The sequence below is a fragment of the Mycobacterium sp. ENV421 genome, from assembly GCF_002887815.1.
In the GTDB taxonomy this organism is placed as follows: Bacteria; Actinomycetota; Actinomycetes; order Mycobacteriales; family Mycobacteriaceae; genus Mycobacterium.
This window is the reverse complement of sequence record NZ_PDHO01000035.1, coordinates 1-42838: the sequence shown is the minus strand read 5'-3', so window position 1 is coordinate 42838 and position 42838 is coordinate 1. Positions and strand designations below refer to the sequence as shown.

Here is a 42838-nt window from a genome sequence, read left to right as displayed (position 1 = left end):
CCGCCGACAACCACCCTACGAGCCAACAGGTCGCTTGACATCCCTTAGGAACTCAGGTCTGGGCAGCAGCGATGCCCGTCTCGGCGGGCGGCTCCCCCGCTAGTCAGCCCGGGCGTCGGACGACGGGCCGCGACCATCGGCCGAGATGTCCGGCGCGAACAGCTCCGGGCTCATCGACGGGTCGACGGGCTCGTCGTGCGGCACCGCCGTCGACTCCCCTGCGGCGGCCCGCTTGCGATCAGCCCGCCAGTCGCGCAACAACAGCACGATGCCCACCACCGCGAGCACGACCACCGCGATGGCCGCATAGGTGCTGTCGGTCAGCACCGCCACCACCAGTGCGATCAACCCCGCCAGGGCTACCGCGACCACGATCCGCACCCGCGCGCCTCCCAACGTCTGCTGTGTCGACACAGTTCTATCCGCATACCGACTCCCCTGCCCGGGAATTGCCGCAGTCAGCGAGTCGCCGGCGCCGGCACCGGCGCGGCGGTCAGCATCGCGGCGAGCATCGTCACGATCTCCTCGAGACTGTCGGCATCGGTGTCGCCGGATTCCACCCGCCGCTCGTGGTCGGCGAGCAGGGCGAACATTGCGGTGGCGACGGCACCGACCCGGTTCTCCCGGGCGCTGCGGTCCTTGAGCGGAACCAGTCGGGCCAGCGCGTCGAGGATCCGTGGCCAGGCCGATTCCGCCGGGCTCTGCGGTTCCCGATTCAGCCGGATCCGCACCACTTCGAGGAACCGCGCGTAGTGGGTGCCTTCACTGTGGAAGAACGGCCCGACCAGGATTCGCAGCACGGCGTGCGCGTCGGCCATCTGCTCACCCGACATGCGGTCCAGCAGGGCTTGCCGCTCGACCTCCATCGGGGTCAGGCGTCGGGCCACCACCGCATCGATCAAGTCCTGCCTGCTGCGGAAGTAGTAGTTGACGGCGGAGTTGTTGCGCTGGCCCGCGGCCACCGCGATCTCCCGCAGCGGCACCTCGAAGCCGTGCTCGGCGATCAGCCGTTCAGCGGCGTCGAGCAGTACTTCCCGTGATCGGGCACCGCGGTCCACGTCGAGCAGTCTAAATCAGTGCTAGGCAGCTTTAAGCACATGTGCTTAAATGAGCGCATGAACCAGATCCGGGAGATCGACCCCGGCACGCCCATGACGCGCTACGCGCGCGGTTGGCACTGCCTGGGCCTGGCAGAGGATTTCCGCGATGGCAAGCCGCACGGCATCAATGCGTTCGGCGGCAAGTTGGTGGTGTACGCCGACTCACAGGGCGACATCCATGTGCTCGACGGCTACTGCCGGCACCTGGGTGCCGACCTCGCCATGGGCACGGTCAAGGGCGACAATCTCGCCTGTGCGTTCCATGACTGGCGCTGGAACGGCGCGACCGGGCGCTGCGTCGAAATTCCCTATGCGCGAAGGGTTCCCAAGCTCGCCCGCACCCGCAAGTACCAGACCATCGAGGTCAACGGGCAGCTGCTGATGTGGCATGACCCGGAGGGCTCCACGCCACCGGCCGAACTCACCCCGCCGACCATCGACGGCTATGACGAGGGCCAGTGGTCGAAGTGGGCGTGGAACTCGATGGTCATCGAAGGCGCGCACTGCCGCGAGATCGTCGACAACAACGTCGACATGGCGCACTTCTTCTACATCCACTACGCCTACCCCACGTTCTTCAAGAACGTCTTCGAAGGCCACACCGCGAGCCAGTACATGGAATCCAAGGGACGCCAAGACTTCACCGAGCACCCGGAGCGGCTGTGGGAGGGCACCAAGCTGCGCTCGGAGGCCACCTACTTCGGGCCGTCGTACATGATCAACTGGCTGCACAACGACCTCGGACCGGACTTCACCGTGGAGTCGGTGCTGATCAACTGCCATTACCCGATCGACCAGAACTCATTCATGCTGCAGTTCGGGGTCTCGGTGCAGAACATGCCGGGGCTGTCGGACGAGAAGGCGGCCAAACTCGCCCAGTCGTATTCGAAGATCTACGAGGTCGGCTTCCTGCAAGACGTCGAGATCTGGAAGCACAAGACGCGGATCGAGAATCCGCTGCTGTGCGAGGAGGACGGCGCGCTCTACCAGTACCGGCGGTGGTACGAGCAGTTCTACGTCGACGCCGCCGATGTCACCGCGGACATGACCGACCGCTTCGAACTCGAGGTCGACACCACTCACGCCTATGACGTGTGGCAGCGCGAGGTCGACGAGAACATGCAAAAGCGTTCTGCGGCAACGGCAGTCGGCTCGGCCGGATAGCCGCCGAAGCCAGCTGGTAGTTCAGGCCGCGGTACGCGGCCGGCCCAGCGGAAGATGCACGACGGTTGCCACTTGGGCGGGCAGCGCTTCGCTGCGGTCCAGCAGTTCGGCGCTTTCGGGCAGTTCGCGCGGATTGAGCTTGCCGTCGGCGATGCGCCGCAGAACCTCGTGCGCGTGCGCCAGCTGATGGCGCTTGCGGTATTGGCCGCCCGGCAGTTTGATGCCGGCCCACACCCCGTATTCCTCGCCGCTCTCGACGGCGCTTCTGGCGCACGCACGCTGCTGGGCCAGGGGGCACCGGCGTAGACAGATGGTCCGGGCGCGGGTGGCCGACTGCTCGTAGACGCGGGCCTTGGCCGCGCCGTCGCTGGCGTCGTCGTCGGCGTAGCCGAACCACAGATCGGGCTCGACCGAGCATGGGCGGTAGTTCATCGGAGCCTCCTTGGCCGGATTCAATGACGGAAGCATATATGCGACATCCGCAAGGCGCAAGAGGAACGTAGAAGAAAACGTATAATCCGATAGGCCTGTGTACGATCCGTATATGGCTGGAGCCCCACCGTGAGCCGAGAGGCGGCGGGTGCGGCCATCCGGACTCTGCGCGAAGCGAGGGACTGGTCGCTGGCCGAGCTGGCCGCCGCCACGGGGGTCAGCATCATGGGCCTGAGCTTCTTGGAGCGCGGTGTCCGCAAGCCGCACAAAGGCACAGTTCAGAAGGTCGAAAATGGACTGGGGCTGCCGCCTGGTACCTACGCGCGGCTCGTCGTTGCCGATGATCCAGCCGCTGAGATCGCCCAATTCCTGACCGGCGGACCGGCCGAATCCACGCCGCCGCGGACCACCACCGGCATCGTCGTCAGCCGGCACAGCGACGCTGATGTGCTCGAGGCGCATGCCGAAGCGCACCTGGAATCGCTGAACTCGTTGATAGCCCGCCTGCCAGCGGAGACGTCAAACGAATATGAAACGTATATTCAGTCCGTGATCGAGCAATGCGTGAAGGCCGAGCTGCTGGCCGCCAACTCGTGGCGCGTCGCGGTCAACGCGGGGGCCGAATCGGTGGACCGCCTGATGACTCACCTCAAGTCCCTGGAAGCGATCCGGAGCGGGCTGCTGGCCCGCATGCCGGGCAGTATCAGCGCGCGCTTCGACCAGGCGTGTGCCCGCTCCGAGCTTCCCGAGCCGGTGATCGCGACACTGATCGGAGTCGACGTCGAGCAGCTGTGGGACATCCGCAACCGCGGGGCCATCCCACCCGGAGTGCTGCCGCGGGTGCGGGCGTTTGTCGAGGAGCGGGTATGACCGCCCCCGAGGTGGAGATCCTCAGCCGCGCCCATGCGCTGTTCTCCGGCCGGCAGGCGGTGGGGGTGCTCGATGCGGCACCCGCGGTGGCGTCGTCCCCGGGCGATGGGTTGCCCACCGCCTATCACCGTGCGGCCGAACGGGGACGCACCGAACTCGACGGCGCCCGCCGTGTCGACGCCGAGGTGTCGGCAATCCTGGCCCGTGTCCAGCGCGATCATCAGGAGGCTCAGCGGCAAACCCGGGCCGTGCTCGACGCCGCCCACGCCGATGCCGCCACCACCCCGGACAACCCGGTCGCTCAACGAGAGTTGCTGCGGCGCAGGGCCGCCCGGCTGCGCGCCCAGCACGCGCACGTCCTGGCCGCCCGGCGTCGAGCCCGGCGTCGTCTCGCGCTGTTGCGCGCGCTGCGATATCGCCGTGGGCACCGCCGGTTGCCGGCACCGAGTTCACGGGCTGCGCTGGCCGTGCGCGCCGCGCTCTCGCGGCTGGGTTGCCCCTACGTGTGGGGAGCTACCGGCCCGGATCGCTTCGACTGTTCAGGCCTGGTGAAGTGGGCCTACGCCCAGGCGGGGGTGCCACTGCACCGCACCACCTACGACCAGATCAATGACGGGGTTCCGGTACCGCGTTCCCACGTCCGCCCCGGTGATCTGGTGTTCCCGCATGCCGGCCATGTCCAGATGGCGATCGGCAACGGACTGGTGGTCGAGGCGCCCTACTCCGGTGCCAACGTCCGGATCAGCCGACTGGGTCCCGACATCGCGATCCGCCGGCCGGCTTAGCCGAGTGGTGAGTTGTTCGGCGAAATCTCGCTGAGTACCGTCGACGCATGGCAGAGCACGTCGGAGCCTCGGCCGAGGCCCTCGAGTCGGCTCGATCGCTGCTCGCCGCGCGGGACCGCGACCTCGCCGGGGCGGACGCCGAACTGGCCGAGGTGGTGTCGGCCGCGCATGCCGCCGCAACCGAGGCGATCCGCAAGCTCGACGCTATCAACGCCGAGATCGAGGCGGCGGTCGCTGCGAACACTGTCACCGCGCCCGTCGAGGGACGCGAGTTCGCGCGGTTTCTGCTCGCCAAGCAACGCGAAATCAGCGATGTGCTGATCGCCGCGCGCGCCGAAGCCGCCGCCAAAACCGCGGCGCTCCAGCGACTTCTGGACCGCTACCAGGTGTCGTCCACACCTTCCTGACGGGTGAATTGTCACCCGAACACCGCCTGGATACAGTCGCCGGCATGAGAGGGCACCGGTGGCGAGTTACCAAGACCTGCTCGACGTGATCGCGCGCGTCGGTGCGGTCACCGGTGACAGCCGGGCCTGGCTGACGGGGCTCTCGGACACCGACCTCGCCACGATCACCAGCCCGGTCAGTGTGGTGTCGCCGAGCGCAATCGACAACGTAGTGGCCAAGATTCGCGCGCAGCATCCCGCCGCCCTCGACCCGGTGGCACCCATCGACCAGTCGCCCGGCGTGGGGGAGGGGCGGGCCGCGGACGCCATTCGGACGGCTGAAACTTCACTGGCACATCAGAATTCGGTGAGCGCACAGCTCGACTTGCAGGTGATCACCGCGGTTCTCAATGCCCATGCCGTCCATACCGCGGGCCGGGAAGCCCTCGATGGTCTGCAGAGGGACATCGAGGCCGCCGTCGCGGCCCGCACCGACCTCGACACCCCGGCCGGTGCGCGCGCGTTCCAGCGGTATCTGATCGACAAGTTGCGCGATATCAAGACCGTCGTGGAGACCGCGGGACTGGACGCCACCTCGAAGGCGTCCTTGGCCGCCGCGCTGGCATCGCTGTACGTCGGTGCCACCCCGGACTCCGCAGCCGAGGCCGCACCCGATGCCGCCCCGGTGGCCGCGACACCGGCTGAGCCGGCCGTCGACCTCCCGCCGGATCTCGGCCCGGACCCGTTCATCGATGGCCTGTTGCCCGACGACCTCGCGCCGCCGCCTGACCCTGCCGCCGCCGGCGGCCAGCCGGTCGCCGCGCCGATGATCCCGCCCATGGCCGCGATTCCCGCGACGGGCGGCGGCACCGGTGCGGGTGCGCCGGCCGGTCCGAGCCCCGTGCCGCCGACATTCGACACTCTCACCCCGCCGCGGCTGCCGTCCGCAGACACCTCTGACCTGCTCGACGAGCCGGTGCCGGACCAGCCGATCGACGACGCTCCGGCCGATCCGGCGGCCGACGACGACAGCAGCGCGGGGGAGGAGTCCGATACGCCGCCTCCCGACGACTCGACCGTGGTCACCCTGCCCACCGGTGAAACGGTGACCGCGCCGACGCCTCAACTGGCGGCAGCCATCACCGCCGCGGTGGCCGGAACGCCCATCCCGGAGGCGTTCCGGCAGCAAGGCATCACGATCCCGGCCCCGGGCACCGTGGTCTCGCATCCCGTGGACGCCGCCCGGGTGTCGCCCGGTGACATCGGGATGCTGACTGACCGGCATGCGCTGGCGGTGGGCAACGGCAAGGCGGTGCTCAACAACCAGATCCAGCCCATTGCCAGCGTCGCGGGCCCGAGCTTCCTAGGGTGGGAGCATCCGCCTGAGCCGGGCGCCGGAACCACGACCCCGAGACCCGACCGACCCGCGCCGACCCGGCCCGCGGTGACAGCCGGTCCGCCGGCGATAGGAGAGTGACATGGCAGAGCGCATCCACGTGGTACCCGACGAGCTGCGCCGCGCGGCCCGCGACCACCAGGACACCGCCGAGCAGCTGAGCACGGTGCCCGCCCGGCACGCCGACATCCTCGCCAGTCTCGACTCGCTGGGCCCGATCTTCGGTGAGCTGCGCGACGCCGGCCGCGAACTGCTGGATCAGCGGCGGGCCTGCTACGAGCAGCAGGCCGCGGCCCACGCCGAACTCGCGACCAATCTGAGCCACGCCGCCGACGTCTGGGAACACCAGGACAGCGCCGCCGCCGCCGAGCTCGGCCGCATCACCCGGGACGGTTCATGACCGAACCCGATCCCGAGTTCGACGCGGTCCATCCCAGCGGGCACATCCTGTTCCGGTCCTGCCGGGGTGGTTACCTGCACAGCGTGGCCCTGGCCGAACCCGCGATGGACGCCGACGCGCAGACCTTGGCGCAGGGCATCCTGCTGACCGCGGACGTGTCGAATCTGAAAGCGCTGATGCAGGTGCGCGCCGAGATCGTGGCGGCGGGCCACACCCCGTCAGACGATGTGGCGAGCAGCCGCGACCTCGAGCTGGCCACCGAGGCGCTGCGGCAGCATCGGCTGCGGTCCGACGAATCCTGAGCGGTTACCGGTCGCCGTCGGCGGAGGCAACCTCCGGCGGCGCAACGGGATTCGGGCCGAACAGCTCGCGCGCCCGCTGCAGCAGGGCACGTACCTCGTCGAGTTGTTGCTGCAGCAGCGAGTCACCCATGGTCGGTACGTTATCGACCGTGCCGGGCCGGCACAATTCACCCGCGGACGCGGGGGATCTCAGCGTTGATGCGATCCAGCACGTCGCTGTAGCGGCCCGCTTCGCGGTGCTGTCCGGGTTTACCGCTGCTGACCAGTCCGACCGACAGTTGGCGTTCCGGATCCGCCCAGACCGCGATGTTGGTCAGCCCGGTGTGGCCGACGGCGCCGGGTGCGTCGCGTCCGAACGGCCCGAACCGGGTGGATCCGAGCATGTAGCCGGTGCCCCAGCGCATCGGTGCGAACCCGGTCGCGATATCGGGCCGCAGCCGGCGTGCGGGTGCCACCGCCGCGCGGAGCGTCTCCGGACGCATGACCCGGACGCCGTCGAGTTCACCTCCGCGCCGCAGGATTTCGGCGAAGCGCGACAGTTCGTCGGCGTTGGACACCGTGCTGGACGACGGGACGACACCGGTCAGGAACAGCGGGGTGTTGGAGAACGGGATGATCTGCTGCGGGGTTCCGCCGACGGCGGCCCGGAACGCTTTGGCGATCGGCGCAGGCAGTGGTTTACCCGTGACGTGGCTCGGCGCCACCAGCGGGACATCCTGTTCTGCCACGCCGTAGTTCGTCCAGCGGAACCCCAGCGGGTCCAGGATGTCCTCGGCGAGGATGTCGCGGATGTTGCGCCCGGTTGCGGCCGAGACGATCTCGCGGACCAGCGGACCCCAGGTCAGCCCGTGGTAGATGTGCATCAAGCCCGGCCGGTGGATGGGCTTGAGCTCACCGAGTTTCTCGCGCGCGTAAGCACTCTCGTTCATCCGTTTGAGGTCCGGTCGTGGCCCGGTGGCGAACGGCACGCCGGCGCTGTGGGTGATCACATGCCGGATGGTGGTGCGGTCCTTGCCGTAGCTGGTGTAGTTCGGCAGGTAGTCGCAGACCCGGTCCTCCAGGGAGAACTCGCCGCGCTCGACGAGCATGTGCACCACCGTCGTGCTGATGGCCTTGGCCGCGGAGTACACACAGAACGGGGTGTCGACGGTGACAGGCACCTTCTCGGCGTCCGGCGGGTCGGCCGGACCGTTGCCCCAACCGTGGCCGATCGCGCGGTTGAGCACGACTCTTCCGTTGTGCCGCAGGCACAGTTGGATTGCGGGGTGCATGCCCGCGGCGTACCAGTGCCGCACCGATTCCCAGATCCGGTCGGCGGTGGCCGCCGAGATGTCGGCGTGGTCCTCGGCGCCGACGTCGGTGACGGCGCCGAGGTCGGTCGGGACGCGAATCCGGCCGTCCCCGGCGGGGGAGTGGCTCACCCCTGCTTCCTGTGCAGGGTCGCGGCCAGATGGTGGGTGAGCGGCACGCCGACGGCGGCCATCCGCACGCTGTAGGTTAGTTCGTCACCGGCGAGTTGGAACGAACGGCTCAGGGCGGTAACGCTTTTCGCCGAACCGGTGAGCCCGATGGCGGTGGAGTCGAGCTCGATCGCCAGGCCGTCGCCGGTCTCCGACAGCTTGCCTTCGTCGATCTCGGTGACCCCGGTGGGATGGGCGACGACAAGTTCGATCCGGCCGGGCGACGGCACCCGCAGGTAGCCGGTCTCTGCGTGCAGGGGCCGGCCGTCGTCGGTGGCCCTGGTCCGCTGCGAGTAGGTCAGGAAGGGCTTGCCGACGTGTCCGATCGCGACCTCTTCGACGTAACCGAACGTCTCGATGGTCGGGTACTCGCCGGTGCCGGCACCGGTCCAGGTCCCCAGCAGGGGCGCCAGGACCGCGACGTCGGGATGAAGCTCGGGCACGATGCCCAGGGTACGGGCCGCGATCTACATCGGGCCGACGAGCTCGACCCAGTTCCCGTCCGGATCGGCGACGAACATCCAGCCCATGCCGGGTACCGGGGCGAACTCCGCGAGCTCCTGGGCGATCTCGTAGCCCGCGGCCTTGACCTGCTCGGCGGCCGTGGTGGTGTTGGCCACCACCACGGTGTAGTAGCGGATGCCGGCCGCGGCCGGTCCGCCCCCCGGCGTCGCCGGTGCGGCCGGCGGCTGGTCGAGGGTGATCAGCTTGAGCACGTTGTCACCGAGTGCGTAGCGCTTCATGGTGCCGCCGGGGAAGTCGAGGTCGCCGGTGAAGGGCAGGCCCAGGAAGTTCTCGTAGAACTCGACCATCGGACCCAGGTTGGTGGTGACCAAACCGACTTCGATGTTCTTGGCGAGTAGCTCGATGGCCATAGGTGTTCCTCTGCGTTGAGTGGGTGACGTCGGACGGATGAGCGGTGTTCAGATCGGACCGGCGAGCTCGACCCAGTTGCCGTCGGGATCGGCCACGAAGAACCACCCGATGCCGGGCAATGCGGTGAATTCGGTGAGCGGTTCGACGATGTCGTACCCGGCGGCGGCGACCTGGGCGGCCACCTCGGTGACGTTCGTGACCACCAGCGAGATGTAGCGGACACCGGTCTGCGCGCGTCCGCCGCCGGGGGTGAGGTCCGCGGGAGGCGGTTGGTCGTAGGTCACGAGTTTGAGGGTGTTGTCACCGATCAGGTAGCGCTTCATGGTGCCGCCGGGAAAGTCGAGGTCGAGCTGGAACGGCAGCCCGAGGAAGTGCTCGTAGAACTCCACCATCGGACCCAGATTGGTGGTCACCAGACCGATCTCGACACTGGGGGCGAGCAGCTCGACGGCCATGGTGTCGAAGGATACGGCCCGAATCGGTCAGGACGCGGGCTTCGTCCCGATCGTGATGAGGTCGAACACGCCTTTGGTCCACAGCGGCCGGTGCACCCGGTGCTGGTCGCTGATCGTGAAACCGGCGTCGGTGAACAGCGTGCGCATCTCCTGCGCCGACGGGTTGTGCGCGGCACTGGCGGGCGAGTTGGTCAGCTGGCCGAGCAGCGGCAGTTGCGGCGGGCTGATCGTCGCAACCGCCGCCAGCCCGCCGGGCCGCAGCACCCGGTGGAATTCGCGCATCGCCGCCGGCTGGTCGAAGAAGTGAAAGGCCGATGTCGAGACGACGGCGTCGAGCGACTCGTCGTCGAACGGCAGTTGTTCGGCCGGCCCCTTGCGCCACTGCACCTCAGGGTCGCGCGCCTTGGCCTGCTTGAGCATGCCGTCGGACATGTCCACCCCGTACACCTCGTCGGGCTGCAGCTCGGCTTTGATGCGAGCCGCGAGAATACCTGTGCCGCAGGCGATGTCAGCGATCCGGCAGGCGCCGTGGGCGCGCAGCTCATCGATGACCTCGTCTTGGGCAGGTTGGTAAACCCAGTGCTGCAGACGGGGATGGTCGTAGAGCGGTGCGGCGACGCTCCAGAACCGTGTCACCAGGTCGTTGAGATTGCGACCGTGTGTCGCCATGGCTGCTCGCCTTCGCTAGAACCGATCGAACCAGTCTAGGAAGGGACGGCCGGCTACTTCGCCAGCGGGGCCAACTGCAGATGGGTGTGTGGGCCACGGGCGAGAGCGGCCACCGCCGAGACGATGTTGCCCGCCGTGGTGACCAGCCCCTCCGGATCGCAGACCCGCAGCACGCGAGCAACCGCGGGGCCGGGGACCAGCACCCAGTCGATCCCGCGCCGCGAGCACCGGACGGTGAGCGTGTGCAGCGCCGAGAACCCGTCCATCGCGAAGAAGTCGAGCTTCGACAGGTCGATCACGAGCTGCTGATACCCCGAGATGTGGTCCTCGACGTAACCGAGCATGTCGCCGGCATTCGACGCGTCCACCTCGCCGACTGCGGCGATGAGCAGGGTGGTCGCGCTGAGCTCTCTGGACCGGAAGGCTCCACGGTCCGTGCGGTCGCGGCCCAAGCGGGTGACAGCCAAGGGTCCTGCGGCGGTGGCTGAAGTCATGGCGCCTCCATCAGTGGTACTCCGCGATGCCGGATGTGCCTGCCGAAGCTCTTCGAATCGAAGCTGCGCTGCGAAAGTTCTCGAGCCCTCGCGCGCCGGCGTCTCCGGGCGGCTGTGAACTCAACCTGGGGGAAATGTACTACGGAATCAGTCGTGTGGCTACATATTGTTGTGGGTAGCTATATGGGCACTTCAGCACCGATTCGGCCGTCCCGGAAATGGGACGCGGCAGTGCGGATATGGCAAATATTGACGCCCATCGAAATTGAATCCGAAGGTTAGCTGCCGAACGCCCCCGTTCCCGCAGCCCAACCAGTGTCCGGGCACTGGTTGGCCGGGTGTGCTGGTGCGGCTCCGGCTCGCGACGACGGAATCCGTACCGTCTCCGCGGCGTCGGCGACGCCGTCTCAGGTGCGTCGCCACCGGCCCGGCACAGTATCTTCGGTGGCAGGACTATGAGCATCCCTTACACACCGCAAACTCCGGCGGGCACACCGACCTGTTACCGCCACCCCGACCGCCCGACCTATGTGCAATGCACTCGCTGTGGGCGGCCGGTCTGCCCCGAGTGCATGCGCAGCGCCGCGGTCGGACATCAATGCGTCGACTGCGTGGCAGCCGCCGGGCAGAGTGTCCGCCCGGCGCGTACCGGCGCCGGCGGCATCCGGCGCTCCGGCCTGCCGTACGTGACCTATGCGCTGATCGCGGTCAACGTGGTGATGTTCGTGCTGCAGATGACGTCGAGAGATCTTCAGCGCGCGCTGGTGCTGTGGGCCCCCGGCGTGGCCGGAGGCGAGTACTTCCGCCTCATCACATCGGCGTTCATGCACTACGGCGCCATGCATCTGCTGTTCAACATGTGGGCGCTGTATGTGATCGGCCCTCCGCTCGAGGCCTGGCTGGGCCGGCTGCGGTTCGGTGCGCTGTACGGTCTCAGCGCGCTGGGCGGTTCGGTGCTGGTGTACCTGCTCGCACCGATCGGGGCGGCGACCGCGGGCGCCTCGGGCGCGGTCTTCGGATTGTTCGGGGCGACGTTCGTGGTGGCCAAGCGGCTCAATCTCGACGTGCGCTGGGTGGTCGTGCTCATCGGCATCAACCTGGTGCTGACGTTCACCGTCCCGTCCATCAGCTGGCAGGGCCACGTGGGCGGCCTCATCACCGGGTCGCTGATCGCGGCGGTCTACACCTACGCACCGCGGGAACGCCGCAACCTCGTGCAGGGCGGAGTCTCCGCGGCTGTGCTGGTGGTGTTCGCGGCGCTGATCTATTGGCGCACCGCCGAGTTGATCGGTCAGTACGGCGCGCTGATCACCGGCTGACTCAGAGCCGGGTCAGCCAGAACGGGTAGGTGAAGGTGCCGCCCGGTGCGCCGTCGCAGCCGACGTCGAACGACGATTCCATGGTTCCCGCCAATGTCTTGGGATCCCAGGTGAAGACATCGCGGGTGGGGATGACCGGACCGTAATAGATGTCGCCGCAGCGCAATCCGTCCGGATTGTCGACGGTCATCGTGTATTGCCCGTTGTTCAGCGTCGCGATGCCGTACCAGGGGTAGGCCTTGGCGATCGGCATGGGGTTGGCCGAGACGCGGACGCAGGTCGGCGAAAACACGATCTCGCCGGGGCAGGGGGCGGCCCCCCACGCCCAGGTATGGAAATCCCGGCGATCGGGGATGATGAAGTTGTAGTTGCCGGGCCACAGTTCCGCGGACGCCGGCGGGGCCAACGTCACCGCAGCCGCCGTGAGCGCAATGCCTATCGCCAAAGTCCGCAACGCCCGGCTCCCTTCGTAGCTCCGCTGTAGAAATCTATGCCGTGCGGCCGTGAGAAATAAGCGGATTCCGCAATGTCACCTGCTGATCAGCAACACGTCAAGTCTGCGCGGGCCGTGCACACCTTCGACCCGGTTGAGTTCGATGTCGCTGGTGGCGCTCGGGCCGGAGATGAAGGTCAGCGGTCGCCCCGGGTCCAGGGCGGCGAACGCCTGCGGGACGGTGTCGACGATCTGGTCGGTGAAGACGACGCAGATGTGATGGTCGGGGACCAGGGTCAGTGCTCGGCGGCCCTGGGTGGGCCCGGCGTCCAGGACGATGGTTCCGGTGGCCGCGACGCCCAGGGCGCATCCGGTGACGACGGCGTCGGCGGTGTCGAGTTCGGTTACCGCCATGGGGTTTTCCGGCCGGTCGACGACGGTGTCGATGCCGTCGACCCACTCGGCGGGCAGGCCGGACGGTATCGCCACCCGGGCGCCGGCACCCGTCAGCTCGGCGACGGTGGCCGCTATCTCGGCTGCCTCGACGGCCAGCACCCGGGCCTGGTATTCGGCGACCGTTCGCGCGAAGCGCTCGGCGTCACCGGGTCCGTGCGCCGGCTCCCGGTCGTAATCGCGCGGCACCTGAACGGGTTCGGGCGGGGCTGCCGCGAGCGCCCCGCGGATCCGGTCGAGGACGATCCGACGTGTCTCGTTCATCGGGACGCCTCGTCGTGGGTGCGGGCCCACCACTGCCGGAAGGTTTCCGCGGGTGGCGCGGGCACGTCACGGCTTGCGGTCCAGCGCGACGCCGGCCAGGGCAGGTGTGTGATGCGATGATCGGCACCCGCCACCAGCCGCCCAGCGGCGAGCAGCTTCTCGGCCGCGGCGAATCGTCTGGGCGAGGCCATCGCCCACGCGGCGGCGCCCATCGCGAGGTCCTGACCGAGCGCCCGATGGTCGTCGACCTGTGCGGCCCGCAGGTGCACCAGGATCGAGGGGATGTCGATCCGCACCGGGCAGGCGTCGAAACACGCGCCGCACAACGACGACGCGTACGGAAGCGAGGCGTTGGGGTCGTCGTGCCCGTGCGTCCCGGTCAACTGCGGGCTCAGGATCGCGCCGATCGGGCCGGGATAGATCGAGCCGTAGGCGTGGCCGCCGGTGCGTTCGTACACCGGGCAGACATTCAGGCAGGCGCTGCAGCGGATGCAGTGCAGGGCGGCACGGCCCACCGCGTCACCGAGCACCGCGGTGCGGCCGTTGTCCAGCAACACCAGATGGAAAGCCTGCGGTCCGTCGCCGGGATGCACGCCGGTCCACATCGAGGTGTACGGGTTCATCCGTTCAGCCGTCGAGGAACGCGGCAACAGCTGCATGAACACCTCGAGGTCGGTGAACCGGGGCACCACCTTCTCGATGCCCATCACCGTGATCAGCGTCTGCGGCAGTGTCACGCACATCCGGCCGTTACCCTCGGATTCGACGACGGCCAGTGTCCCGGTTTCGGCGACCGCGAAGTTCGCACCGCTGACGGCGACCTTGGCGGACAGGAACTTTCGGCGCAGATGCGCGCGGGCCGCCATCGCGAGTACACGCGGCTCGTCGGTCAGTTCACCGGCATCGGGCATCTCCCTGGCGAAGATCTCGCGGATCTCGGCACGGTTGCGGTGGATCGCCGGAACGAGAATGTGGCTGGGTGTGTCGTGCCCGAGCTGCACGATCAGTTCGGCGAGGTCGGTCTCGATCGCCGCGATGCCTTCGGCTGCCAGATGCTCGTTGAGCCCGATCTCCTGGGTGGCCATCGACTTGACCTTGACCACTTCGTCGGCGCCCGTCTCGCGGATCAACCCGGTCACGATCCGGTTGGCTTCGGCGGCGTCACGGGCCCAGTGCACAACGCCGCCGCGGGCCACCACGTTGGCCTCCAGCTGGTCGAGCAGTTCCGGAAGCCGGGCCATCACGTCCTGCTTGAGCGCGCTGCCCGCGGCCCGCAACTGTTCCCAGTCCGGGCATTCGGCAACCGCTCCAAGCCGTTTGGTGCGGATGGTCCGGGTCGCGTGGCCGACATTGCGGCGCATCTGCGTGTTGGCCAGCTCGCGACGCGCGGCCTCCGGGAACGGTTGGCTGCCACGCAGATTGCCGATGCCGGGAACGCCGAGGAAGCGGGCGGCGGGAGGGACGTGACCCGGGGAAGGATCGGTGGTCATCGCTCCGGCTCCGTCGACGCGAGGATCTCCGCGAGATGCACGGTGCGCACCGCCGAACGTATCCGGCTCAGCCCGCCGCCGATGTGCATCAGGCACGAACTGTCCCCGGCGGCACACACTTCGGCGCGCGTGGCGATGACCGCCGACATTTTGTCGGCCAGCATCGCGGTGGAGGTGTCGGCGTTCTTGATCGCGAAAGTGCCACCGAATCCGCAGCAGGTGTCCGCGTCGGCGAGTTCCACCAAGGTCAGGCCGCGCACGTGGCGAAGCAACTCCAGCGGCTTGTCACCGACGCGCAGCAGCCGCAGCGAATGACAGGTCGGGTGGTAGGTGACCCGGTGCGGATAGTAGGCACCGACATCGCGCACACCGAGCACGTCGACCAACAATTCGGACAGTTCGTAGGTACGTGCCGCCATCGCCTCCGCGCGCTGCGCCAGCGCGGTGTCGCCGGCCCGGCGGGCGACCATCGCATGCTGGTGGCGCACCGAGCCGACGCACGATCCGGACGGCGCGACCACCACATCGCAGCCGCTGCTCTCGAACAACTCCACGTGGTGGCGCACCAAGCCGGTCGCCTGCCCGAGATAGCCGGTGTTGATATGCATCTGACCGCAGCACGTCTGGTCGGCCGGGAAGGCCACCTGATGCCCGAGCCGCTCCAGCAATTCGACAGTCGCGATCGCGGCCCGCGGAAACATCGCGTCGGCCAGACAGGTCGCGAACAGTGCAATACGCATCTGTTCCACCGTACGTCGGGAGGGCGTTGCGACAGCTACCATGAGCCTCCACGTCGCCGGGACCCGACGCCGGGCGCACCGAGAAACGGGGTGGGGAGTGAGCACGGCGACCAAGGCCCGCACCGGGTTAGTCATCGGCGCCCTGGGCGTGGTGTTCGGTGACATCGGCACCAGCCCCATCTACACCGTGCAGACGCTGTTCAACCCGGGCGACCCACACCCTGTTCCGATCACCTCCGCCAACGTCTACGGCGTGGTGTCACTGATCTTCTGGTCGGTGATGATCATCGTCACGCTCACCTACGTCACCTTGGTCATGCACGCCGACAACGACGGTGAAGGCGGCGTGATGGCCCTCATCACGCTGGTCCGCAGGCTCGGGCGCAGGTCCAGCCCGCGGGTCATCTCCGCGTTGTCGGCGCTCGGAATCCTTGGTGCCGCACTGTTTTTCGGTGACAGCATGATCACCCCCGCCATCTCGGTGCTGTCCGCGGTGGAGGGTCTGAAGGTCGTCGACCCGTCACTGTCGGAGCTGGTGGTGCCGATCACCGCGGTCATCATCGTCGGGCTGTTCGCGGTACAGCGGCGCGGCACCGCCGCGGTGGGACGGTTCTTCGGCCCGGTGATGATCGTCTGGTTCCTGGTGATCGGCGCGTGCGGGGTGCGCGGCATCTCCGGGCATCCGCAGATCCTCAAGGCGCTGTCGCCGACGTACGCGTTGGAGTTCATCGTCGGCCACTTCCACATCGCGTTCTTCGCGCTCGCCGCCGTCGTGCTGTCGGTCACCGGCGCCGAGGCGCTCTATGCCGACATGGGCCACTTCGGCCGCAAGGCGATCACCTGGGGCTGGCTGGGTCTCGTGCTCCCGGCTCTCGTACTCAACTACCTCGGCCAGGGTGCCCTGCTGCTGGGCAACCAGAGTGTGGTCAATGCGCCGTTCTTCCTGCTGGTACCGCACGGCTGGGAGCTCCCGATGGCGATATTGGCCACCGCGGCGACGGTGATCGCGTCGCAGGCGGTGATCACCGGCGCGTATTCGGTGGCCTCGCAGGCCGCGCAACTCGGCTATCTGCCGCGGCTGCGGATCGCCCACACCTCGGCGTCGTCGATCGGCCAGATCTACGTCCCGTGGATCAACGGGATGCTGATGGTGGCGGTGCTGATCCTGGTGTTCGCGTTCCGGAGTTCGGCGGCACTGGGCTACGCCTACGGGATGGCGGTCACCGGCACGATCACCATCACCACCCTGTTGTTCTTGTACATCGCGCACACCCGGTGGCGGTGGCCGCTGTGGATGGTGGTCATCGGCGGCGGTGCACTGCTGACCGTGGACCTGATGTTCCTGGCCGCCAACCTGACCAAGCTCGTGCACGGCGCGTGGCTGCCGCTGCTGATCGGTCTGGTCACCTTCACGGTGCTGATCACCTGGCAGCGGGGCAGCGCGATCGTGGTGAGCGCCCGCGACAAAGCCGAGGGCCCACTGGAGCCCTTCATCGACGAGATCAACAACCACTCCCCGCCCTACCCGCGGATCCCTGGCACCGCGGTGTTCCTGAACCGGGAGAGCGAGACGGCGCCGTTGTCGATGCGGGCCAACGTCGACCACAACCACGTCGTGCCCGAGCGGGTGATCATTCTGTCGATCGTCGTTCCGCCGTTGCCCCGGGTGCCCGACAGCGAGCGGATCACCGTCGACGACCTCGGCGATCCGGATGACGGCATCTATTACGTGGCAGCACAATTCGGTTACATGGAGCGACCCGACGTGCCGGCGGCGTTGCGGTTGGTGAACCCGGCCGACGTCGGCGGCGACATCGACCTCGACAGCACCTCCTACTTCCTGTCCAAGATCGAACTGATTCCCGGTGATCAGCCGACCATGGCGCCCTGGCGCAAGAGGATCTTCATCGCCACATCGTTGATGGCCGCGGATTCCGCGGGATACTTCGGGCTGCCGACCAGTCAGACGGTGCTGATCGGCTCACGTATTCAGGTTTAGCTCCACGCGTGCACCCGTCTGACTACGGTGTGTCCATGACCGACTCCACGACGGTGGCGATCGTCGGCGGCGGCCCCGCCGGCATGGTGCTCGGACTGCTGTTGGCCAGGGCGGGCATCGAGGTCACCGTCCTGGAGAAGCATGCCGACTTCCTTCGCGACTTCCGTGGCGACACAGTGCATCCCACGACCCTGCGACTTCTCGACGAGCTCGGCCTGGGCGAGCGTTTCGCGGCGTTGCCGCAGAGCAAGGTCGATCACGCCGAATTCACTGTGGGCGACAACTCGCTGACGATGGTGGACTTCCGCCGGCTGCGCCAGCCGCACCCGTACATCGCGATGGTGCCGCAGTGGGATCTGCTCAATCTGCTGGCCGAAGCCGGTCAGGCGGAGCCGACGTACACGCTTCGGCTGTGCCACGAGGTGACCGGGCTGTTGCGCGACGGCGCCCGGGTCACCGGGGTGACCTACACCTCGCCGGACGGCGACGGTGAATTGCGGGCCGATCTGACCGTGGCGTGCGACGGCCGGACGTCGGTCGTGCGGCAGACCGCCGGGCTGGTGGCGCGGGACTTCCCGGTGCCGTTCGACGTGTGGTGGTTTCGGCTGCCACGGGACAGCAGTGCCGAGTACACCCTGATTCCCCGGATCACCGCCGGACGCGTGCTGATCATGATTCCGCGGGAGGGGTACTTCCAGCTGGCCTACCTGATTCCGAAGGGCAGCGACGCGCAGCTGCGGGCGCGCGGGCTGGCAGCGCTGAAAGCCGAACTGGCCGAGCTGATTCCGGAGGCCAATACCGACAGCCTGACCTCGTTGGACCAAGTGAAGGTTCTCGACGTCCGGCTCAACCGGCTCAGTCGCTGGCACACCGACGGACTGCTGTGTCTCGGCGATGCGGCTCACGCGATGTCCCCGGTCGGCGGCGTCGGCATCAACATAGCCATCCAGGACGCGGTAGGTGCGGCGACACTGCTGGCCGGCCCGCTGCGCCGCGGCGCTGTCACCGACCGCGATCTGGCCGCTGTCCGTAAGCGCCGGTTGCCCCCGGCCGCGGTCACCCAGGCCGTGCAGCGCCTGTTGCACAAGCGGCTGGTGGCGCCGATTCTGAACGGGCACAGCGCCGATCCCCCGGCGGCGATCACCGCGCTGATCCGGCGGTTGCCATGGCTCTCGGTGATACCGGCTTACCTGGTCGGTGTCGGGGTGCGACCCGAGCACGCCCCGGCGTTCGCTCGCCGCTAGGCACATCCCTGGCGAGATGCCCTGCTCCTCAGAGGATTTCGGTCACGCGAAGTTCGGCACCAGGGCACGCAGGAGGTACTGCTCGACGAAGAGTCTCTTGGCGTCGACGGGACGATGCCGCCACACCGGAGCGAGCAGGAACAACGACGCGGTGTGCAGCCAGCGCGCGGTCTCCCGCGGGTCGAGCTCGGGATACAGACTGCCGTCCGCCTGCCACCGTTCGAACAGCGGGCCGTAATGCCGCAAGACGACGTCGACGATCTGCTCGGAACCGATCTCGAGTGCGGTCGCCACCGCCGTACTCTCGCCGGACATCAAAGCCTCTTTCAACGCGTTACCGATCACGGACTGGACGGGCACCAACATCAGTTCCTGGATCGAGGCCGGCGCGTCGTCGGGCTGCGGTAGCGATGCGACGTGCGCGGCCAGCGCGGCGTCGATTCGGGTCAGCAGCAGCCCCAGCAGAAGGTCATCGCGGGATGGGAAGTAGCGGTACACCGTCGAGCGGACCACGCCGGCTTCGGCGGCGACCTCAGCCATCCGGATCTGGGTGTTGCCCCGGCGCACGATGCATCGGCTTGCGGCTTCGAGCAGCCGGTGGCGCGCCTCATCGCCGGCAAGCAGAGCCCGTTCGGCGCGCAGGGGACGACCCGTTGTTCCCATCCGCCAGATCGTACGACGCAGCGCAAGGACGGATCCGCGAGATTTGGGTCAGCCGCCGACCATGATCAGACCGCCGTCCACCGGCAGCAGCTGACCGGTGATGAAGTGCGAACCCTCGCCGGCCAGGAACACCAGCACCGGCCCGAGGTCGCGGTCGGGATCGCCCAGCGCCCCACCAAGCGGGATGGTGGCTTTGATCTGCTGATCGATGAACGGCGCCGCGTCCGGGCCGAGGAACTCCCGCAACCGGTCCGCCCCTCGCGTCTGCATCGCCGGCGCCAGCGCGTTGACCGTCACGTTGTCGGACGCCCAGGCTTTGGCCGCCGAGCGGGTCCAGGCCTGCACCGCGCCCTTGGCTGCGGCGTACACCGCGGAGATCGGACTGCCCATCACCGCTTCGGCCGAGCCGAAATTGATGATGCGCCCGCCGGACTTGCGCATCACCGCGTGTGCGGCCTGGTTGGTCAGGATCGTGGTCTTGACGTTGGTGTCCAGGACGAAGTCGATGTCGGCGGTGGTGATCTGGCCGGGCACACCCTGGTGCCACAGTCCCGCCGCGTTGACCAGTACGTCGAGGCCGCCCATCGCCGCCACCGCGGCGTCGATCATCGCGTTCACCGACTCGGCGTCCCGGGCGTCACACGGCACCCAGATGGCCTGCGAGTCGTCGGCGGGTTCATTCTGGTGATAGGTCGCAACGACCTCGGCGCCGGCATTCGTGAGAGCCCGGACTGCCGCGGCGCCCAGCCCGCCGGCCGCACCGGTGACCACCGCGCGGCGCCCGCTGAGTGGCTTGCTCATCGGGAGAACAGGGACAGCCCTGCGGCCGTGTGCCTTACCATGACGGTTACGGTAGGGTGCGGCACCGCCGGTGTCAACCGTCGAATAGCCGAAAAGCATTGTGCGAGTTGGTCTGTGAGGAACAGATGAAAGCAACGATGATCACCGGGCCGGGGCAGACCGACGTCGTCGATGTCGCCGACCCGGTGGTGGGACCAGCCGACGTGTTGGTGAAGATCAGAGCCTGCGGAATCTGCGGCTCGGACGCGCTGTACATCTCGATGGGTGGGCTGCCACCGCGGCAGGGCCGCATGCCGCTCGGGCATGAACCGGCGGGGGAGGTCGTCGAGGTCGGCCGCGAGGTCACCGGCATCAACGTCGGCGACCACGTGGTGATCAACCCCATCGGCGCACCGAGCGGCATCATCGGCAACGGCGGGGCGACCGGCGCGCTGGCGGAGTATCTCCTCGTCGAGAACGCGGTGCGCGGGCAGAGCATCGAGGTGATCCCGGCCGACATCCCGTTCGACGTCGCCGCCCTCAACGAGCCGATGGCTGTCGCCCGGCACGGCGTGAATCAGACCAAACCCACACCGGCGGACAAAGTGGCGGTGTTCGGTGCCGGCCCGATCGGGCTGGGCGCCACCATCGCCTACAAGGCTTTGGGCGTCAGCCACGTGACCGTGGTGGATCTGATCGGATCGCGGCTGGACAAGGCACTCGCCGTCGGCGCCGACTCGGTCATCAACGCCGGCGACGAGGATGTGGCGCGGCGCCTCATCGCGTTGCACGGCAAGGGCGAGGCGATGTGGCCGGGCAAATCGGGCACCGACATCTACCTCGACGCGGCCGGAGCACCGTCGGTGATCAACACTGCGCTGGCGGCAGCACAGGTCGGTGCGCGGCTGGGGGTGGTGGCCGTGCACAAGGAGCCGGTGCCGGTGGACTTCATCAACATCATGGCCAACGAGATCACCGTCGTCGGATCGATGGGCTATCCCACCGAGATCTTCGAAGTGACCCGAGATCTCGTGGCGAACTGGGAGAAGTACGCGGTGATCGTCAGCCACACCTTCGATTTCAGCGATGTGCAGGACGCGCTGCAGACCGCGCTGACGCCGGGTGCCGCCGACAAGGTCGTGATCACCTTCGCCTAGAGCTCTGGCAGCACCTCGGTGGCCAGCAGCTCGAGGGTCGCGTCCGAGGCCCGGTCGTGGGTGAAGAACACCACCTGCGTGAAGCCCATGTCCCGGAGTTCGCCCAGTCGGTCGACGATCGCGGCCGGCGTGCCGATGAGCCCGCCTTCGTGCAGACCGAAACCCCGACCGCCGAACCGCTTCTCGGCGATCTGGCGCACGCTCTCCAACGCGGCGGAGTCCGGCGCCAGAGCCAGCACGGCCTCGACCGACATCACAATGGAGCCGGGATCTCGGCCGATGTCCTCACAGATCGCCCGCAGGACGGTCAGCTTGTGTTCCATCTCACCGAGCGCATAGGTGGGCACGTTCCAGACGTCGGCGTAGCGGGCCACCAGCGGCAGGGTGTACCTCTCACCGGACCCGCCCACCACGATCGGCGGCCGTGGCTGTTGAACGGAGCCGGGTTTGATGGGCATGTCGCGAACCGTGAAATGCGTTCCGCTGAAATCGATCCGCTGATCGGCGAACGCCTGGGTGAGGATCTCCAGCGTCTCCTGTAGACGCTCGGACCGCTGCGCGAACGTGCCCCAGTCCAGTCCGAGCCGGTGGTGTTCGTCTTCGATGGATCCGCTGCCGATACCCAGTTCCAGCCGACCGTCCGATATCTGGTCCAACGTGGTTGCCATCTTGGCCAGCACAGCGGGGTGACGAAACTGGTTGCACAGCACCATGTGTCCCACGCGGAGGTGCTCGGTGCGGCTCAGCAGAGCGGTGGCAAGCGTCCAGGCCTCCAGCGAATCGATGCCGGGAACGCCGGGGCCGTACATGTGGTCGTAGAGCCACAACGAGCCGATGCCGAGTTCCTCGCAGCGTTGCGCGCGGTGCAGGACATCGGCGTAGCTGAACCCCATCTGCGGGACGTAGACCCCGATGTCGAGGGGTGTGGTCACTGTTTGATGCCGACGGCGTGGCGCAGCTGGGCCAGGAACTGGTGGGCGTCGTCGCTACGGACCACGTAGTGCGATATCGCGACACGAATTGCGGTGGCGGCCTTGATCTCTGCGTTGGGTCCGCTCAACAGCCTCTGCAGCCGGGTCCGCATCAGCGGCAGGATGCGGTCCAGCTGGGCGATCACCACCTCGGGCTCGATATCGATGAGCCGTACCCCGGAATAGGTCTGCTGGTAGGAGACGATGAACTGCAGTGCCGCGTCGAGCTTGTCGGTGCCACGCAGTCCCGCGGTGGCCCGGCTGATGCCGGTGTCGAACATCTCGCGCTCGTAGGCGCCGAATGCGTCGAGCAACTCGGTCTTGGACGCGAACCAGCGGTACAGGGTCGGGCGGGAGACGCCGGCCTGAAGAGCGACCTCGGAGAGACTGAGCTTGGTCTGCCCGCTTCGGGCGAGCACCTCGGCGGTGGCATTGAGGATGCGCCGCCGCGACGAGGTTTCGTCGTCGTCGGGGATCACAGCGGTGGTTCCTGCCGGGCTCACGTGTACAGGATTACAGGTCGAGGCCCGGGTGTCACGCGGAGTTCGCACATCCGGGACCGAAAACACTGTCTTTACAAATACTGGTCAAAGTGTCACGCTGTGCACGTGTCGGCGGACCAGCGTGGGTACAGCCCCCACGACATCACGTCGCGGCGATTCTGGGGCCAGACCTTCGACGCCCGCGAGCAGACCTTCGCCGCTCTGCGGGCCACCGACGGACTCACCTGGCACGAGCCGTTTCCCTCGCTGTTCCCGATGGAAGAGCCCGGCTTCTGGGCGTTGACCCGGCGCGCCGACATCGTCCATGCCAGCCTGCATCCGGAGCTGTTCAGTTCCGCGCAGGGCATCGCGCTGGACCCGATGCCCGCCGACATCCAGCGGATCGCCACGTTCTTCCTGATGATGGATCCGCCGCAGCACACGGTGTATCGCCGGCTCATCAGCTCCGCATTCACCCCGCGCAACGTCGCCCAGATCGACGAGCAGGTTCGCAAGAACGCGGCCACCGTGGTCGACGAACTGGTCGGCGCCGGTGAGGTGGACTTCGTCGCGGCGTGCTCGGCGCGACTGCCGATGATGACGATCTCGGAGATGCTGGGCGTGCCGAACTCCGATCGCGAAGCGGTGGCCAAGGCCGCCGAGAAACTGTTCTCCATGAGCGACGACGAGTACGCCACGATCGAGGAGCGCGCCGAGGCGACCGTCAACGAGATGTTCCTGTTGGCGGGCACCGGCATTGAGTTGGCGAAGTTCCGCCGTCGGCATCCGGGCGACGACTTGATGACCAGCATCGTCAACGCCGAAGTCGACGGGCACCGGCTCACCGACGAGGAGGTCGGCGCGTTCCTGGTGCTGCTGGCGTCGGCGGGCAACGACACCACCAAGCAGACGACCTCGCACGCCATGCTGGCGCTGGCGGCGAACCCGGACCAGCGCGCCTGGCTGATAGCCGATTTCGACGGCCGGATCGGACCGGCGGTCGAGGAGTTCATCCGCTGGTCGACGCCGGTGCTGCAGTTCGCCCGATTCGTCGCGCACGACACCGAGCTCGCCGGCCAGCAGCTGAACGCCGGCGACAAGGTCGTATTGTTCTACTGTTCGGCGAACCGCGACGCCGCCGCCTTCGACCGGCCGGACGCGTTCGACCTGCAGCGTTCGCCGAACCCGCACCTGGGTTTCGGCGGCGGCGGCCCACACTTCTGCCTCGGCAACCAGTTGGCCCGGACCGAGCTGCGGAATCTGTTCCGGGAGTTGCTGTTCCGGGTCGACGTCGAGCTCGGCGAGCCCGATTATCTGCTGAGTAGTTTCGTGCACGGGATCAAGCGGCTCCCGGCGTTCGTGCGGTGAGCGTGAGGCAGGGTATGCGTATCGAAGTGGACCTGACCAAGTGCACCGGGCACGGAATCTGCGAGACGATCGCCGAGGATGTTTTCGAGGTCGACGACGACGGCAGTGTCCGCATCCACGGTGACGCGCGGCCGCAGGAGGACCGGGCGCGGATGCAGCAGGCCGTCACCCAGTGTCCCGCCGCGGCGCTGGCCCTGATCGAGGACTGACCGGTGAAGAAGTACTTCAGCCACACCTTGTTGTACCTGCACGAGACCATCGCGCTGGGCTCCGAGCGCAGCGACCGGTTCACCGAGAAGTTCACCGGTGTGTACCAGCCGATGATGGAACAGCTTGGGGCGCGGCTGTTCTCGATCTGGGAGACCACGCCGTACAACGGACACTGGCCGCAGGTGACGATCATCTGGGAGATCGACGCGTTCGCCGACTATGCCCGGATCGGCAGGGCGCAAGCACCCGGCGGCAGCCATCGCGAGACCGCCGCCGAGTGGGCGGATTATCTCGGCGGTGCCGGCGCGTCGGGGGAGGGCCGGATCATGTACGCCGGGCGCGGTAACCGTCCGCTGGCGGAGCTCAAGGACTCGAAATTCACTGCCGGACTGGTGATCCAGGAGATCATGCAGACCAAACCGGGCAAGCAGGACGACTACATCCGCGAGCTGGAACGGCTGTACGTCCCGTGGTCGGAGCGCACCGGCAAGCGGTGGCTCGGCTCCTTCATCACGACCTTCCGGTTCAACGAGGTGATCCACTACTGGGCGCTCGACGGGGACTGGGACTGCTTCGAAAACCACTACCCGTCGTGGAAGGACAGCCCGCCGGCCGAGATCGTCACGTGGATGAGCGTCGCGCCCGCGCTGCGTGACGGGTGGGAGGACTCCATCCTGCAGGCCCTGCCGCCCTCCCCGCTCCGATGATGGGTGTGATTCAGGACTTCTCGTACAGTCCGTTCGATCCGGCGGTGATGGCCGACCCGCGGCCGTACTACCGGACCCTGCGGGACCACCACCCGGTGTACTACGTCGACGAACTCGACACCTATGCGTTGTCCAGGTTCGACGACGTCTGGAACGTGCTGGCGATCAATGACGGCACGTTCGTCGCATCCGAGGGAACCCTGCCCGCGGCGGCGGTACTGGCACACCGCAATCACGGTCCGGTCGCCGATCCGCCACTGCATCCGCTGCCGTTCCACGCCAACTTCGACGCGCCACTCTATGATGACGTCCGGCGCTGCACGGCGGCGCAATTCCGGCCGAAGTCGGTCGCCGCATGGCAGGACCGGATTCGGGAACTGGCGAACGAGCGTCTCGACGAACTGCTGCCACGGGGCAGCTTCGACCTCACCCAGGAGTACGGCGGAATCGTCGCCGCCTCCGTGGTGTGCGAATTGGTCGGACTGCCAACCGAATTGGCCGCCGACGTGCTGGCCACAGTCAACGCCGGCAGCCTGGCGGAGCCCGGCAGCGGCGTCGAGGTGGCCAACGCCAGGCCGGGGTACCTCGAGTACCTGATCCCGGTGGTGCAGCAGGTCCGCGCCGGAGAGTTCCCCGGCCCCCTGCCGATCGTCGAGAACCTGCTGGCCTACCGGCTGCCTGACGGATCGGCGCTCACCGACAGCGAAGTGGCGGTCCAGATGTTGGGTGTATTCATCGGCGGTACGGAGACGGTGCCCAAGATCGTCGCGCACGGCTTGTGGGAACTGCTGCGCCACCCCGATCAGCTCGCGGCGGTGCGGGCAGATCCGGCGGCCAACGTGCCGGTGGCCCGCGAGGAGATCATCCGCTACTGCGCTCCCGCGCAGTGGTTCGCCCGGACGGTGCGCAAGCCCTTCACCATCCACGACACCACCATCCAGCCGGGCCAGCGCATCATCACTTTGTTGGCTTCGGCGAACCGCGACGAGCGCGAGTTCGGCGAGCCGGAAGTGTTCCGCTGGGACCGTCCGATCGAGCGGTCGCTGGCGTTCGGCCGGGGCCAGCATTTCTGTTTGGGCTATCACATGGCGCGACTGGAGATCGCGGTGCTGCTGCAGGAGTGGCTGCGTCGCGTCCCGGACTACCAGATCGACGCCGACCGCGCCCACCGGCCGCCGTCGAGCTTCCAGTGGGGCTGGAACAACGTGCCGGTCCAGGTGTGCCAGTAAACACCTTGATTTACTTTCCGGCTGTGTGTTGACTGACTGCGGTGAGCTCTGCCAGGGACCCTCGCACTGACCGGTCGTCGATCACGCGTGACGCGCTGTTGGTGGCCGCCGAGCGTCTTTTCGCCGAGAACGGCTTGTATGGGGTGTCGAACCGGCAGATCAGCGATGCGGCCGGTCAGGGGAACAACGCGGCCGCCTGCTACCACTTCGGTTCTCGAGCGGATCTGCTGCGCGCGATCGAGGCCCGGCACCATGCGGCGATCGACGAGATCCGTCGCGGCAAGCTGGCGGGGATGCCGCCTAATCCCCAGCTGCGGGATTGGATCGGCGTCCTGGTCCATCCGTTGACCGAACACCTGCACGCCCTCGGACCGTCCACCACCTATGCGCGGTTCGCGGCGCAGGTGATGGCCGACCCAGCCTGCCGGGAGTTGGTGGGGTCGTACGCGATGACCTCGGAGCGGATGCTCAAAACAGTGCGTGGGATCAATCGGTGCCTGCCGGCTCGCCCGAAGCGCGTGCGGGTGATTCGGTGGACGATGGCGCGAAACCTGTTGATGCACACCTGCGCCGAGATCGAGGGTGAGCGAGCGACCGGCGCGACGTCAGCGAATTCGAGCTGGCTGGTGGTCGGTGAGGAGTTGGTCGACGCGTTGGTGGGCCTGTGGGCTGCCCCCGACGAGGCGCCGTGAGCCGTCCAGGTCAGGGCTTCTTCCGCCCGGAGTGGCTCAACCGCCACTCTGGCGGAAAGTTGAGGTCGTTGTCCTTGACCACGTTGTTGAGGCCCTTCTCGAACGTGCCCTCGGTCAGGTCCGGATAATTGTCCCGGTCGTTGGTCATCATCGGTAACATGCCCTCGACCACACCGGTGAGAAGGCTGCCGAAGTACTCGCCCTTGTGCTGCTTGTAGAGCTCGAGGAACGTCTTCTGTACGACGACTGTGTCGGTGGGCCGCGTCTTCGAGCACGCCATCGCGTACTTCAATGTCTCCGCCTCGAGCTGGTCACGCGGGACGACGCTGTTGAGGAAGCCGCAGTCGTACATCTCGGCGGCAGTGAAAGGCCTTCCGGTGAAGAGCATTTCGGAGAACTTCCGCAGGCCCATGGTTTCGGCCCACCACCACAGGCGGGGGCCCCAGCCGACATAGCGGAATGCGGGGTGACCAAACAGGGCATCGTCGGAGGACACCACCAGGTCGGCGTCACCGGCCTGGTAGAAGTGCCAGCCGTAGCAGTAGCCCTTCGCTTCCACGATGGTGACCTTCTTGCACTCCTGCAGCGGCCGATTTCCCGCGCGGGCCTTGGCGTAGTGGTCGGTGAGTGTGTACAGGTATCGGTAGGAGTCACCGGGCGGGTACTTCACGCTGTCGTCGTTGATCGAAAGTTCATGCAGCAGAGATGTTCCCGGATTCTCCAGCATCTCGCGCTGTTCCGGCAGGTCGCCACCGCTGCCGAAGTCGTTGCCTTCACCGCGGATCACCACGACCTTCACATCGTCGTCGACGTTGCACTTGTGGATCATGTCGGCGAAGTTCTGCCGCATCCCCATGGTGGTCGAGTTGAGTTCGGCAGGGCGGTCAAAGGTGATGTAAGCAATGCGATTAGCGAGATCCTTCTCGAACCTGATGTAGGGCTCCGCGTCGCGCTTCATCTGCTCGTAGTCGTGATCCATGGTGCGCAGCTCCTGTCATGCACGCAATGATGCTGCCGACAGCGACTGGCAGCGCTATGGGTGCAACATAACGGGATTCACGCATCAACCGCAATAAATCACGCAATTTACTTTGCGGTTGTGCGGATCACCCGGTCGTGACGAGGGACGTCGACACCGCTTCGAGCCGCGCAGGCACGTGCTTGTGCCAGGGTGTCCCGGCGTAGGGATCGCGCCAGTCGGTGGAGGTGAGCGCGTTCGGCGCCACCCCCGGAACGCGGCGTTGCCCGTCGGCGTCGACGTAGTCGAGACCGAAGCCGTTGGGCAGTGCGGCGTGCCCGGTCATCATGGTCGCGCTGATCTCGACGGTGGCCTCGGCGCTGCCGGCGGCGGTGGTGATCCGCACCCGGCCACCGTCGACCAGGCCGAGCGCTGCGGCGTCTTCGACGCTGACGCGCAAAGCACCGTTGGCGTCGCGCTTGCGCCAGGACGGATCCCGCAGGATGTCGTTGGCGGTGAACGCCCGGCGCTCGCCGGCGGACAGCACGATCGGGAACTCCGGGTCGGTCAGTTCCGGCCGGTCGTCGGCCAGCGCACGAATGTCGTCGAGCATCTCCGGGATCACCAGCGCGATCTTGCGGTCGGGGTGACTGATCAACGCCCAGTCGTCTTCGTATTCGTGCACGGTGAACGTCACCCCGGACTTGCCGGCCAGGATCGCGTCGAACAGCGCGTTGCCGTCGGCGTGCCCGGCCCGGCGCACGGCGTCGGGGTAGGTGACGGCGGCTTTCTGGGCCAGCCCCCAGAGCGCGGCCGCGCCGGCCAGCCCGTCGGGCAGCGTCGGGCCGAGAGTCTCGTACAAGACGAACGGCAACGCCCTACCCAGCGCTGGATTGGCGGCGAGTTCGGTGAAGAAGGCTTGGGTGTAGGCGTCGCGGCCGTGCCTGGCGGCGTCGCGCAGCGGGCGCAGATCGTCGTCGCTGACCACACCGAGCGCCCGCACCAGCCGAGACCAGATCTCGGGTTCGGGCAATGTTCCGGGAGTGGGCTCGAAAAGCCGATGGCGCAGGTGGAATTCGTTGCGCGGGAACTCGAAATTGAAGAAGGTGGCTTCCGGTTTCTCGAACTGGTTGGCCGCCGGCAGCACGTAGTGGGCCAGCCGTGCGGTCTCGGTCATCGCCACGTCGATCACCACCAGCAGTTCCAGCGATTCGAACGCGGCGCGGCAGTTCTCCGAGTCTGCGATGGAGTGAGCAGGATTGGCGCTCTCGACGATCATCGCGCGGAACCGGTCAGGATGGTCGGTCAGGATCTCCTCGGGCACCACGTTAGACGGAACCAGCCCGGCGATGATCGGCGCACCGGTCACCGGGGAGCGTCCGACACCGCTGAGGCTGAACAGCGGCGCGAACGACGAATGCAGATGCTGTCCGCCGGGTTTGGCGAAACTGCCGGTCAGGATCCAGAGCAGCTTGTTGAGGTAGGAGCACAGGGTGCTGTTGGGTGCCTGCTGCACGCCGAGGTCTTCGAACACCGCGACCGAATCGGCGGCGGCGATGCAACGGGCCGTGGCGCGCACCAACTCCACATCCACACCGCTGCGTTCGGCGTACTCGGCGATCGGCACCGTTGCCAGCACGGCGCGTACCTCGTCGGCGCCGTGCACATGCTCGGCGAGAAACACGTCATCGCAAAGGTTTTCCTGCACGAGGACCGCGGCCAGCGCCGCGAGGCACCAGGCGTCGGTGCCGGGCCGCACCCGCAGGTGGAAGTCGGCCATCTTGGCGGTATCGGTGAGAACCGGGTCGATCACGACCATCGAGCGGGCCGGATCCTTGGCGATGTCGTTGAGCACGGTGCGAGCCCGCGGGAAGCTCTGCGACATCCACGGATTCTTGCCGACGAAGACCGACACCTCGGCGTGCTCGAACTCGCCGCGGGTGTGCCCGCCGTACAGCTGGAAATCAACCCAGGCCTCGCCGGTCTTCTCCTGCGCCAAGGCATTCGACCGGTATCGCGAACCGAGCAGCTTGAGGAAGGCCCCGCTGTAGGCGCCGCCCAGGTGATTGCCCTGACCACCGCCGCCGTAGTAGAAGATCTTCTCCCCGCCGTAGGCGTCGGCGATTCCGCGGAAACCTTCGGCGATCTCGGTGATCGCGGTGTCCCAATCGATTTGCTCGTAGCTGCCGTCGGGTCTGCGGCGCATGGGGGAGGTCAGCCGCGCCCGGTTGTTCTGATAGTGGTCGAGGCGCAGTGCCTTGTTGCAGGTGTAGCCCTGCGAGGCTGGGTTGTCCTTGTCGCCGCGGATGCGGGCCAGGGTGCGGACCCCGTCCTGAACGCTGGTCTGCACCACGATGCCGCAGTTGCATTCGCAGAGGATGCAGGCGGTGGGTTGCCAGTCAGCGGACATCGGATCTCCTAAGTGGGCAGTTCGGCTTCGAGCAGGTCGCGCAGTTGCCGATGGACGATGTCGAGCGGTTTGGTGTCGCGCGCCGCTCGGGCGAGCACGATGGCGCCTTCCAACGCGGCGGTCGTGGTCACCGCCATCTCGTCGGCGCGGTCCTTCGCGATTCCGTCGGCCATCAGGCGCGCAGCGATCAGGTCGTTCCAGCGGGTGAACGCCTCGGCGGCCCGGTCGATCACCGGGTTGGCGTTACCCGGTTCACCGGATTCGACGGCGACGGCCACCACCGGGCAGCCGGCTCGGTAGTCGGTCTCGAGCAGGTTCTTGCGATAGAAGCGGGTCAGCCCGTCGAGCATCTCGAGGCTGTTGGAGGCTTTGGCCAACTTGTCCGCCACAAAGTCAGCGACGTAATCGACTGCCTCGCTGAGTAATTGAGCGCGCCCGCCGGGAAAGTAGTGGTATGCCGAGCCGCGCGGAGCCCCGCTGTGCGCCAAGACGTCGGCGATCGCGGTGGACTGCGCTCCGCGTTCGCGGATCAACAGTGCGGCGGAGGCGACCATCCGTTCCCGGGGGCTCGTCATGCCTATGTATGTAACCATACATAATCGCGTGGCACCAGAGTCGATGACCGGAACGCGGCGTCCTCCCCGACGACCAGCGCAGTAACGTCGCCCGAATGTCGTACTTCAGCCGGGTGTCCGATCATTCCTACCGCGCCAACGAGCATGCCGGCGGCGCGTGGAATCTCGCCGAACAGCACATCGCCCCGTCGTTCGGACTGCTCGCGCACGCCATCGAAACCGACCGGGACGCCCGCGGGAAGGACCACCTGGTGGTGACGCGCCTGAGCTACGACATCCTGGGGACGGTGCCCGTCGGTGTCGTCGAGGAGGTCGAGGTGCGGGTGCTCCGGCCGGGCCGAACCATCGAACTCGTCGAAGCTGCCCTGACCTACCAGGACCGGGTGGTGGTTCTGGCGCGAGCCTGGCTGATGAAGAGTTACGACACGTCCGCACTGCGCGGCAGCGGTCTGCGGCCGATTCCGTCGCCGGCGGAGATGCCGGAATGGGATCCGAGTGCGGTGTGGCCGGGTGGTTTCATCGCGTCGGCCGAGGTACGACGCGCCGAGGAGCGACCAGGCCGGGCGATTTATTGGGTGCGCACTGCGGTGCCGCTGCTCGACGGCGAGCAGGTGAGCCCGCTGGCCCGCGCGGCGGGATTGCTCGACATCGCCAACGGGATGGCGGTGCTGGTGGATCCGCGCGAGGTGGCGTTCCCCAATCTGGATCTCACCGCGCACTTTTTCGCCGAGCCGGCCGGCGAGTGGGTGGGCTTCGACACCGCGGTGTCGATCGGTCCGAGTGGAATCGGATTGACGCACAGCATCATTCACGACGTAACCGGCCCGATCGGTGCGGTGTCGCAGAGCTTGACCGTCCGGCCCGGTTCCGGAATCGGCTAGGCCTCAGACCGCGGCGAAGTTGATCGTGCTGGTCGCGGCCAGCTCGTTGTCCTCGCCGCGGTGGATGTCCACCTGCACCACCACCGAACGCTTGCCGGTGCGCAGGATCTTGGCCACCGCGCGGGCCGGGCCCACCTTGATCGGCCGCAGGTATCGGACGAACAAGTCGGTGGTGGCGATGCCGAACCCGAACGGGGTGGCGCGGGAGGCCAGCTGCCCGGCGGCCACATCGGCCATCGTGGCGATCAGTCCGCCCTGCAGCCCACCCGCGGTGTTCGTGGTGCGCTCGTCCACCGGCATCTCCAGCACGACGGTGTCGTCCGTCGCTTCGACGACCTGCAGGCCGAGCTGGTCGAACAACTCCCGAAGCGAGCGCGGTGCGGTCATGGAGAACGACGTTACCGCGCGACGCTAGACCTGGACCTTCGCCGCAGCGGTTTCCGGCATCGGCTCGTAGCGGGCGAACGACCGGGTGAACGACGCGGCACCGTGGGTGAGGCTGCGCATGTCGATCGCGTAGCGGGTCAGCTCCGCCTGTGGCACCTCCGCCCGGATCACAGTGTGGTTCTCGCGGGCCTGCTCGGTGCCCAGCACCCGACCCCGCCTACCGGACAGGTCGCCCATCACCGCACCGACGAGATCGTCGGGCACATCGATGGTGACCTCGTCGACGGGTTCGAGCAGATCGATGCGGGTCGCCGCGGCGGCCTCCCGCAGCGCCAGGCCACCGGCCATCTGGAACGCCATGTCGGAGGAGTCGACGCTGTGCGCCTTGCCGTCGACCAGCGTCACCCGGATGTCGACGACGGGATAGCCGCCGTGCACGCCGTGTTCCATCTGGGCGCGCACCCCCTTCTCGACGCTCGGGATGAATTGGCGGGGAACCGCGCCGCCGACGACCTTGTCGACGAACTCGAAGCCGCCGCCCTGGGCCAGCGGCTCCACTTCGATGTCGCACACCGCGAACTGGCCGTGTCCGCCGGACTGTTTCACGTGGCGGCCGTGACCCTTGGCCGGGCCGCCGAAGGTCTCCCGCAACGGGATCCGGACCTCGACGGTGTCGACGTTGACGCCGTACCGGTTCGCCAGCGCGTCGAGCACCACGCTGGAGTGCGCTTCGCCCATGCACCACAGCACGATCTGGTGGGTCTCCGGGTTCTGCTCGATGCGCAGCGTCGGGTCCTCGGCGGCCAACCGCTGCAAGCCGACCGAGAGCTTGTCTTCGTCGGTCTTGGCGCGGGCGGCGATCGCCACCGGCAGCAGCGGCTCCGGCATGGTCCACGGTCTGAGCAAAAGCGGATCTGTCTTGTCCGACAACGTGTCTCCGGTCTCGGCGCGGGTGAGCCTGCCGATCGCGCAGATGTCCCCCGCCACCACCTGCGCGGCGGGGCGCTGCTGCTTGCCCAGCGGGAACGACAGCGTGCCGATGCGTTCGTCTTCGTCGTGGTCGGCGTGTGTATTCGCCTCGAAGAAGGCCGAAAAATGGCCCGACACATGCACTGTCGTGTCGGGCCTGATGGTGCCGGAGAACACCCGGACCAGGCTGACCCTGCCGACATAGGGGTCCGATGTCGTCTTGACCACCTCGGCCAGCAGCGGTCCGGCCGGATCGCAGGACAGTCCGTCGCGGGCCACGCCGTGCGGGGTGTAGACCTCGGGCAGAACATGCTCGGGCGGCGACGGAAAGCCGCGGGCGGCGACGTCCAGCAGCTCGACGGTGCCGACGCCGGTGCCGCTGCAGACGGGGATGACGGGGAAGAACGCGCCGCGCCCGACGGCTTTCTCCAAATCCTCGATCAGCACGGCCTCGTCGATCGCCTCACCGCCGAGGTAGCGCTCCATCAGCGATTCGTCCTCGGACTCCTCGATGATGCCCTCGATCAGGGTGCCGCGATGCTCGTCGATCCGAGCGGTGTACGTGTCGTCGGGCGGATGGACGGTCCGGGTGCCGTCCCGGTAGTCGTACTGGCTGCCCGACAGCAATCCGACCAAACCCGTCTGGGTGGGCAGGTAGAGCGGTAGGACCTTGTCGCCGAAGGCATCCTGCGCGGCGCGCAGCGCGGTGTCGTAGTTGGCGCGGGCGTGATCGAGTTTGGTGATCGCCACTGCGCGTGGCATTCCGACGTCGGCGCATTCATGCCACAGCCTCTTGGTGGCCTCGTCGACGCCCTCGTTGGCGGCGATCACGAACAACGCGCACTCGGCGGCGCGTAGGCCCGCCCGAAGTTCACCGACGAAGTCGGCGTAGCCCGGGGTGTCGATCAGGTTGACCTTGATGCCGTCGTGCGGGACGGGTGCCAGCGCAAGCCCGACCGAGCGTTGTTGGCGGATCGCGGCATCGTCGAAGTCGCACACCGTGGTGCCCTCGACCACCGACCCGGCCCGTGGCAGCACGCCGGAGGCGACCAGAAGGCTTTCGACGAGTGTGGTCTTGCCGGCACCGGACGGGCCGACGAGCACGACGTTGCGGATGGCGGCCGGACTGTCCGCGGCGGGAGCCGATCGGGCGGCCTGGGAAGTGTTCGTCTTGTCGGCCATGCCAAACCTCCTGCCCCTTCACCATTCACCCGGCGCCGCGGTCGGCACAAGGGGATCGATGGAATTCAGGCGGTGGGCGCCGACATTCGGGTCGGCTCGAGGCGGCCGCGGAGCACCTCCGAGGCGTACTCCACCCAGTGCGCACGCTCGGCGGCGTCGGCGTTGGACAGGGCGACGTCCGAGCACAACGCGCGCTGGCCGGTGGCCTTGGCCCGATCGGCAAGGCGCGCAGCCTCGTTGACCGCATCGCCGATCACCGTGTATTCGTAGCGATGCTCGGCGCCGATGTTCCCGGCGAACACCCGTCCGGCCGACACCCCGATTCCGAAGTCCACGACGGGAAGCCGCCGCAGCGCGACCGTCAGCGCGCGGGCCGTCGCCAGTGCATCCGACGCCGCGCGGGCACTGGGCAGGGGTGCACCGAACACCGCCAGCACCGCGTCGCCCTGGAACTTGTTGATCAGGCCATGCCGTTCGTCGACCGAATCGACGACGATCTGGAAGAAGTCGTTGAGCACCCCGGCCACCTCGGCCGGCGAACTGCTTTGCGCCAGCTGCGTCGAGCCGACCAGGTCGACGAACAGCACCGCCGCCTCCCGAACCTCGCCGGTGAGGCTGTCGGCGTCGCTGACCGCGCGTAGCGCCACGTCCGTCCCCACGTGGCGGCCGAACAGATCGCGCAGCCGGTCCCGTTCGGCAAGCCCGGCCACCATGCGGTTGAAACCGCTTTGCAGCCGCCCGATTTCCGAGCGTTCGTAGACGTCCACCCGGGTCCCGATCTGGCCGCGTTCGACCTTGGCCATGGCGGCGACGACGTCATGCACCGGGTCTGAAATGGACAGCGCGACGATCGCCATGCCGCGCAGCCCGACCAGGACCGAGATCACCGACAGCACGATGACCGGAATCTCGATCGACGCGTTCTTCTGGATGATCCAGCCGCTGGCGCGCATCAGCACCACCACCGCGATCCCGATGCTGGGCAGGGCACTGCTCATCAGCCACATCAGCAGCAGCCGCGGCAGCACGCCCGGTGCGGTGTCGCGACCGGGCGCCGGCCCCATGACAGCCGCGGTGATCGGGCGCATGGGCCGCTGGATCAGCAGCAGCGCGGCACCCGCCGAGGTGGTGACACCGAACAACACCAACATGCCGATCAACCAAGCGGCCGCCGCGCCGCCGTCGCGATTGACGATGACCATGATGACGCCGCTGATCAGCCAGATCGCCGTCAGCAGCGCCGACTGGTGACGCAGAAACCTCTCGACGAACACCTGGTCGCGGTGGGTCGGTGAGCCGCCCGCGGTGAACCAGCGCAGTCTGCGATCGACCACCCAGATCGCGTAGCCGATAGATCCGGCGAAGCCGAACACCGACAGCGTCACCGCGGCGATCAGAGTGTCGGTCCCGAAGACGGTCTCGGCTTGCGGCACCAACTCGTGGCGCAGCGGCATGACCAGAGCGGTCAACTCGACGGCGGCCAGGATCTGGGCGAGCACGAGGGCGAGGGCGTAGCGGACCTTCAGCCTGCTCGCCGTCATGGGTTCAGACGCTACTGCGACAACCAGGCAGAATCATGCTCTCTGAAAATGAGAGTAGTGCTTCCGATAGCGCTACCCGCTGCGTAACATCCGCGCTGTGAAGTTCGGGATTCCACTGGGTGGCGTTCACCCCGGCCTGTGGCGGGATCTGACGGTGCGGGCCGAGGAGTTGGGCTACGAGTCGGTGTGGCTTCCCGAGCATCTGGTGCTGCCCGCCGAGATGTCCGGCAGCCCCCATCACGGCGACAGTCATCCGCCGATTCCCCCGCAGACGCCGATGTTCGACGCGATCGCCTACCTGTCGTATCTGGCCGGCCAGACCAGCACGATTCGACTGGGCACCTACGTCTACAACATCGGCCTGCGCCACCCGTTCGTCAGCGCCCGCGCGGCCACGACGCTGGACGTCGTCTCGGACGGCCGGTTCGACTTCGGGATCGGCGCCAGCTGGCTGCGCGAGGAGTGGGACGCCGCGGGTCTGGACTTCGGCAGCCGCGGCGCCCGCGTCGACGAGGCGCTCGAGGTGTGCCGCGCGCTCTGGACCGAGCCGACCGTCGAGCACCACGGCCGGTTCTTCGACTTCGACGCCGTTGCCTTCGAACCCAAGCCGGTCCAGCCAGGCGGACCCCCGATCCACGTCGGCGGCGACGGCCTGCCCGCGCTGCGCCGGGTCGCCCGGTTCGGGTCCGGCTGGATCCCGATGAACCACACCCTGGACCAGATCCCCGGATCGGTGCAGAAGCTCTCGGCGCTCTGGGCCGAGCACGGACGTGCCGGCAAGCCCGAAGTGACCGCGTCGGCTCCGGCCGATTCACCCGCGGATGTGCGCCGCGCGGCTGATGCGGGCATCGACCGGATGATCGTCATGCCGTGGCGGCGTACCCGCGAGGCGCTCGACGGCATCGCCCGCTTCGCCGATGCCGTGTTGAATCCATCGCGGAGTTGAGGCCGTGACGATCACGCCGTCGGACATCCTGCTGACCGACCGGGTGGCGGTGGTGACCGGCGGCGGGACCGGCATCGGTCGGGGGATCGCCGCCGGGCTCACGCAATTCGGGGCGACGGTCGCCATCTGGGAACGTGACGCCGACAGCTGCGCGGCGACCGCGGCCGAGCTGGGGGTGCTCGGCATCGTGGCCGACGTTCGTGACAGCGGACAGGTCGACGCCGCACTGGCGCGTACCCGCGACGAGCTCGGACCGGTCAGCATCCTGGTCAACAACGCCGGCGGGGTCTTCGCCTCCTCCCTGCTGGACACCAGCGAAAACGGTTGGGACGCTTTGTACAAGGCGAACCTTCGACACGTCCTGCTGTGCACGCAACGGGTGGCCAGGCAGCTGGTCGAGGACGCCCGCGGCGGCAGCGTCATCTCCGTGACCTCCATCGAGGGGGTCCGAGCGGCACCTGGATACGCGGCCTACTCCGCGGCGAAGGCCGGGGTCATCAACTACACCAGGACGGCGGCCTTCGAACTGGCGCCGTACGGTATCCGGGTCAACGCCATCGCACCCGACATCACCGTCACTGAGGGCCTGCTGGCGCTGTCGCCGAACGGGATACGGCCCGAACTGAGTCAGGCCGTTCCGCTGGGCCGGCTCGGTGATGTCGACGAGATAGCCTCGGCGGCAGTCTTTCTCGCCTCGGACATGGCGCGCTACATCACCGGTCAGACGCTGCACGTCGACGGCGGCACCCAGGCTGCGGGCGGGTGGTACCACGCCGAGGGCGGCGCACGGTTCGGGCCGGCCTGATCAGCTGTCGGCGCGGCGGTCCACGCCGAATAGGACCGCGGACACCAGCACGCACCCGGCGGCGACCGCGATGGTCAACGGCACCGACACCTGTACCAGCAGCGCCCCGGCGACCGCACCGGCCAGCATCGTGGCGATCGAGGCCAACCGGCGGACGGGCTTGGCGCCCGGGCCTCCCGCAACACGACTGTCGGCAGCCAGTCCCGTCACCGTCAGCGTCAGCACCGTGGTGGTCAGGTCGGCGACCGCCATCCGCCGGGCCGTGCTGTTCTGCAGGCCGTACGCGAACGCCAGCGTCGCGACGATGACCGCGCGGCCCACCGTCGAGATGCCGAAGACGGCAGCAGCCGCCGCGACGACACCGAGCAGCGCCGCCTGCACCAGCAGCACCGACATCGGCCACGTCGGCGACGCGGCCACGCGGTGACCGACGGCGCCGCCCACCAGTGCGCCGAACATGAACGCGCCCAACGCGATCAGCGCCATCCACGCCGACAGCCCGGAGCTGGGGTTTGCCGCGAAACCGAGGAAGACGATGTTGCCCGTCATGTTGGCGACGAAGACGTGACCGAGCCCGAGGTAGGACACGGCGTCGATAACCCCGGTGCCCGCGGTGAGGCTCAACAGTGCCGCGATGGTGCGCCGCGACGTGGTGGGTGCGGCGAGCTTGCTCTGCATACGGTGCACAGCAGTCTGAGCGGTTCCCGAATTCCCGACCATCCAGGAACCTTGCAACCGTATGGTGAGCCGGTGACAAGTGATCGCCCCTTGGAGGGCAAAGTCGCGTACGTGACCGGCGGGGCCAGGGGACAGGGCCGCGCGCATTGTGTGCGGCTGGCCCAGGCCGGCGCCGACATCGTCACCATCGACGCCTGCGGGCCGGTGGGCAACCACATCGGGTACGAACCGTCGACCCCGGAGGATCTCGCCGACACCGTGCGCCTGGTGGAGGACGAAGGCGTCAAGATCAGCGCCGAGCGGGTCGATGTGCGCGACCACGACGGGCAGAAGCGGGTGATCGCCTCTGCCATCGAGCAATTCGGCCGCCTCGACGTCGTCGTCGCCAATGCCGGAGTGATGAGCTGGGGCCGCGCCTGGGAGATCCCGCAGGAGCAGTGGCAGGAGATCATCGACGTCAACCTCACCGGGTTCTTCAACACCGTGCAGGCCTGCGTGCCGGCGATGATCGAGGCCGGCAACGGTGGTTCGATCATCGCAATCAGCTCGTCGGCGGGAATCAAGGCCGTGCCGGGCGCCGGGCACTACTGCGCCAGCAAGTTCGGCGTTGTGGGACTGGCGAATTCGCTCGCACTCGAGGTGGGCGAGTACGGGATACGGGTGAACTCGGTGCACACCTACGGTGTCGACACGGCCCTGGGCAACGACCTGTCGATGTACTCGACGTTCGAGAAGCACCCGCACTACGTGTACAGCTTCTCGCCGGGCGCGCTGCCCACCGAGTCGCTGATCGCGCCGAATCAGGTCAGCGAAGTGGTGCTGTTCCTGGCCAGTGATGCGTCGGCACTGCTGACGGCCGCCCAGATTCCGGCCGACAAGGGCTACATGAAGGTGTAGCCCGCCGAGCGTAACGCTGGTGTGACGTTCGGCGCTCAGCGTGACGCTGGTGTGACGCTCGCCGATCTAGGCTTGGGCGCCAAGGCTTTCCACGGCGAGCTCCTTGGCCCAGCGGTAGTCGGCCTTGCCTGCGGGGGAGCGCAGCACCTTCTCGGTGCGGATGAACGCCTTCGGCAGCTTGTAGTGCGCGATGTGCTCGCGGCAGGCATCGGCGAGTTCGGCATCGGTGGCGCTCTGCCCCTCGGCGAACTGCACGATGGCCACCACCTCGCTGCCCCACCGTTCCGAGGGCCGCCCGGCGACCACCACGTCGTACACCGCGGGATGGCTGGCGACCGCGCGCTCGACCTCCTCGGCGAAGATCTTCTCCCCACCGGAATTGATGGTGACCGAGTCGCGGCCGAGCAGTTCGATCTGACCGTCTTCCAGGAACCGCGCGCGGTCACCGGGCACCGACCAGCGCACGCCGTCGATGGTGGGGAAGGTACGCGCCGACTTCTCGGCGTCACCGAGGTAACCCAGCGGGACGTAAGCCCGTCGCGCCAGCCAGCCCTCACCGTCGCCGGGCGTGAGCACATGGGCGAAATCCGTTGAGATGATGGCGGTGTCGTGCTGCGGGGTGAAGGTGGCGGCCTTCTGCTCGACGCCCTTGGCGGCCATGGTCGTCATCTGCATGCCGGTCTCCGACGCCCCGACGGCGTCGAGCACCATCAGGTTGGGCAGGGCGGCCAGCAGTCGTTCGCGGACGGTCGGCGACAGCGGTGCGCCGCCGTTGGTGATGGTCACCAGCCCGGACAGGTCGTAGTTGCCGGTCTCGATCTCGTCGAGCAGCGGCCGGGCGATCGCGTCGCCGACGACCGGAATGCTCAGCACGCGTTCACGTTCGGCCAGCCGCATCACGGCGGGAGCGTTGAGCCGGTCGACGTCGTCGGGCAGCACCATCCAGCCGCCGGTGCTGAACATGTTGAACGCCGCCCACTGTGCCGCGCCATGCATCAGCGGCGGGATCATCAGCACCGACCGGAAACCGGCATTGGTGCGGGCTTGCTCGGCGAGTTCGGCGTAGGTTGACAGCGAGGTGTCCGAACCGAACGGCCGGCCGCCCATCGCCGACATGAAGATGTCGTGCTGGCGCCACAGCACACCCTTGGGCATCCCGGTGGTTCCGCCGGTGTAGAGGATGTAGAGGTCGTCGCCACTAGGGGTGGGCATGCCACCGGCCGGCTCGGGCGTGCTGACGATGGACTCGTAATCGACTGCGCCGGGCAACAATTCGTTGCCGGAAGCGTCGGCGACCTGGATCAGCACCCGCAGCTCCGGGAGCCGGTCGCGGATGGCGGCCACGCACGGCGCGAACTCGGCGCCGTAGACCAGTGCCTTGGCGCCCGAGTCGGTGAGCAGGTAGAGGAGCTCTTCCTCCACATAGCGGTAGTTGACATTGAAAGGCGCGACCCGGGCCCGGTAGCCGGCGACCATCGCCTCGAGGTACTGGTTTCCGTTGCGCAGGTACAACCCGATGTGGTCCTGGCCGGATTCGTGCGGCGCCAATTGGTCACGTTCGGTGTGGCAGCCCAGTCCCTGCGCGGTGAGATAGTGCGCGACGCCGTCGATGCGGGCGTCGAGTTGCGCGTAGGTCAGGCGCTGACCCCGCCAGATGAGAGCCTCGTGATCCGGCAGCGTCTCGGCGACGGTGTGGAACACCGAAGAAAGGTCGAAGCTGACGGCGCTGCTCATGGGCGGTCCTCCGGGTGGCCGAGACTAGAACGCGTTCTAGTCTGCCACGGGCGCGGGCGTCGGCAGGTGGCGGAACATCACCCAGCGGGACCGCCCCACCTCGACGGCGCCAGGCATAACTGGTGGTGCGCCTCCACTTCGGCGAGTAGTCTGGCCTGGTGATTCCGGGCGCACATCGGGGTGCGGAGCGATCCAGGCCACTGCGGGCCGACGCCGAACGCAATCGGGAGCGGATCGTCTCCGCTGCCGCCCGGCTGTTTGCCGAGCAGGGCCTGTCAGTTCCGCTGGAAGACGTGGCCCGAGCCGCTGAGGTAGGGGTGGCGACCCTCTACCGGCGATTCCCGACTCGCACCGATCTGGCGATCGCGGCGTTCGAGCGGAACATGACCTCCTACGAGGACGCGGTCGACAAAGCCCTGGCCAACCCGTGCGCCTGGGACGGCTTCCAAGACCTCGTCTACGACGTCTGTGCGCTACAGGCCTCCGACCCCGGATTGCGGGCGCTGCTCACCACCGCGTTCCCGGCCAGCTCCGTCATCGAGCAGCGCGCCGCCGAAGCCGTCGCGAAACTCGGGCAGGTGATCACCCGGGCGCAACAAGACGGGACGCTGCGTCCGGACATCGGCGTCGGGGACATCGTGGTGATGCTGCTGGCCAACACCGGTGTCCTGGAAGCGACCCGCGAACACGCACCGGACGCATGGCGCCGCTTCGCCGCACTGATGGTCGACTCGTTCCGGGTCGGGCCGCAGCAGGCGCTGCCGCCGCCGACCCCGGCTGAAGAGCTCCGCAGCTCGATCGCCATGCTGACAGGCGACACCTTGCGCATCGAATCACTCCCCCCGACCGAACCACTGAGGAGCGACCTTGACTGACCGCCCGACCATCGACTTTCCGGCCCGAATCGGCGTGTGGTGGGCGAGCGAGAGTTGGTCGATGCCCGCAGCCGTCGAAGTAGCGCAGGAGATCGAAGCGCTCGGCTTCGGATCGCTGTTCATCCCGGAGGTCGGTCTGAAGGACTGCATGGTGCAGTCCGCGGTGTTCCTGGCCGGAACGCAGCGCCTGGTGCTGGGTACCGGTATTGCGAATATCCACGCCTGGTTGGCGACGATCGCCGAGGGTGGCGGCCGCAGCCTGACCGCCGCCTACCCCGGCCGCTTCGTCCTCGGTCTCGGGGTCAGCCACGGGCCGTTGGTCGAGAACATGCTCGGCGGAACCTACGACAAGCCGCTGGCCACCATGCGCGGCTACCTGGACCGGATGGCCGGTCTGCCGGAATTCGTCGAGCCGGGCTCCGGGCGTCCGACCCGTCTGCTCGCGGCCCTCGGCCCGAAGATGATCGAGCTGTCCGGCACGCACGCCGACGGTGCGCATCCCTACCTGGTGCTTCCGGAGCAGACCGCGACCACCCGCGAGATCCTCGGCCCGGACAAATGGGTGGTGTCCGAGCAGGCCGTCGTCGTCGGGGAGAGCGCCGAGGAGCAGATGCGCCGGGCGCACCTGCATCTCGAGGTCTATTCGGGCCTGCCCAACTACCGCAACTCGTGGCTGCGGCAGGGCTTCGACGAGTCCGATCTGGTGCGCGGCGGCTCCGACCGGCTTGCCGAGCGCATCGTGGGGCAGGGTTCGGTCGAGCAGGCCGCCGCGTCGGTGACAGCGCACCTCGACGCCGGCGCCGACCACGTGGTGGTGCAGGTGCTCGGCGACGGCGACCCGAGCTGGGATCCTCGCCCGGCATTGCGCGAACTGGCGTCGGCGCTCGACCTCAAGGGCTGATCGCTGAGGGCTGATCGACCTCAGGGGTTGATCGTGTTCTCGCCGACCTGACGTCCCCACACGTACTCGGTGAGGATGGGCTGGCCGAGCTCGAAGTGGTTGTACGGCG

49 protein-coding genes are annotated in these 42838 nt (G+C 67.7%); 22 read left to right on the top strand and 27 right to left on the bottom strand.

What is annotated here, in order from left to right; translation table 11 throughout:
- Positions 1-99: 99 nt before the first annotated feature.
- Both CRM90_RS25935 and CRM90_RS25930 read right to left on the bottom strand, forming a co-directional pair.
- Positions 100-414: a hypothetical protein gene (locus CRM90_RS25935; protein WP_142391456.1), complete on the bottom strand. Its 315-nt coding sequence runs from the start codon at positions 412-414 to the stop codon at positions 100-102.
- Positions 415-458: 44 nt separating this feature from the next.
- A complete protein-coding gene (locus CRM90_RS25930; RefSeq protein ID WP_102809770.1) occupies positions 459-1058 on the bottom strand; it encodes a TetR/AcrR family transcriptional regulator in 600 nt (199 codons plus the stop codon).
- 57 nt (positions 1059-1115) lie between these two features.
- On the opposite strand from CRM90_RS25930, the gene CRM90_RS25925 reads away from it, so the two are divergent.
- Positions 1116-2264 carry a 3-ketosteroid-9-alpha-monooxygenase, oxygenase component gene (locus CRM90_RS25925; protein ID WP_102809769.1) on the top strand — a complete coding sequence of 383 codons (1149 nt, stop codon included), beginning with the start codon at positions 1116-1118 and terminating at the stop codon, positions 2262-2264.
- 21 nt (positions 2265-2285) lie between these two features.
- Here CRM90_RS25925 and CRM90_RS25920 read toward each other — a convergent pair whose 3' ends face one another.
- On the bottom strand, positions 2286-2696 hold the full coding sequence (locus CRM90_RS25920) for a WhiB family transcriptional regulator (protein ID WP_102809768.1): 411 nt from the start codon (positions 2694-2696) through the stop codon (positions 2286-2288).
- A 129-nt stretch (positions 2697-2825) separates the two neighbouring features.
- Here CRM90_RS25920 and CRM90_RS25915 point away from each other — a divergent pair, with 129 nt between their 5' ends.
- From CRM90_RS25915 to CRM90_RS25890, 6 genes are read left to right on the top strand one after another with little or no spacing between them, the layout of a single operon-like run.
- Positions 2826-3566 carry a helix-turn-helix domain-containing protein gene (locus CRM90_RS25915; RefSeq protein ID WP_102809767.1) on the top strand — a complete coding sequence of 247 codons (741 nt, stop codon included), beginning with the start codon at positions 2826-2828 and terminating at the stop codon, positions 3564-3566.
- Positions 3563-4351: a C40 family peptidase gene (locus tag CRM90_RS25910; RefSeq protein WP_102809766.1), complete on the top strand. Its 789-nt coding sequence runs from the start codon at positions 3563-3565 to the stop codon at positions 4349-4351. The genes CRM90_RS25915 and CRM90_RS25910 overlap by 4 nt, the downstream gene beginning before the upstream one ends.
- A 47-nt stretch (positions 4352-4398) precedes the next feature.
- On the top strand, positions 4399-4758 hold the full coding sequence (locus CRM90_RS25905) for a DUF4226 domain-containing protein (protein ID WP_102809765.1): 360 nt from the start codon (positions 4399-4401) through the stop codon (positions 4756-4758).
- Between the two features lie 58 nt (positions 4759-4816).
- A complete protein-coding gene (locus CRM90_RS25900; protein WP_102809764.1) occupies positions 4817-6214 on the top strand; it encodes a DUF4226 domain-containing protein in 1398 nt (465 codons plus the stop codon).
- A 1-nt stretch (position 6215) separates the two neighbouring features.
- The gene (locus CRM90_RS25895; protein WP_102809763.1) at positions 6216-6533 is read left to right on the top strand and encodes an ESX-1 secretion-associated protein; all 318 of its coding nucleotides are present in this window, start codon (positions 6216-6218) and stop codon (positions 6531-6533) included.
- Positions 6530-6835: a DUF2694 family protein gene (locus CRM90_RS25890; protein ID WP_102809762.1), complete on the top strand. Its 306-nt coding sequence runs from the start codon at positions 6530-6532 to the stop codon at positions 6833-6835. Before CRM90_RS25895 ends, CRM90_RS25890 begins: the two co-directional genes overlap by 4 nt.
- Positions 6836-6839: 4 nt before the next feature.
- On the opposite strand, the gene CRM90_RS31385 is transcribed toward CRM90_RS25890, so the two are convergent.
- The 7 genes from CRM90_RS31385 to CRM90_RS25860 are packed head-to-tail and all read right to left on the bottom strand — an operon-like array spanning position 6840 to position 10789.
- Complete coding sequence (locus CRM90_RS31385) at positions 6840-6965, bottom strand: hypothetical protein (protein WP_286145665.1); 126 nt, start codon at positions 6963-6965, stop codon at positions 6840-6842.
- A gap of 37 nt (positions 6966-7002) precedes the next feature.
- Complete coding sequence (gene lipE, locus CRM90_RS25885; protein WP_102809761.1) at positions 7003-8256, bottom strand: lipase LipE; 1254 nt, start codon at positions 8254-8256, stop codon at positions 7003-7005.
- Positions 8253-8738 (bottom strand): peroxynitrite isomerase, encoded by a 486-nt coding sequence (locus CRM90_RS25880; protein WP_102809760.1) that lies wholly within the window; start codon positions 8736-8738, stop codon positions 8253-8255. The genes lipE and CRM90_RS25880 overlap by 4 nt, the downstream gene beginning before the upstream one ends.
- A gap of 24 nt (positions 8739-8762) precedes the next feature.
- Positions 8763-9170, bottom strand: coding sequence for a VOC family protein (locus CRM90_RS25875; RefSeq protein WP_102809759.1), 408 nt, complete (start codon positions 9168-9170; stop codon positions 8763-8765).
- Positions 9171-9218: 48 nt separating this feature from the next.
- Positions 9219-9626, bottom strand: coding sequence for a VOC family protein (locus CRM90_RS25870; protein WP_102809758.1), 408 nt, complete (start codon positions 9624-9626; stop codon positions 9219-9221).
- A gap of 27 nt (positions 9627-9653) precedes the next feature.
- A complete protein-coding gene (locus CRM90_RS25865) occupies positions 9654-10295 on the bottom strand; it encodes a class I SAM-dependent methyltransferase (protein ID WP_102809757.1) in 642 nt (213 codons plus the stop codon).
- A 53-nt stretch (positions 10296-10348) separates the two neighbouring features.
- Entirely contained in the window at positions 10349-10789 is a 441-nt protein-coding gene (locus CRM90_RS25860) for an STAS domain-containing protein (RefSeq protein WP_102809756.1), read from the bottom strand.
- A 455-nt stretch (positions 10790-11244) separates the two neighbouring features.
- Here CRM90_RS25860 and CRM90_RS25855 point away from each other — a divergent pair, with 455 nt between their 5' ends.
- Positions 11245-12108, top strand: a complete 864-nt coding sequence (locus CRM90_RS25855) for a rhomboid family intramembrane serine protease (RefSeq protein WP_102809755.1) — start codon at positions 11245-11247, stop codon at positions 12106-12108.
- 1 nt (position 12109) lies between these two features.
- On the opposite strand, the gene CRM90_RS25850 is transcribed toward CRM90_RS25855, so the two are convergent.
- The 4 genes from CRM90_RS25850 to CRM90_RS25835 all read right to left on the bottom strand — a co-directional run bounded on the left by CRM90_RS25850 (position 12110) and on the right by CRM90_RS25835 (position 15488).
- The gene (locus CRM90_RS25850; RefSeq protein ID WP_102809754.1) at positions 12110-12562 is read right to left on the bottom strand and encodes a hypothetical protein; all 453 of its coding nucleotides are present in this window, start codon (positions 12560-12562) and stop codon (positions 12110-12112) included.
- 75 nt (positions 12563-12637) lie between these two features.
- Positions 12638-13258, bottom strand: a complete 621-nt coding sequence (locus CRM90_RS25845) for a LutC/YkgG family protein (protein ID WP_102809753.1) — start codon at positions 13256-13258, stop codon at positions 12638-12640.
- Complete coding sequence (locus tag CRM90_RS25840) at positions 13255-14748, bottom strand: lactate utilization protein B (protein WP_102809752.1); 1494 nt, start codon at positions 14746-14748, stop codon at positions 13255-13257. Before CRM90_RS25840 ends, CRM90_RS25845 begins: the two co-directional genes overlap by 4 nt.
- On the bottom strand, positions 14745-15488 hold the full coding sequence (locus CRM90_RS25835) for a (Fe-S)-binding protein (protein WP_102809774.1): 744 nt from the start codon (positions 15486-15488) through the stop codon (positions 14745-14747). Before CRM90_RS25835 ends, CRM90_RS25840 begins: the two co-directional genes overlap by 4 nt.
- 40 nt (positions 15489-15528) lie before the next feature.
- Here CRM90_RS25835 and CRM90_RS25830 point away from each other — a divergent pair, with 40 nt between their 5' ends.
- Positions 15529-17487: a potassium transporter Kup gene (locus tag CRM90_RS25830; RefSeq protein ID WP_502693323.1), complete on the top strand. Its 1959-nt coding sequence runs from the start codon at positions 15529-15531 to the stop codon at positions 17485-17487.
- Between the two features lie 35 nt (positions 17488-17522).
- Positions 17523-18731 carry an FAD-dependent oxidoreductase gene (locus CRM90_RS25825; protein WP_102809773.1) on the top strand — a complete coding sequence of 403 codons (1209 nt, stop codon included), beginning with the start codon at positions 17523-17525 and terminating at the stop codon, positions 18729-18731.
- 42 nt (positions 18732-18773) lie between these two features.
- Here the strand turns inward: CRM90_RS25825 and CRM90_RS25820 are convergent, their stop codons facing one another.
- On the bottom strand, positions 18774-19394 hold the full coding sequence (locus CRM90_RS25820; protein ID WP_102809750.1) for a TetR/AcrR family transcriptional regulator: 621 nt from the start codon (positions 19392-19394) through the stop codon (positions 18774-18776).
- Positions 19395-19442: 48 nt separating this feature from the next.
- Entirely contained in the window at positions 19443-20195 is a 753-nt protein-coding gene (locus CRM90_RS25815; protein ID WP_102809749.1) for an SDR family NAD(P)-dependent oxidoreductase, read from the bottom strand.
- Between the two features lie 125 nt (positions 20196-20320).
- Between CRM90_RS25815 and CRM90_RS25810 the strand changes: the two genes are divergently transcribed.
- Positions 20321-21331: a zinc-dependent alcohol dehydrogenase gene (locus CRM90_RS25810; RefSeq protein ID WP_102809748.1), complete on the top strand. Its 1011-nt coding sequence runs from the start codon at positions 20321-20323 to the stop codon at positions 21329-21331.
- On the opposite strand, the gene CRM90_RS25805 is transcribed toward CRM90_RS25810, so the two are convergent.
- Positions 21328-22263 (bottom strand): LLM class flavin-dependent oxidoreductase, encoded by a 936-nt coding sequence (locus tag CRM90_RS25805; RefSeq protein ID WP_102809747.1) that lies wholly within the window; start codon positions 22261-22263, stop codon positions 21328-21330. The genes CRM90_RS25810 and CRM90_RS25805 overlap by 4 nt on opposite strands.
- Positions 22260-22805, bottom strand: a complete 546-nt coding sequence (locus CRM90_RS25800) for a TetR/AcrR family transcriptional regulator (protein ID WP_233209505.1) — start codon at positions 22803-22805, stop codon at positions 22260-22262. The genes CRM90_RS25805 and CRM90_RS25800 overlap by 4 nt, the downstream gene beginning before the upstream one ends.
- 105 nt (positions 22806-22910) lie before the next feature.
- Here CRM90_RS25800 and CRM90_RS25795 point away from each other — a divergent pair, with 105 nt between their 5' ends.
- From CRM90_RS25795 to CRM90_RS25775, 5 genes are read left to right on the top strand one after another with little or no spacing between them, the layout of a single operon-like run.
- Positions 22911-24152: a cytochrome P450 gene (locus CRM90_RS25795; protein WP_102809772.1), complete on the top strand. Its 1242-nt coding sequence runs from the start codon at positions 22911-22913 to the stop codon at positions 24150-24152.
- Between the two features lie 14 nt (positions 24153-24166).
- Positions 24167-24361, top strand: coding sequence for a ferredoxin (locus CRM90_RS25790; protein WP_102809746.1), 195 nt, complete (start codon positions 24167-24169; stop codon positions 24359-24361).
- Between the two features lie 3 nt (positions 24362-24364).
- Positions 24365-25069: an NIPSNAP family protein gene (locus CRM90_RS25785; protein WP_102809745.1), complete on the top strand. Its 705-nt coding sequence runs from the start codon at positions 24365-24367 to the stop codon at positions 25067-25069.
- A complete protein-coding gene (locus CRM90_RS25780; RefSeq protein ID WP_102809744.1) occupies positions 25069-26298 on the top strand; it encodes a cytochrome P450 in 1230 nt (409 codons plus the stop codon). The genes CRM90_RS25785 and CRM90_RS25780 overlap by 1 nt, the downstream gene beginning before the upstream one ends.
- Before the next feature lie 32 nt (positions 26299-26330).
- Positions 26331-26990, top strand: a complete 660-nt coding sequence (locus CRM90_RS25775) for a TetR/AcrR family transcriptional regulator (RefSeq protein ID WP_502693324.1) — start codon at positions 26331-26333, stop codon at positions 26988-26990.
- 10 nt (positions 26991-27000) lie between these two features.
- On the opposite strand, the gene CRM90_RS25770 is transcribed toward CRM90_RS25775, so the two are convergent.
- The 3 genes from CRM90_RS25770 to CRM90_RS25760 all read right to left on the bottom strand — a co-directional run bounded on the left by CRM90_RS25770 (position 27001) and on the right by CRM90_RS25760 (position 30933).
- Positions 27001-27969, bottom strand: a complete 969-nt coding sequence (locus CRM90_RS25770) for an enoyl-CoA hydratase/isomerase family protein (RefSeq protein ID WP_102809742.1) — start codon at positions 27967-27969, stop codon at positions 27001-27003.
- Positions 27970-28096: 127 nt separating this feature from the next.
- Complete coding sequence (locus CRM90_RS25765; protein ID WP_102809741.1) at positions 28097-30358, bottom strand: molybdopterin-dependent oxidoreductase; 2262 nt, start codon at positions 30356-30358, stop codon at positions 28097-28099.
- Between the two features lie 8 nt (positions 30359-30366).
- The gene (locus tag CRM90_RS25760) at positions 30367-30933 is read right to left on the bottom strand and encodes a TetR/AcrR family transcriptional regulator (RefSeq protein WP_102809740.1); all 567 of its coding nucleotides are present in this window, start codon (positions 30931-30933) and stop codon (positions 30367-30369) included.
- A 95-nt stretch (positions 30934-31028) separates the two neighbouring features.
- Between CRM90_RS25760 and CRM90_RS25755 the strand changes: the two genes are divergently transcribed.
- Positions 31029-31814, top strand: coding sequence for a thioesterase family protein (locus CRM90_RS25755; RefSeq protein ID WP_102809739.1), 786 nt, complete (start codon positions 31029-31031; stop codon positions 31812-31814).
- A gap of 3 nt (positions 31815-31817) precedes the next feature.
- Here CRM90_RS25755 and CRM90_RS25750 read toward each other — a convergent pair whose 3' ends face one another.
- From CRM90_RS25750 to CRM90_RS25740, 3 genes are all read right to left on the bottom strand, one after another.
- On the bottom strand, positions 31818-32201 hold the full coding sequence (locus tag CRM90_RS25750) for a PaaI family thioesterase (protein WP_036342396.1): 384 nt from the start codon (positions 32199-32201) through the stop codon (positions 31818-31820).
- A gap of 24 nt (positions 32202-32225) precedes the next feature.
- Positions 32226-34352 (bottom strand): elongation factor G-like protein EF-G2, encoded by a 2127-nt coding sequence (locus tag CRM90_RS25745; RefSeq protein WP_102809738.1) that lies wholly within the window; start codon positions 34350-34352, stop codon positions 32226-32228.
- A 65-nt stretch (positions 34353-34417) separates the two neighbouring features.
- Positions 34418-35893 (bottom strand): adenylate/guanylate cyclase domain-containing protein, encoded by a 1476-nt coding sequence (locus tag CRM90_RS25740; protein ID WP_102809737.1) that lies wholly within the window; start codon positions 35891-35893, stop codon positions 34418-34420.
- Positions 35894-35990: 97 nt separating this feature from the next.
- Here CRM90_RS25740 and CRM90_RS25735 point away from each other — a divergent pair, with 97 nt between their 5' ends.
- The gene (locus CRM90_RS25735) at positions 35991-36839 is read left to right on the top strand and encodes a TIGR03619 family F420-dependent LLM class oxidoreductase (protein WP_102809736.1); all 849 of its coding nucleotides are present in this window, start codon (positions 35991-35993) and stop codon (positions 36837-36839) included.
- Between the two features lie 4 nt (positions 36840-36843).
- Positions 36844-37644 (top strand): SDR family NAD(P)-dependent oxidoreductase, encoded by an 801-nt coding sequence (locus tag CRM90_RS25730; RefSeq protein WP_102809735.1) that lies wholly within the window; start codon positions 36844-36846, stop codon positions 37642-37644.
- Here CRM90_RS25730 and CRM90_RS25725 read toward each other — a convergent pair whose 3' ends face one another.
- Positions 37645-38322, bottom strand: coding sequence for a YoaK family protein (locus tag CRM90_RS25725; protein WP_102809734.1), 678 nt, complete (start codon positions 38320-38322; stop codon positions 37645-37647).
- Between the two features lie 72 nt (positions 38323-38394).
- Between CRM90_RS25725 and CRM90_RS25720 the strand changes: the two genes are divergently transcribed.
- Positions 38395-39219, top strand: a complete 825-nt coding sequence (locus CRM90_RS25720; protein WP_102809733.1) for a mycofactocin-coupled SDR family oxidoreductase — start codon at positions 38395-38397, stop codon at positions 39217-39219.
- A gap of 66 nt (positions 39220-39285) precedes the next feature.
- Here CRM90_RS25720 and CRM90_RS25715 read toward each other — a convergent pair whose 3' ends face one another.
- Positions 39286-40953, bottom strand: a complete 1668-nt coding sequence (locus CRM90_RS25715; protein ID WP_102809732.1) for an acyl-CoA synthetase — start codon at positions 40951-40953, stop codon at positions 39286-39288.
- A 158-nt stretch (positions 40954-41111) separates the two neighbouring features.
- Between CRM90_RS25715 and CRM90_RS25710 the strand changes: the two genes are divergently transcribed.
- Positions 41112-41828, top strand: coding sequence for a TetR/AcrR family transcriptional regulator (locus CRM90_RS25710; RefSeq protein ID WP_233209504.1), 717 nt, complete (start codon positions 41112-41114; stop codon positions 41826-41828).
- Positions 41821-42729 carry an LLM class F420-dependent oxidoreductase gene (locus CRM90_RS25705; protein ID WP_102809731.1) on the top strand — a complete coding sequence of 303 codons (909 nt, stop codon included), beginning with the start codon at positions 41821-41823 and terminating at the stop codon, positions 42727-42729. Before CRM90_RS25710 ends, CRM90_RS25705 begins: the two co-directional genes overlap by 8 nt.
- A gap of 20 nt (positions 42730-42749) precedes the next feature.
- On the opposite strand, the gene CRM90_RS30355 is transcribed toward CRM90_RS25705, so the two are convergent.
- Positions 42750-42838 (bottom strand): MCE family protein (locus CRM90_RS30355; protein ID WP_142391457.1); only part of this gene is annotated, 89 nt, incomplete at its 5' end.

What these genes read in the sequence shown, in the direction of transcription:
- CRM90_RS25925 (WP_102809769.1), top strand. Translation starts at nt 1,116, where the DNA reads ATGAACCAGATCCGGGAGATCGACCCCGGCACGCCCATGACGCGCTAC.
- CRM90_RS25920 (WP_102809768.1), bottom strand. Translation starts at nt 2,696, where the DNA reads ATGAACTACCGCCCATGCTCGGTCGAGCCCGATCTGTGGTTCGGCTAC.
- CRM90_RS25910 (WP_102809766.1), top strand. Translation starts at nt 3,563, where the DNA reads ATGACCGCCCCCGAGGTGGAGATCCTCAGCCGCGCCCATGCGCTGTTC.
- CRM90_RS25905 (WP_102809765.1), top strand. Translation starts at nt 4,399, where the DNA reads ATGGCAGAGCACGTCGGAGCCTCGGCCGAGGCCCTCGAGTCGGCTCGA.
- CRM90_RS25895 (WP_102809763.1), top strand. Translation starts at nt 6,216, where the DNA reads ATGGCAGAGCGCATCCACGTGGTACCCGACGAGCTGCGCCGCGCGGCC.
- CRM90_RS25890 (WP_102809762.1), top strand. Translation starts at nt 6,530, where the DNA reads ATGACCGAACCCGATCCCGAGTTCGACGCGGTCCATCCCAGCGGGCAC.
- CRM90_RS31385 (WP_286145665.1), bottom strand. Translation starts at nt 6,965, where the DNA reads ATGGGTGACTCGCTGCTGCAGCAACAACTCGACGAGGTACGTGCCCTG.
- CRM90_RS25875 (WP_102809759.1), bottom strand. Translation starts at nt 9,170, where the DNA reads ATGGCCATCGAGCTACTCGCCAAGAACATCGAAGTCGGTTTGGTCACC.
- CRM90_RS25870 (WP_102809758.1), bottom strand. Translation starts at nt 9,626, where the DNA reads ATGGCCGTCGAGCTGCTCGCCCCCAGTGTCGAGATCGGTCTGGTGACC.
- CRM90_RS25865 (WP_102809757.1), bottom strand. Translation starts at nt 10,295, where the DNA reads ATGGCGACACACGGTCGCAATCTCAACGACCTGGTGACACGGTTCTGG.
- CRM90_RS25860 (WP_102809756.1), bottom strand. Translation starts at nt 10,789, where the DNA reads ATGACTTCAGCCACCGCCGCAGGACCCTTGGCTGTCACCCGCTTGGGC.
- CRM90_RS25855 (WP_102809755.1), top strand. Translation starts at nt 11,245, where the DNA reads ATGAGCATCCCTTACACACCGCAAACTCCGGCGGGCACACCGACCTGT.
- CRM90_RS25845 (WP_102809753.1), bottom strand. Translation starts at nt 13,258, where the DNA reads ATGAACGAGACACGTCGGATCGTCCTCGACCGGATCCGCGGGGCGCTC.
- CRM90_RS25840 (WP_102809752.1), bottom strand. Translation starts at nt 14,748, where the DNA reads ATGACCACCGATCCTTCCCCGGGTCACGTCCCTCCCGCCGCCCGCTTC.
- CRM90_RS25835 (WP_102809774.1), bottom strand. Translation starts at nt 15,488, where the DNA reads ATGCGTATTGCACTGTTCGCGACCTGTCTGGCCGACGCGATGTTTCCG.
- CRM90_RS25830 (WP_502693323.1), top strand. Translation starts at nt 15,529, where the DNA reads ATGAGCCTCCACGTCGCCGGGACCCGACGCCGGGCGCACCGAGAAACG.
- CRM90_RS25825 (WP_102809773.1), top strand. Translation starts at nt 17,523, where the DNA reads ATGACCGACTCCACGACGGTGGCGATCGTCGGCGGCGGCCCCGCCGGC.
- CRM90_RS25820 (WP_102809750.1), bottom strand. Translation starts at nt 19,394, where the DNA reads ATGGGAACAACGGGTCGTCCCCTGCGCGCCGAACGGGCTCTGCTTGCC.
- CRM90_RS25815 (WP_102809749.1), bottom strand. Translation starts at nt 20,195, where the DNA reads ATGAGCAAGCCACTCAGCGGGCGCCGCGCGGTGGTCACCGGTGCGGCC.
- CRM90_RS25810 (WP_102809748.1), top strand. Translation starts at nt 20,321, where the DNA reads ATGAAAGCAACGATGATCACCGGGCCGGGGCAGACCGACGTCGTCGAT.
- CRM90_RS25790 (WP_102809746.1), top strand. Translation starts at nt 24,167, where the DNA reads ATGCGTATCGAAGTGGACCTGACCAAGTGCACCGGGCACGGAATCTGC.
- CRM90_RS25780 (WP_102809744.1), top strand. Translation starts at nt 25,069, where the DNA reads ATGGGTGTGATTCAGGACTTCTCGTACAGTCCGTTCGATCCGGCGGTG.
- CRM90_RS25770 (WP_102809742.1), bottom strand. Translation starts at nt 27,969, where the DNA reads ATGGATCACGACTACGAGCAGATGAAGCGCGACGCGGAGCCCTACATC.
- CRM90_RS25765 (WP_102809741.1), bottom strand. Translation starts at nt 30,358, where the DNA reads ATGTCCGCTGACTGGCAACCCACCGCCTGCATCCTCTGCGAATGCAAC.
- CRM90_RS25760 (WP_102809740.1), bottom strand. Translation starts at nt 30,933, where the DNA reads ATGACGAGCCCCCGGGAACGGATGGTCGCCTCCGCCGCACTGTTGATC.
- CRM90_RS25755 (WP_102809739.1), top strand. Translation starts at nt 31,029, where the DNA reads ATGTCGTACTTCAGCCGGGTGTCCGATCATTCCTACCGCGCCAACGAG.
- CRM90_RS25750 (WP_036342396.1), bottom strand. Translation starts at nt 32,201, where the DNA reads ATGACCGCACCGCGCTCGCTTCGGGAGTTGTTCGACCAGCTCGGCCTG.
- CRM90_RS25745 (WP_102809738.1), bottom strand. Translation starts at nt 34,352, where the DNA reads ATGGCCGACAAGACGAACACTTCCCAGGCCGCCCGATCGGCTCCCGCC.
- CRM90_RS25740 (WP_102809737.1), bottom strand. Translation starts at nt 35,893, where the DNA reads ATGACGGCGAGCAGGCTGAAGGTCCGCTACGCCCTCGCCCTCGTGCTC.
- CRM90_RS25725 (WP_102809734.1), bottom strand. Translation starts at nt 38,322, where the DNA reads ATGCAGAGCAAGCTCGCCGCACCCACCACGTCGCGGCGCACCATCGCG.
- CRM90_RS25715 (WP_102809732.1), bottom strand. Translation starts at nt 40,953, where the DNA reads ATGAGCAGCGCCGTCAGCTTCGACCTTTCTTCGGTGTTCCACACCGTC.